Origin of the sequence: Pseudomonas sp. YY-1 (assembly GCF_002843095.1) — a bacterium.
Classification (GTDB): domain Bacteria; phylum Pseudomonadota; class Gammaproteobacteria; order Pseudomonadales; family Pseudomonadaceae; genus Aquipseudomonas; species Aquipseudomonas sediminis_A.
This window is the reverse complement of record NZ_PJLX01000016.1, coordinates 55,988-110,320: the sequence shown is the minus strand read 5'-3', so window position 1 is coordinate 110,320 and position 54,333 is coordinate 55,988. Positions and strand designations below refer to the sequence as shown.

General features: G+C 63.3%; 57 protein-coding genes and 1 pseudogene (2 of these 58 only partly in view). 28 read left to right on the top strand and 30 right to left on the bottom strand.

Annotated elements, in window-relative coordinates; all coding sequences use genetic code 11:
• Together CXP40_RS20225 and CXP40_RS20220 are read left to right on the top strand one after the other, a co-directional pair.
• Positions 1-369 carry the 3' portion of a response regulator gene (locus CXP40_RS20225; protein ID WP_099526655.1) on the top strand. 18 nt of this gene lie to the left of the window's left edge, so only the last 369 of its 387 coding nucleotides appear in the window; its start codon lies off the left edge, out of view; it ends in the stop codon at positions 367-369.
• The gene (locus tag CXP40_RS20220) at positions 362-2,044 is read left to right on the top strand and encodes a diguanylate cyclase domain-containing protein (protein ID WP_106735189.1); all 1,683 of its coding nucleotides are present in this window, start codon (positions 362-364) and stop codon (positions 2,042-2,044) included. Before CXP40_RS20225 ends, CXP40_RS20220 begins: the two co-directional genes overlap by 8 nt.
• A 75-nt stretch (positions 2,045-2,119) precedes the next feature.
• Here CXP40_RS20220 and cysW (CXP40_RS20215) read toward each other — a convergent pair whose 3' ends face one another.
• From cysW (CXP40_RS20215) to CXP40_RS20170, 10 genes are all read right to left on the bottom strand, one after another.
• Positions 2,120-2,947, bottom strand: a complete 828-nt coding sequence (gene cysW / locus CXP40_RS20215) for a sulfate ABC transporter permease subunit CysW (protein ID WP_017363899.1) — start codon at positions 2,945-2,947, stop codon at positions 2,120-2,122.
• Positions 2,944-3,783: a sulfate ABC transporter permease subunit CysT gene (gene cysT, locus CXP40_RS20210; RefSeq protein ID WP_106735188.1), complete on the bottom strand. Its 840-nt coding sequence runs from the start codon at positions 3,781-3,783 to the stop codon at positions 2,944-2,946. Before cysT (CXP40_RS20210) ends, cysW (CXP40_RS20215) begins: the two co-directional genes overlap by 4 nt.
• A gap of 111 nt (positions 3,784-3,894) precedes the next feature.
• Positions 3,895-4,911 (bottom strand): thiosulfate ABC transporter substrate-binding protein CysP, encoded by a 1,017-nt coding sequence (cysP, locus tag CXP40_RS20205; RefSeq protein WP_106735187.1) that lies wholly within the window; start codon positions 4,909-4,911, stop codon positions 3,895-3,897.
• Between the two features lie 295 nt (positions 4,912-5,206).
• A complete protein-coding gene (locus tag CXP40_RS20200; protein ID WP_003464423.1) occupies positions 5,207-5,422 on the bottom strand; it encodes a molybdopterin-binding protein in 216 nt (71 codons plus the stop codon).
• 88 nt (positions 5,423-5,510) lie between these two features.
• On the bottom strand, positions 5,511-6,311 hold the full coding sequence (ssuB, locus tag CXP40_RS20195) for an aliphatic sulfonates ABC transporter ATP-binding protein (protein ID WP_079782485.1): 801 nt from the start codon (positions 6,309-6,311) through the stop codon (positions 5,511-5,513).
• Complete coding sequence (gene ssuC, locus CXP40_RS20190; RefSeq protein ID WP_106735186.1) at positions 6,308-7,102, bottom strand: aliphatic sulfonate ABC transporter permease SsuC; 795 nt, start codon at positions 7,100-7,102, stop codon at positions 6,308-6,310. Before ssuC ends, ssuB begins: the two co-directional genes overlap by 4 nt.
• A gap of 223 nt (positions 7,103-7,325) precedes the next feature.
• Positions 7,326-8,474 (bottom strand): FMNH2-dependent alkanesulfonate monooxygenase, encoded by a 1,149-nt coding sequence (ssuD, locus tag CXP40_RS20185; protein ID WP_106735185.1) that lies wholly within the window; start codon positions 8,472-8,474, stop codon positions 7,326-7,328.
• 58 nt (positions 8,475-8,532) lie between these two features.
• Positions 8,533-9,498: a sulfonate ABC transporter substrate-binding protein gene (locus CXP40_RS20180; RefSeq protein ID WP_106735184.1), complete on the bottom strand. Its 966-nt coding sequence runs from the start codon at positions 9,496-9,498 to the stop codon at positions 8,533-8,535.
• Positions 9,499-9,581: 83 nt separating this feature from the next.
• A complete protein-coding gene (ssuE, locus tag CXP40_RS20175; RefSeq protein ID WP_106735183.1) occupies positions 9,582-10,175 on the bottom strand; it encodes an NADPH-dependent FMN reductase in 594 nt (197 codons plus the stop codon).
• A gap of 9 nt (positions 10,176-10,184) precedes the next feature.
• Positions 10,185-10,823 carry a peroxiredoxin gene (locus CXP40_RS20170; protein WP_106735182.1) on the bottom strand — a complete coding sequence of 213 codons (639 nt, stop codon included), beginning with the start codon at positions 10,821-10,823 and terminating at the stop codon, positions 10,185-10,187.
• A 116-nt stretch (positions 10,824-10,939) separates the two neighbouring features.
• Here CXP40_RS20170 and CXP40_RS20165 point away from each other — a divergent pair, with 116 nt between their 5' ends.
• Positions 10,940-11,395 carry a GNAT family N-acetyltransferase gene (locus CXP40_RS20165; RefSeq protein WP_106735181.1) on the top strand — a complete coding sequence of 152 codons (456 nt, stop codon included), beginning with the start codon at positions 10,940-10,942 and terminating at the stop codon, positions 11,393-11,395.
• Positions 11,396-11,426: 31 nt separating this feature from the next.
• On the opposite strand, the gene CXP40_RS20160 is transcribed toward CXP40_RS20165, so the two are convergent.
• Together CXP40_RS20160 and chrA are read right to left on the bottom strand one after the other, a co-directional pair.
• Complete coding sequence (locus CXP40_RS20160; protein WP_106735180.1) at positions 11,427-12,377, bottom strand: bile acid:sodium symporter; 951 nt, start codon at positions 12,375-12,377, stop codon at positions 11,427-11,429.
• A 19-nt stretch (positions 12,378-12,396) separates the two neighbouring features.
• Entirely contained in the window at positions 12,397-13,731 is a 1,335-nt protein-coding gene (gene chrA / locus CXP40_RS20155; RefSeq protein ID WP_106735179.1) for a chromate efflux transporter, read from the bottom strand.
• Between the two features lie 686 nt (positions 13,732-14,417).
• Here chrA and CXP40_RS20150 point away from each other — a divergent pair.
• From CXP40_RS20150 to CXP40_RS20145, 3 genes are all read left to right on the top strand, one after another.
• The gene (locus tag CXP40_RS20150) at positions 14,418-14,705 is read left to right on the top strand and encodes a putative quinol monooxygenase (protein WP_106735178.1); all 288 of its coding nucleotides are present in this window, start codon (positions 14,418-14,420) and stop codon (positions 14,703-14,705) included.
• A 103-nt stretch (positions 14,706-14,808) separates the two neighbouring features.
• Positions 14,809-15,378, top strand: a complete 570-nt coding sequence (locus CXP40_RS23725; RefSeq protein WP_157831700.1) for a hypothetical protein — start codon at positions 14,809-14,811, stop codon at positions 15,376-15,378.
• Between the two features lie 100 nt (positions 15,379-15,478).
• Positions 15,479-16,543 (top strand): YaaC family protein, encoded by a 1,065-nt coding sequence (locus CXP40_RS20145; RefSeq protein WP_157831699.1) that lies wholly within the window; start codon positions 15,479-15,481, stop codon positions 16,541-16,543.
• Between the two features lie 310 nt (positions 16,544-16,853).
• Here CXP40_RS20145 and CXP40_RS20140 read toward each other — a convergent pair whose 3' ends face one another.
• The 4 genes from CXP40_RS20140 to CXP40_RS20120 all read right to left on the bottom strand — a co-directional run bounded on the left by CXP40_RS20140 (position 16,854) and on the right by CXP40_RS20120 (position 20,942).
• Positions 16,854-17,585, bottom strand: coding sequence for an ABC transporter ATP-binding protein (locus CXP40_RS20140; protein WP_106735177.1), 732 nt, complete (start codon positions 17,583-17,585; stop codon positions 16,854-16,856).
• A complete protein-coding gene (locus tag CXP40_RS20135) occupies positions 17,582-18,412 on the bottom strand; it encodes an ABC transporter permease (RefSeq protein ID WP_106735176.1) in 831 nt (276 codons plus the stop codon). Before CXP40_RS20135 ends, CXP40_RS20140 begins: the two co-directional genes overlap by 4 nt.
• A 3-nt stretch (positions 18,413-18,415) precedes the next feature.
• Positions 18,416-19,408, bottom strand: a complete 993-nt coding sequence (locus CXP40_RS20130; protein ID WP_106735175.1) for an aliphatic sulfonate ABC transporter substrate-binding protein — start codon at positions 19,406-19,408, stop codon at positions 18,416-18,418.
• A 214-nt stretch (positions 19,409-19,622) separates the two neighbouring features.
• Entirely contained in the window at positions 19,623-20,942 is a 1,320-nt protein-coding gene (locus CXP40_RS20120; protein WP_106735174.1) for an OprD family porin, read from the bottom strand.
• A gap of 632 nt (positions 20,943-21,574) precedes the next feature.
• On the opposite strand from CXP40_RS20120, the gene CXP40_RS20115 reads away from it, so the two are divergent.
• The 4 genes from CXP40_RS20115 to CXP40_RS20100 all read left to right on the top strand — a co-directional run bounded on the left by CXP40_RS20115 (position 21,575) and on the right by CXP40_RS20100 (position 26,185).
• Positions 21,575-22,534 (top strand): aliphatic sulfonate ABC transporter substrate-binding protein, encoded by a 960-nt coding sequence (locus CXP40_RS20115; protein WP_106735173.1) that lies wholly within the window; start codon positions 21,575-21,577, stop codon positions 22,532-22,534.
• Complete coding sequence (locus tag CXP40_RS20110; protein WP_106735172.1) at positions 22,531-23,760, top strand: acyl-CoA dehydrogenase family protein; 1,230 nt, start codon at positions 22,531-22,533, stop codon at positions 23,758-23,760. Before CXP40_RS20115 ends, CXP40_RS20110 begins: the two co-directional genes overlap by 4 nt.
• 102 nt (positions 23,761-23,862) lie before the next feature.
• A complete protein-coding gene (locus CXP40_RS20105) occupies positions 23,863-24,789 on the top strand; it encodes a sulfurtransferase (RefSeq protein WP_106735171.1) in 927 nt (308 codons plus the stop codon).
• A 211-nt stretch (positions 24,790-25,000) separates the two neighbouring features.
• Entirely contained in the window at positions 25,001-26,185 is a 1,185-nt protein-coding gene (locus CXP40_RS20100; RefSeq protein ID WP_106735170.1) for a YeeE/YedE thiosulfate transporter family protein, read from the top strand.
• A 66-nt stretch (positions 26,186-26,251) separates the two neighbouring features.
• Here CXP40_RS20100 and CXP40_RS20095 read toward each other — a convergent pair whose 3' ends face one another.
• Complete coding sequence (locus CXP40_RS20095) at positions 26,252-27,511, bottom strand: MFS transporter (protein ID WP_106735169.1); 1,260 nt, start codon at positions 27,509-27,511, stop codon at positions 26,252-26,254.
• A gap of 283 nt (positions 27,512-27,794) precedes the next feature.
• Positions 27,795-28,079, bottom strand: coding sequence for a hypothetical protein (locus CXP40_RS20090; RefSeq protein ID WP_041980354.1), 285 nt, complete (start codon positions 28,077-28,079; stop codon positions 27,795-27,797).
• 174 nt (positions 28,080-28,253) lie between these two features.
• Here CXP40_RS20090 and CXP40_RS20085 point away from each other — a divergent pair, with 174 nt between their 5' ends.
• The gene (locus CXP40_RS20085) at positions 28,254-28,883 is read left to right on the top strand and encodes a bifunctional 2-polyprenyl-6-hydroxyphenol methylase/3-demethylubiquinol 3-O-methyltransferase UbiG (RefSeq protein WP_106735168.1); all 630 of its coding nucleotides are present in this window, start codon (positions 28,254-28,256) and stop codon (positions 28,881-28,883) included.
• Between the two features lie 25 nt (positions 28,884-28,908).
• Here CXP40_RS20085 and CXP40_RS20080 read toward each other — a convergent pair whose 3' ends face one another.
• Entirely contained in the window at positions 28,909-29,214 is a 306-nt protein-coding gene (locus CXP40_RS20080; protein WP_036998898.1) for an NIPSNAP family protein, read from the bottom strand.
• Between the two features lie 29 nt (positions 29,215-29,243).
• Positions 29,244-30,461 carry an MFS transporter gene (locus CXP40_RS20075; RefSeq protein WP_106735167.1) on the bottom strand — a complete coding sequence of 406 codons (1,218 nt, stop codon included), beginning with the start codon at positions 30,459-30,461 and terminating at the stop codon, positions 29,244-29,246.
• Between the two features lie 104 nt (positions 30,462-30,565).
• Here CXP40_RS20075 and CXP40_RS20070 point away from each other — a divergent pair, with 104 nt between their 5' ends.
• Positions 30,566-31,339, top strand: coding sequence for a helix-turn-helix domain-containing protein (locus CXP40_RS20070; RefSeq protein ID WP_106735166.1), 774 nt, complete (start codon positions 30,566-30,568; stop codon positions 31,337-31,339).
• A gap of 181 nt (positions 31,340-31,520) precedes the next feature.
• Here the strand turns inward: CXP40_RS20070 and CXP40_RS20065 are convergent, their stop codons facing one another.
• Positions 31,521-32,432, bottom strand: a complete 912-nt coding sequence (locus CXP40_RS20065; protein WP_106735165.1) for a LysR family transcriptional regulator — start codon at positions 32,430-32,432, stop codon at positions 31,521-31,523.
• Between the two features lie 103 nt (positions 32,433-32,535).
• Between CXP40_RS20065 and CXP40_RS20060 the strand changes: the two genes are divergently transcribed.
• Positions 32,536-33,453 (top strand): DMT family transporter, encoded by a 918-nt coding sequence (locus tag CXP40_RS20060; RefSeq protein ID WP_106735164.1) that lies wholly within the window; start codon positions 32,536-32,538, stop codon positions 33,451-33,453.
• A 19-nt stretch (positions 33,454-33,472) separates the two neighbouring features.
• Here CXP40_RS20060 and CXP40_RS23720 read toward each other — a convergent pair.
• Positions 33,473-33,612 (bottom strand): annotated as a pseudogene (locus CXP40_RS23720) (hypothetical protein); the annotation flags it as partial.
• A gap of 125 nt (positions 33,613-33,737) precedes the next feature.
• On the opposite strand from CXP40_RS23720, the gene modA reads away from it, so the two are divergent.
• The 3 genes from modA to modC all read left to right on the top strand — a co-directional run bounded on the left by modA (position 33,738) and on the right by modC (position 36,395).
• A complete protein-coding gene (gene modA / locus CXP40_RS20055; protein WP_106735163.1) occupies positions 33,738-34,490 on the top strand; it encodes a molybdate ABC transporter substrate-binding protein in 753 nt (250 codons plus the stop codon).
• Between the two features lie 100 nt (positions 34,491-34,590).
• Positions 34,591-35,271, top strand: a complete 681-nt coding sequence (gene modB / locus CXP40_RS20050) for a molybdate ABC transporter permease subunit (RefSeq protein ID WP_041980364.1) — start codon at positions 34,591-34,593, stop codon at positions 35,269-35,271.
• Entirely contained in the window at positions 35,271-36,395 is a 1,125-nt protein-coding gene (gene modC, locus CXP40_RS20045) for a molybdenum ABC transporter ATP-binding protein (RefSeq protein ID WP_106735162.1), read from the top strand. The genes modB and modC overlap by 1 nt, the downstream gene beginning before the upstream one ends.
• A gap of 148 nt (positions 36,396-36,543) precedes the next feature.
• Here the strand turns inward: modC and CXP40_RS20040 are convergent, their stop codons facing one another.
• Positions 36,544-37,368: a sigma 54-interacting transcriptional regulator gene (locus CXP40_RS20040; protein WP_106735161.1), complete on the bottom strand. Its 825-nt coding sequence runs from the start codon at positions 37,366-37,368 to the stop codon at positions 36,544-36,546.
• Between the two features lie 182 nt (positions 37,369-37,550).
• On the bottom strand, positions 37,551-38,132 hold the full coding sequence (locus CXP40_RS20035; RefSeq protein ID WP_013717712.1) for an alpha/beta hydrolase: 582 nt from the start codon (positions 38,130-38,132) through the stop codon (positions 37,551-37,553).
• 245 nt (positions 38,133-38,377) lie between these two features.
• On the opposite strand from CXP40_RS20035, the gene oscA reads away from it, so the two are divergent.
• From oscA to CXP40_RS20010, 5 genes are all read left to right on the top strand, one after another.
• A complete protein-coding gene (gene oscA / locus CXP40_RS20030) occupies positions 38,378-38,560 on the top strand; it encodes a sulfur starvation response protein OscA (RefSeq protein ID WP_013717713.1) in 183 nt (60 codons plus the stop codon).
• Between the two features lie 103 nt (positions 38,561-38,663).
• Complete coding sequence (locus CXP40_RS20025; protein ID WP_106735160.1) at positions 38,664-39,665, top strand: sulfate ABC transporter substrate-binding protein; 1,002 nt, start codon at positions 38,664-38,666, stop codon at positions 39,663-39,665.
• Between the two features lie 77 nt (positions 39,666-39,742).
• Positions 39,743-40,555 carry a sulfate ABC transporter permease subunit CysT gene (gene cysT, locus CXP40_RS20020; RefSeq protein WP_017360468.1) on the top strand — a complete coding sequence of 271 codons (813 nt, stop codon included), beginning with the start codon at positions 39,743-39,745 and terminating at the stop codon, positions 40,553-40,555.
• 10 nt (positions 40,556-40,565) lie between these two features.
• Positions 40,566-41,432, top strand: coding sequence for a sulfate ABC transporter permease subunit CysW (cysW, locus tag CXP40_RS20015; RefSeq protein ID WP_013717716.1), 867 nt, complete (start codon positions 40,566-40,568; stop codon positions 41,430-41,432).
• 41 nt (positions 41,433-41,473) lie between these two features.
• The gene (locus tag CXP40_RS20010) at positions 41,474-42,466 is read left to right on the top strand and encodes a sulfate/molybdate ABC transporter ATP-binding protein (protein WP_106735159.1); all 993 of its coding nucleotides are present in this window, start codon (positions 41,474-41,476) and stop codon (positions 42,464-42,466) included.
• A 195-nt stretch (positions 42,467-42,661) separates the two neighbouring features.
• Here the strand turns inward: CXP40_RS20010 and CXP40_RS20005 are convergent, their stop codons facing one another.
• On the bottom strand, positions 42,662-43,354 hold the full coding sequence (locus CXP40_RS20005; RefSeq protein ID WP_106735158.1) for a helix-turn-helix transcriptional regulator: 693 nt from the start codon (positions 43,352-43,354) through the stop codon (positions 42,662-42,664).
• 84 nt (positions 43,355-43,438) lie between these two features.
• Between CXP40_RS20005 and CXP40_RS20000 the strand changes: the two genes are divergently transcribed.
• Positions 43,439-43,798 carry an antibiotic biosynthesis monooxygenase gene (locus CXP40_RS20000; RefSeq protein WP_106735157.1) on the top strand — a complete coding sequence of 120 codons (360 nt, stop codon included), beginning with the start codon at positions 43,439-43,441 and terminating at the stop codon, positions 43,796-43,798.
• A complete protein-coding gene (locus CXP40_RS19995; protein WP_106735156.1) occupies positions 43,795-44,532 on the top strand; it encodes a sulfite exporter TauE/SafE family protein in 738 nt (245 codons plus the stop codon). Before CXP40_RS20000 ends, CXP40_RS19995 begins: the two co-directional genes overlap by 4 nt.
• A gap of 10 nt (positions 44,533-44,542) precedes the next feature.
• Here CXP40_RS19995 and CXP40_RS19990 read toward each other — a convergent pair whose 3' ends face one another.
• Positions 44,543-44,944, bottom strand: coding sequence for a hypothetical protein (locus tag CXP40_RS19990; RefSeq protein ID WP_106735155.1), 402 nt, complete (start codon positions 44,942-44,944; stop codon positions 44,543-44,545).
• 122 nt (positions 44,945-45,066) lie between these two features.
• On the opposite strand from CXP40_RS19990, the gene CXP40_RS19985 reads away from it, so the two are divergent.
• Both CXP40_RS19985 and CXP40_RS19980 read left to right on the top strand, forming a co-directional pair.
• A complete protein-coding gene (locus CXP40_RS19985) occupies positions 45,067-45,852 on the top strand; it encodes a helix-turn-helix domain-containing protein (protein WP_106735154.1) in 786 nt (261 codons plus the stop codon).
• Between the two features lie 130 nt (positions 45,853-45,982).
• Positions 45,983-46,729, top strand: a complete 747-nt coding sequence (locus CXP40_RS19980; protein ID WP_106735153.1) for a hypothetical protein — start codon at positions 45,983-45,985, stop codon at positions 46,727-46,729.
• A gap of 77 nt (positions 46,730-46,806) precedes the next feature.
• Here the strand turns inward: CXP40_RS19980 and CXP40_RS19975 are convergent, their stop codons facing one another.
• Positions 46,807-47,331, bottom strand: coding sequence for a DUF962 domain-containing protein (locus tag CXP40_RS19975; RefSeq protein WP_106735152.1), 525 nt, complete (start codon positions 47,329-47,331; stop codon positions 46,807-46,809).
• A gap of 123 nt (positions 47,332-47,454) precedes the next feature.
• On the opposite strand from CXP40_RS19975, the gene CXP40_RS19970 reads away from it, so the two are divergent.
• From CXP40_RS19970 to CXP40_RS19960, 3 genes are all read left to right on the top strand, one after another.
• A complete protein-coding gene (locus CXP40_RS19970) occupies positions 47,455-48,138 on the top strand; it encodes a Crp/Fnr family transcriptional regulator (RefSeq protein WP_106735151.1) in 684 nt (227 codons plus the stop codon).
• 61 nt (positions 48,139-48,199) lie between these two features.
• Positions 48,200-50,194 carry a hypothetical protein gene (locus CXP40_RS19965; protein WP_106735150.1) on the top strand — a complete coding sequence of 665 codons (1,995 nt, stop codon included), beginning with the start codon at positions 48,200-48,202 and terminating at the stop codon, positions 50,192-50,194.
• 188 nt (positions 50,195-50,382) lie between these two features.
• Positions 50,383-50,808, top strand: coding sequence for a GNAT family N-acetyltransferase (locus tag CXP40_RS19960; protein WP_099526700.1), 426 nt, complete (start codon positions 50,383-50,385; stop codon positions 50,806-50,808).
• A gap of 95 nt (positions 50,809-50,903) precedes the next feature.
• On the opposite strand, the gene CXP40_RS19955 is transcribed toward CXP40_RS19960, so the two are convergent.
• The 3 genes from CXP40_RS19955 to CXP40_RS19945 form a co-directional block, all read right to left on the bottom strand.
• Complete coding sequence (locus tag CXP40_RS19955) at positions 50,904-52,217, bottom strand: FAD-binding oxidoreductase (protein WP_106735149.1); 1,314 nt, start codon at positions 52,215-52,217, stop codon at positions 50,904-50,906.
• A 166-nt stretch (positions 52,218-52,383) separates the two neighbouring features.
• Complete coding sequence (locus CXP40_RS19950) at positions 52,384-53,751, bottom strand: glutamine synthetase family protein (RefSeq protein ID WP_106735148.1); 1,368 nt, start codon at positions 53,749-53,751, stop codon at positions 52,384-52,386.
• A 407-nt stretch (positions 53,752-54,158) separates the two neighbouring features.
• Positions 54,159-54,333: the end of a methyl-accepting chemotaxis protein gene (locus CXP40_RS19945; RefSeq protein WP_371916974.1), read on the bottom strand. The gene runs 926 nt beyond the window's last position; the window shows 175 of its 1,101 coding nt (coding positions 927-1,101); its start codon lies off the right edge, out of view; the stop codon is at positions 54,159-54,161.

The window sequence follows — 54,333 nt, the reverse complement described above, 5'->3', positions numbered from 1 at the left end:
ATCCTGCATGTCGAGGACGATCCCTCGATCCAGGCCGTGGCCAAGGTCGCGCTGGAGGCCGTCGGCGGCTTTCAGGTATTGAGCTGTGCCAGTGGCCAGGAGGCGCTCGACCAGGTGCAGGGCTTCGCGCCGGATTTCATTCTGCTCGACGTGATGATGCCCGGCATGGATGGGCCCAAGACCCTGGAGCTGATTGGCCAGCTGGTCGATACCGCACGCATTCCGGTGGCCTTCATGACCGCCAAGGTGCAGCCTGACGAGGTCGCCCACTACCACAGCCTCGGCGCCCATGGCGTGATCATCAAACCATTCGACCCGATGCAGCTCGCCGCTCAGGTACGGCAGATCTGGAACCAGCGCAATGGATAAACACGAAGGCAGCGCCATCCCGCAGGCGCTGCAACAACACTTGCAACAGCTTGGTCAGCAATTCAGTGAACGCCTGAGCCAGGAGCTGCCCCAGCTGGCGCAACAGGCAAGGCAACTGCTGGACGCCGATGAAGCCGAGCGCACGCGTCTGCTGCAGGAGCTGCGTCATCAGCTGCACCGCCTGGCCGGCAGTGCCGGCACCTTCGGCTTCAGCCAGCTTGGCCAGCAGGCGCGCGAACTGGAGCAGCATGCCGAGCGCTGGATGGAGCGCCTGCTGCGCCAACAGCAGAGCCTCAACGAGTTCGTCACTGCCTTGCAGGCACTCGGCGAGCAGCCGACCAGCGCGGGGGCCATCACTGAACCGGTAGGCAAAGCGCGCAAGCTGCCGCGCCAGGAAGACGGCAGCCGCACCATCTACATCCTCGAAGGCGAAGCCGCGGTTGGCGAGAACATGCGCCAGACGCTGAGCAACTTCGGTTACCGCGCCGAGCATTTCAATTCCACCGCAGGGCTTGACGCCGCGCTGCAGCAGCACCTGCCCGACGCGCTGATCATCGACGCCAAGCTGCCCGGCGAAGCCAGTTGCGGTCTGGATTACGCCCACCAGTTGCGCGAACGCCTGGACGAACCACTGCCGCTGCTGGTGCTCACCGACCAGCAGGATGACTTCGCTACCCAGCTGCATGCGGTGCGCGCCGGCGCCATGGGCCTGTTCAGCAAGCCGGTGGACATCCCGCAGCTGGAAAGCCGCCTCGAACGCTGCTTCTCGCAACAGCACGGCGAACCCTACCGCGTGCTGATCGCCGACGACGACCAGGACCTGGCCAGCCGCTACAGCCTGGTGCTGCGTGATGCCGGCATGCTGGTGGAGATACTCAGCGAACCGGCGCGGATCTTCACCCACCTGCGCGATTTCAACCCCGAGGTGGTGCTACTCGACGTCAACATGCCGCACTGCACCGGCCCCGAACTGGCGCAGATCATCCGCTGCAATGACGACTGGCTACGCATCCCGATCATCTACCTGTCGGCGGAAACCGATATCGGCAAACAGATGAACGCGCTGATCAAGGCCGGCGACGACTTCGTCACCAAACCGATTTCCGACAATGCTCTAGTAGCTACCGTGTTCTCCCGCGCTCAGCGTGCACGCCTGCTCTCCGACGCCCTTGCGCGCGACAGCCTCACCGGCCTGCTCAAGCACGCCGACATCAAAGAGCAAGTGGCCATCGAACTGGAGCGCGCCCTGCGCAGCGGCGACCGCGCCAGCGTGGTGATGCTGGATATCGACCACTTCAAGCGGGTCAACGACGAGCACGGTCATGCGGCCGGCGACAACGTCATCCGCTCCCTGGCCAATCTGCTGCGCCAACGCCTGCGTCGGGTCGACAGCCTGGGCCGATACGGCGGCGAGGAATTTCTTGCGGTGCTGCCGGACTGCACACCGCAGCAGGCAGGTTTGATCATCGACGAGATTCGTCAGCGCTTCGCCGAGCTGCGCTTCATCGCCGATGGTGGCGAATTCTCCTGCACCCTGAGTGCCGGTATAGCCGGCACCGATGTGCACAGCGATGCCGAGCAACTGCGTGAGCATGCTGACAAGGCGCTATATGCCGCCAAGCACGGCGGGCGCAATCAGGTGCAGATAGCGGCGTCGGAAGAACATCGCGGCTGAAGCCGCTCCTACGGAGCACAGATGCAACTGCAGGAGCGGCTTCAGCCGCGAAACTCTACGCTATTCAGGCGCAGGTCACGCCTCGGCGCGTTGCATCAGGCGGCGCTGGCGCCATTCCATGAAGGTCTTGAGGAACAGGGTGAGCAGCGCCATGCAGGCCAGCAGGCCGGCGGCGGTGAAGGCTGCAGCCGGCTTGTAGTCGTTGTTGAGCTGGTCGACCAGCAGCGGCAGGGTCAGGGTCTGGTTGATGATGGTGCCGGAAACCACCGACACCGCGCCGAACTCGCCCACCGCGCGGGCATTGGTGACGACGACGCCATACAGCAGCGCCCACTTGATCTTCGGCAGGCTGATGCGGCGGAAGATCTGCCAGCCGCTGGCGCCCAGGCACATCGCGGCGGTTTCCTCGTCCTGCCCCTGCGTCTGCATCACCGGGATCAGGATGCGTGCCACGTAGGGCGCGGTGACGAACACGGTGACCATGACGATGCCCGGCCAGGCGAACATCAGCTGCAGGCCCTGATCGTAGAACCAGCGGCCGATGAAGCTCTCCAGACCGTAGACCACCAGGTAGCAGAGACCGGCCACCACCGGCGACACCGCATAGGGAATGTCGATCAGGGTGGTCAGCAGCTTGCGCCCACGAAAATCGTAGTGGGTCACGCACCAGGCCAGGCAGATGCCGAAGCACAGGTTCAGCGGCACGGTGATCGCCGCTACCAACAGGGTCAGGCCGATGGCGTGGAGCATGTAGTCCTCGCCGAGGTTGCTCCACAGCAGGTCGAGTCCGCCGGCCAGGGCCTTGGTGAAGATCAGCGCCAGCGGCACCAGCAGAATCAGCGCCACCACTGTCAGACCGAGGATTACCAGCGCCCACTGGCGCCAATCTTGGGGCTTTTTCATCGACCTTGCCGTTGCCATGCGAACAGACGCCCCTGCACGACCTGCAGGAGGAACAGAAGAGTCAGCGACGCGAGCAGGATCACCGAAGCGATGGCTGCCGCAGCCGGGTAATTGAATTCCTGCAGACGGACGAAAATCATCAGCGAGCTGACTTCCGTCTGGTAGGGGATGTTGCCGGCGATCATGATCACCGCGCCGAACTCACCGAGGCTGCGGATGAACGCCTGCGAACCACCGGTGACCAGCGCCGGCGCCAGGGTCGGCAGGATCACCTTGCGGAAGGTCTGCACACGACTGGCGCCGAGGGTGCGCGCAGCCTCTTCGTATTCCGAGCCGAGGTCCTGCAGCACCGGCTGCACCGTGCGCACCACGAATGGAATGCTGGTGAAGACCATCGCCACCACGATACCTGCGTAGGCGTAGGCCACCTTGAAGCCCAGCCACTGGCCGATCCAGCCGTTGGGCACCAGCAGCGCGGCGAGGGTCAGGCCAGCCACCGAGGTCGGCAGGGCGAAAGGCAGATCGACCAGCGCATCGACAATGCGCCGGCCAGGGAAATCGTAGCGGGTGATGATCCAGGCCAGCAGCAGGCCGATCACCAACACTGCTATCGTCGAGTAGAACGCCGCAGAGATGGTCACCTTGTAGGTCTGCACCACGCGCGGGTCGCTGATGGCGAACCAGTACTGGGCCCAGGTCATGTCGCTGACGTACAGCAGCAGCGCAGACAACGGCAACAGGATCACCAGCGAGAGGTACAGCACGCTGACGCCGAAGCTCAGGCCGAAGCCAGGCAGCAGCGGAGTCTGCAGGAAGAACAGCGTCGGTTTACTCACGAAAAAAGCTCGACTCTACAAATGCAGTTGGCCGCCAATAAGGCGGCCAATTGACCATTACGATGCTCGCATTCATGGCTGGCGGGTTGCACCCGTGCCAGACCGTCGCTGTCAGCGACCCTCTGCGAGAAGCTGGTCGAGGATACCACCGTTGTCAAAATGCTTGGCGGTGATCTCGTCCCAGCTGCCCAGCACCTCGGTCGGGTTGATCAGGCGCACCGGCGCGAACTGCGCCTTGGTCGCCTCGACCACTTCCGGGTTGTGCACGCGGTAGTTGTAGCGAGTCAGCAGCTGCTGGATGTCCTTGCTGTACTGGAAGTCGAGGAAGGCCTTGGCCTGCTCGCGGGTACCGCGCTCATCGGCCACCTTGTCGACGATGGCCACCGGGAATTCGGCCAGTACGCTGACTTCCGGAACCACGATTTCCAGGTTGGCGGACTTGAACTCGTCACCCTTGGCGATGTTGATCACTTCCGATTCGAAGGTCAGCAGCACGTCGCCCTGACCGTTCTGGGCGAAGGCCACGGTGGCGCCACGGCCGCCGGTGGGGAAGTTCTCGACGTTCTTCAGCACCTTGCCGACGAAGGCCTTGACCTTCTCCTGGTCGCCGTTGAATTTCTCGTTGGCGAACAGCCATGCGCCCAAATAGCTGTAGCGCGCGTTGCCGGAGGTTTTCGGGTTGGGGAATACCAGCTTCACGTCATCGCGAATCAGGTCATCCCAGCTCTTGATGTTCTTCGGGTTGCCTTCGCGCACCAGGAAAGCGGTGGTGCTGTAGTACGGCGAGCTGTTGTTGGGGAACTGCTCGGCCCAGTCCTCGCGCAGCAGCTTGCGCTTGGCCAGGATGTCCACGTCGGTTACCTGGTTGAAGGTGACCACGTCGACCTTCTTGCCCTGGATGATGTCCTGCGCCTGACGCGAGGTACCGGCGAACGACTGGATGATCTTCACTTCCTTGCCGCTCTGCTGTTTCCAGTGCTCGACGAAAAGCGGGTTGATCTCGCCGAACAGTTCGCGAGCGATGTCGTAGGAGGCGTTGTGGAATGGCGTATCGGCCGCAGCATGGCTCAGCGAGCCAGTCAGCAGGGTGGCGCTGGCCACGGTGGCCAGAACGATCTTCTTCAGCATCTAAGGCGTCCTTATCGAAAGAGAAGCCTGCAGGCAGGCTATTTGATGGCGCGATTCTGCAGAAAAAACATATAGCTGAAAAATATCTTTTTCTTTTCTTCTTATAACCAATCTCTCTTTACCTGCAAAAACATCCTTCAGCTCATATCCGCAGGCTGCTCAGGCAGCCTCTCTTTGCTCGTTCCCACGCTCCCCGTGGGATGCATCCAGAGATGCTCTGCGTCAGATGCTGATGAAGCACCAGAGCACCCGGCACTGGCTCCCACGCTGGAGCGAGGGAGCCATCATCCGCCGATCAGAGCTTGGCGATGGACACTTCGGTGGATTTCACGAAGGCGATCACTTCGCTACCCACCTGCAGTTCCAGCTCACGCACGGAGCGGGTGGTAATCACCGAGGTGACGATACCGGCAGCGGTCTGCACGTCGATTTCCGACAGTACGTCGCCGATGACGATTTCCTTGATGTTGCCCTTGAACTGGTTACGTACGTTGATGGCTTTGATGGTCATGGTGTTTCTCCTCAGGTCGTTTTACAGGTAGCCCGGTGCAATCCGGGGAATTCTCGAGCCGCTCCCGGATTGCCTCCGGGCTACGGCGTCAAAGCGCCCAACGCAATTGCGTGGGCAGGGGTGATACGGGTTCGGGCGGCGTCGGCAATTCCGGCTGCGCCAGTACGCGGTCGAGCACACGCGCTTCCAGTGCCGCCAGCAGCGGCGAGCCATGCGGACGCGGGCGCACCAGTTGCACGTCGAGGTCGAGGCCGATCTGACCGTCCTCGATCAGGATCACCCGATCCGCCACAGCAACCGCTTCGGCCACGTCGTGGGTGACCAGCAGTACGGTGAAGCCATGCTGCTGCCACAGGCGTTCGATCAGTTGCTGCATCTCGATGCGGGTCAGCGCATCCAACGCGCCCAGCGGCTCGTCGAGCAGCAGCAGGCGCGGCCGATGGATCAATGCACGGGCCAGGGCCACGCGCTGCTTCTGCCCGCCGGACAGTGCTGCCGGCCATTCATTAGCGCGATCCGCCAGGCCGACCGCCGCCAGCGCTTCCTCGGCCTGCTTGCGCCAGTTGCCGGAAAGCCCCAGACCGACGTTGTCGATCACTCGCTTCCAGGGCAGTAGCCGCGAGTCCTGGAACATCAGACGGATGTCTTCACGCACCGCGTTGAGCGAGCCATTGCCGGCCAGCAACTGACCGCCGCTGGGTTGATCCAGCCCGGCCAGCAGACGCAGCAAGGTGCTCTTGCCACAGCCGCTACGGCCAACCACGGCGACAAACTGACCTGCAGGGATATGCAGGTCGATGCCCTTGAGCACCTGACGCTCGCCAAAGGATTTCTCGATGTTCTCGATCGCCAGCGGAATTCCCTGACGAATGTTATGCAGCGCCGTCATTGCCCACCTGCCTTGGCCTGATAGGCCGGGTGCCAGCGCAGCCAGACGCGCTCAAGACCACGGGCGGCGACGTCGGCCAGCTTGCCGAGCACCGCATAGAGCAGGATCGCCAGCACCACCACGTCGGTCTGCAGGAACTCACGGGCATTCATCGCCAGGTAGCCGATGCCGCTGCTGGCCGAGATGGTTTCGGCCACGATCAGCGTCAGCCACATGAAGCCGAGGGCGAAACGCACGCCAACCAGGATCGACGGCAACGCACCGGGCAGGATCACCTGACGGAACAGCGAGAAGCCGGACAGGCCATAGCTGCGCGCCATCTCCACCAGCGCCGGGTCGACGTTACGAATACCGTGGTAGGTGTTGAGGTAGATCGGGAATAGCGTGCCGAGCGCGACCAGGAACACCTTGGCTGCCTCGTCGATGCCGAACCAGAGGATCACCAGCGGGATCAGCGCCAGGTGCGGCACGTTGCGGATCATCTGCACCGAGCTGTCGAGAAAGCGCTCGCCCCATTTCGACAGGCCGGTGATAAAGCCCAGCAGCAGGCCGATACCGCCGCCGATGGCGAAGCCGATCCCGGCGCGCTGACCGCTGATCGCCAGGTGCTGCCAGATTTCGCCGGAGGCCAGCAGCTCCCAGCCAGCGGCGAGCACGGCGCTGGGCGCCGGCAGAATGCGGCTGGACAGCCAGCCACTGGCCACAGCCAGTTGCCAGGCGGCCAGCAGCCCCAGCGGCAAGGCCCAGGGCGCAGCGCGCAGGGCCAGTTTGTTGATGGTGGTGTTGCTCATATTTGCCTCGAAGAATCTTATTTAGCCGTACCTGTGTCCCCGGATTTCATCCGGGCTACATCAGCCCTCTCCCCAACCCTCTCCCATAAATGGGAGAGGGGGCTGAGCGGCGCTCGGTTTAGCTCCCCTCTCCCGCTTGCGGGAGAGGGGCTGGGGGAGAGGGTGTCTTTTCACCCCGTAGCCCGGATGCAATCCGGGGAAACCTCTATCTGCGCGCCCACCCTCAGCTCGCCGAAGCCGCCTTCGGCAAAATGTCGCTGGAGATCATTTCGCCGAACGGGCTGACATAGCCGCGACTTTCCGGACGCTGCGGCTGGGCCACGTCCAGGTGCGGGAACAGCAGTTCGGCGACCCGGTACGACTCCTCCAGATGCGGGTAGCCGGAGAAGATGAAGGTGTCGATACCCAGCTCGGCGTATTCCCTGACCCGTGCAGCCACGGTCGGGCCATCGCCGACCAGGGCGGTGCCGGCGCCGCCGCGCACCAGGCCGACACCGGCCCAGAGGTTCGGCGACACTTCCAGGTTGTCTTTCTTGCCGCCGTGCAGGGCGGCCATGCGTTGCTGGCCGACGGAGTCGAAGCGCGCCAGCGACGCCTGGGCGCGGTCGATGATGTCCTGATCCAGATGGCTGATCAGACGATCCGCCGCTGCCCAGGCTTCCTCGCTGGTCTCGCGCACGATCACGTGCAGGCGAATGCCGAAGCGTACTTGGCGGCCCTGCGCAGCAGCCTTCTTACGCACCTGGGCGATCTTCTCGGCCACGGCAGCCGGCGGCTCGCCCCAGGTCAGGTACAGCTCGACCTGCTCGGCGGCCAGATCCTGGGCTGCGTCGGACGACCCACCGAAATACAGCGGCGGACGCGGCTGCTGGATCGGCGGGTAGAGCAGCTTGGCGCCCTTCACCTGGATGTGCTTGCCGTCATAATCGACGGTTTCGCCCTCCAGCACGCGGCGCCAGATGCGGGTGAACTCGACGGACGCCTCGTAACGCTCGGCATGCGACAGGTGCAGACCGTCACCGGCCAGCTCGTCCGGATCGCCCCCGGTCACCAGGTTGAACAGCGCACGGCCGTTCGACAGGCGATCCAGGGTCGCCGCCTGGCGCGCGGCCACGGTCGGCGAAATGATCCCAGGGCGCAGGGCGACAAGGAACTTCAGGTTCTGCGTGACTGGGATCAGCGAGGCTGCCACCAGCCAGGAGTCCTCGCAGGAACGCCCGGTGGGGATCAGCACGCCGCCATAACCGAGGCGGTCAGCCGCCTGGGCGACCTGCGCCAGGTAGCCGTGGTCGACGGCGCGCGCGCCTTCGGAGGTGCCCAGGTACTTGCCATCACCATGGGTAGGCAGGAACCAGAAGATGTTGAGGCTCATGGAGTTGTCTCCTTGGATTCGCTCCCCTCTCCCACCGGGAGAGGGGCTGGGGTAGGGTTTACTGGGCCTGCGCGACCTTGGCCGGCGGATTCCAGATCACATCCCTGATGGTCAGTTGCTTGGGGATCAGCTTCAGCTCGGTGAAGGTGTCGGCGATCTTCTGCTGCGCCTCGACCACCTCCGGGGTGATGAACTGCGCGCCGTAACCCTGGCGCTCAACGGCCTGGCGGGTGATCTCCGGGGACAGGCCGATCAGCGGCGCGACCTGATCGGTGGCCTCGTCGAGGTTGCCCTGCACCCACTCGCCAACGCCGCGAATCTCGTCGATCAGGATGCCGACCACTTCAGGGTTCTTCTCGGCATAGGGACGGGTCGCCAGGTAGAACTGGTGGTTGTCGACCAGGCCGGTGCCGTCACGCAGGGTGCGTGCCTGCAACTGCTGCTCGGCAGCGGACTGGAAGGGATCCCAGATCACCCAGGCATCGACGCTGCCACGCTCGAACGCGGCGCGGGCATCGGCCGGCGGCAGGTAGACCGGGGTGATATCGCTGTATTTCAGGCCGGCATCTTCCAGGGCGCGCACCAGCAGGTAGTGGACGTTGGAGCCCTTGTTCAGGGCGACCTTCTTGCCCTTGAGCTCGGCGACCGATTTGATCGACGAATCCTTCGGCACCAGGATCGCCTCACCGGTCGGTGCTGGCGGCTCATGGGCTACGTAAAGCAGATCGGCACCCGCCGCCTGGGCGAAGACCGGCGGGGTTTCCCCGGTAACACCGAAATCCACCGAACCGACGTTGAGCCCTTCGAGCAATTGCGGGCCGCCGGGGAATTCCGTCCATTTGACGTCCACGCCCTTCTCCGCCAGGCGTTTTTCCAGGGTGCCCTTGGCCTTGAGCAGCACCAGAGTGCCGTACTTCTGATAACCGATACGCAGCGTCTCGGCTTGAGCGTGAGTGATGGCGCCGAAGGAAATGGCCGCAGCAAACAGGGCGACCAGGCTCCGACGCAAAGTAATGGTGCGCATGGCGCTCTCCCTTTGCTGTGGTGTCTTGGTTGGCTACCTGCTTGCCCGTTAGCGGGCGAGTAAGGCGGGGTGTTACGGGTGGATCAGATACTCCAGCGGGCGTTTACCAGCCGGTCGTTCAATACGTTCGGGTCAATCGGTTTCGGCCTGCGCGCCAGGGCGGCGGCCAGTTGTTCCAGCGATTCATCAAGACGCTCGCGCAGCTCGTCGTCGATCTGCGCCGGCAGCTCGCCTTCGGGATAAGCGATCTGCTTGTCCACGGCGAACACGCCGCTGAGCATCTCCTGCGCCTTCAGCGCGGCGAGTACCGGCTTCAGGGCGTAGTCCACCGCCAGCAGGTGCGCCGGGCTGCCTCCACTGGCCAGTGGCAGCACCACCTTGTGCGCCAGGGCGCGCTCGGGAAGCAGATCCAGCAGCACTTTCAGGGCGCCGGTAAACGACGCCTTGTACACCGGCGTGCCGACCACCAGGCCATCGGCGCTGGCTACCACGGCCTGCAGTTGCTGGACAGCGGGGCTGTCGAAGCGTGCATGCAGCAGGTCTTCGGCGGGAAAGTCGCGCACCCGCAGCAAGCTCACTTCCACGTGCTGCGCCTCGAGGCGTTGACGCACGTAGTCCAGCAGCAGCTCGGTGCGCGAACGCGCCGCGGGGCTACCGGATAGCAACACGACATGCATGATCGATCCTTACTTGTTCGGCTGTGGCGTCAGGCGCAAGTACGGTTTGACCGCGCGGTAGCCTTTCGGGAAGCGTTGGGCAATCTCGGCCTCGTCTTTCAGCGACGGCACGATCACCACCTCATCACCGTCCTGCCAGTTGGCCGGGGTGGCCACCTTGTAGTTGTCGGTCAGTTGCAGCGAGTCGACCACGCGCAGAATCTCGTTGAAGTTGCGCCCGGTGCTCGCCGGGTAGGTGATGGTCAGGCGCACCTTCTTGTTCGGGTCGATGACGAACAGCGAACGCACGGTCAGGGTGTCGTTGGCGTTCGGGTGGATCAGGTCGTAGAGGTCGGACACCTTGCGATCGGCGTCGGCGATGATCGGGAAGTTGACCGCGGTGTTCTGCGTCTCGTTGATGTCGTCGATCCACTTCAGGTGCGAATCCACCGGGTCGACCGACAGGGCGATGGCCTTGACGCCGCGCTTGGCGAATTCGTCCTTGAGCTTGGCGGTGAAGCCCAGCTCGGTGGTGCACACCGGGGTGAAGTCGGCCGGATGGGAGAAGAGAATGCCCCAGCTATCGCCCAGCCACTCGTGGAAGCGGATGCGGCCTTCGCTGGAATCCTGTTCAAAATCGGGGGCGATGTCGCCCAGACGGATACTCATGTTCGTGCTCCTTGGCAGTCGCTTGCGTGGTGCTCACTATGCTCAGGAACGAAGAGAAACAAAAAGAATAAATAATGATTTATTTATAACTAAAACACCTTTAAAGAAGACTCGTCATGACCATCCCGAGCCTGCATAAGGTTCCCAGCGAAAAGGCGCCAATGGCACTGCTGCTGGAGGCCGATCCCAGCGCTGCCGTCATCGCCCGCTATCTGCAGGACGGCCATTGCGTGGTTGCGCGTCTGGACGAGGCGATCGTCGGCGTCTACGTGATCAAGGCCCTGAACGCCGATACCTGGGAATTGATGAATATCGCCGTGGCCCCCGAGCGTCAGGGTCATGGCATCGGTACCCTGCTGCTGCGCCACGCCATCGACCAGGTCCGACAGCTCGGTGCGAAGCGCCTGGAGCTGGGCACCGGCAGCTTCGGCCACCAACTGACCTTCTATCAGCGCGCCGACTTTCGCGTGGTGGCGGTGGAGCCGGATTACTTCCTGCAGCACTACACCGAGCCGCTGTTCGAGGACGGCTTGCAGCATCGGGATCGTTTACGCTTGACGCTGGAGTTATAGGCTGTATCGCCCTAATGCTGGAACGGGCCTGCTAGCGAAACAAATAACGCGGCAGCGCCCAGAGGTACAGCAGCATGCCGAACAACTCCACCAGCGACTGCAACACGATCACCAGGGCCACCAGTTCCCAGCCGGCGGGCAGCGCCACGGCGAACGGCAGCATGACGAAGGAATTGCGCGTGCCCATACTGAACGCCAGGGTACGTCCCTGTTCGCGCGGCAGCCGCAGCAGCAGGGCCAGCCCCTTGGCCAGCAGCGCTGCCAGCAACAGGAACCCGGCGAACAGCGGCAATAGCATGGGCAACAGTGCCAACGCCGAGCGCGCCGCACCGACCTGGGCGGCGGCGATCAACAGCAGCACCAGCCCCAGCAGTGGGATCGGCCACCAGGCCAGGTGGTCGCGCAGCCGTTCACGCTCGGCACGCGCCTCGATCCAACACTGGACTGGCAGCGCCAGCAACAACGGCAACACGACCACCAGCACGGCCGGCCAGACATCGCCCAGACCCAGCGTCGTGGTGAGCTGCGCGTCGGCCATCAGCCACAGGTACAGCGGCAGCAGGAGCAATTGCACAAGCAGGTTCAGCGGTGTGATGGCGATGGCGCGCGGCACGTTGCCACCGCCCAACTGGCTGAAGGTGATGAACCAGTCAGTGCAGGGCACCAGCAGCACCAGCAGCACGCCCAGGCGCAGCGCTGGATCGTCCGGCAGCCACTGCAACAGGCCCCACACCAGCAGCGGCAGCAGGACGAAATTGCCCAGCAGCACCGCGAGGACGAAACGATGGTCGGCGAATGCCTCGCGCAGATGCAGCAGCGGCACCTGTACGAAGGTGGCGAACAGCAGCAACATCAGCGCCGGCCACAACAGCCACTCGCTGAACTGCCCGATGCCCGGCCACAGGCTGCCGAGAAGCAGCCCCAGTACGATCCCGACCAGGTACACCCAGACCTGGCGACGCTCCAGCGTCAAACGCTGCATTGAGTTCTCCCGCTTGCGCTCAAAGCCGCCATTGCACCAGCAGCCCCGCCAGCGCACAAGCCAGCAGCGTCTCGATCACCCCGCGTTTGAAGCCCAGCAGCGCGACCCCGGCACCCAGGGTGATCAACGCCGACATCCAATCGAACGCCCCGGCGAAGCCTTCGGGCCAGAGCACGTGATAACCGAAGAACAGCGCCAGGTTGAGGATCACCCCGACCACGGCGGCAGTGATCCCGGTCAACGGCGCGGTGAAGGTCAACTGCCCGTGGGTCGACTCCACCAGCGGCCCGCCAGCGAGGATGAACAGAAACGACGGCAGGAAGGTGAACCAGGTAACCAGCACCGCCGCCAGCGCACCGCTGGCGAAGGCCGAATCGCCACCGAACACTGGCTGGCCGTAAGCGCCGACGAAGGCGACGAACGCCACCACCATGATCAACGGCCCCGGTGTGGTTTCACCCAGCGCCAGGCCATCGATCATCTGCGTCGGCGTCAGCCAGCCGTAGTGACCCACTGCGCCCTGATACACATAGGGCAATACCGCATAGGCACCGCCAAAGGTGAGCAGCGCCGCCTTGGTGAAGAACCAACCCATCTGCGTCAGCGTGCCCTGCCAGCCGAACGCCAAGGTCAGCAGGCCCATCGGCAGCAACCAGAGCACCACGCCGGCCAGCAGGATCAACGCCAGCCGGCTGGAACGAAAATGCGTGTGCGCCAGGCGCGTGTCGTCATCGATCAATGCCGGCGCATGCGCCCCACCCGCCTCGCCATGCCCGGCGCCGACCGCGAAGTGCTGCGGCGCCAGCCGCCCACCGATGTACCCCACCAGCGCGGCGCCCAGCACGATCAGCGGGAACGGCAGCTGCAAGGCGAAGATGGCGACGAAGGCCGCCGCCGCGATAGCCCACAGCCAGGCGTTCTTCAACACCCGCCCGCCGATACGCCAGGCCGCCTGCAGAACGATGGCCGTCACCGCCGGCTTGATGCCATAGAAGATCCCGGCCACCAGCGGCACATCGCCGAACACCAGGTAGACCCAGGACAATACGATCAGGATCAGCAGCGACGGCAACACGAACAGCACCCCGGCGATCACCCCGCCCCAGGTGCGGTGCATCAACCAGCCGATATAGGTAGCCAACTGCTGCGCCTCCGGCCCCGGCAGCAACATGCAGTAATTCAGCGCATGCAGAAAACGCCGCTCGGACAACCAGCGGCGCTTCTCCACCAACTCCTGATGCATGATCGAAATCTGCCCCGCCGGCCCACCGAAGCTGATCAACCCCAGCTTCAACCAGAACCAGAAGGCCTGCAGCAAACTGACCGGGGCGGGACGTTCAGACGAGTCAGGCATCGAAGGCTCCAGCGGCTAAAAATCGACCGGCCACTATAGCCACGAAAGATGACAGCCGCGCGTCACCGTACGAAAAACCACCAGCCCCACGCAGCCCTTGCCCCACCTAGCCTGGACGAGTTTTCCCGCATCTTATCCACAGCACTTTCCCCAGATTCTGTGCACGACGCCCGGCAATACACCCCGCCCTGCCCCGCGGTTGAAAACCAGACCCAAGTGATTGATTAAAAGCGATATTCCGCCTGGCGATAACGCCAGTACAACGTCATTGGACAAAAATTGAACGGCCTGCCGAGGCCCGCTTGAATGCTAGGCGCGGAGGGCTTTTGCAGAGGTTATCCACAGGGGTGTTCACAAAATTTGTGGGTGGGTTTGGGAAGGTCTGGAGCGGCGATTCTCCAACGGTAAAAAGCCAATATGGCATTTTGCCCACGAAGCATGGACAGCCTTGCGTTGGATGGACTAGGTTTTGGTTTGGCTCTGTTGGTGCAGTGATCTAGCAGATTGGGCTTGCCGTTATCTATGTCGCGTTTCTCCCCAGAGGTTGTCGCGTTTCACGCGACCGCCCTCAAGCGAAACAAGGACTTGCAGGACGACAAGGAAGGTTATGCGACAGGTTTAGCATGGACACGCGATATGAATGTCGCCTAATTAATAATTAGGCTGAATATTCGGGAGTACACAGGATGCTGAAAGTTATTGCTCAAGATTTCATCAAGCTAGAACACATTCAGGACGTTATGCCTCTGTATCGAGAGCTTGTGGCAAGAACCAAGGAAGAGCCTCTGTGCATTTCCTATGACCTTTACATCAACCAAAAAGATCTTGGCCATTTCACCTTCATAGAGGAGTGGCCTGACCGCGCAGCTTTGGATGCTCATTGCAACACCGAGCACTTCAAGAGGCTGGTGCCGCTGATAGACAAGCATCAAAGATCACCGGGGACTTTCTTGCTTATGGACGCATTCCAGTGAATAAGCCTAACAAGTTGCTGCACCCGGAAAAATTACTCGCTACGCTCCCAATTTTCCGGTGAGCAAAGCGTTATATGGCTACCCAAAAGTAAGGTGCATCTCTATGTCAGAAGGAATCTGGCCACCAGCTATAGCATTTTATATGCAAAGCATTAGATTTCATTGCGAAGCAGCCATGCTCTCCATTGACTTCTTGGCAGAGTTTATTTCTATGACAAACGAAACAGCGGGAAACTACGAGATCGGTGGAGAATTACAGGATGCAATTCTAAACCACCTTCAAAACATCTTCGTTCATGCTGCAGCGATATCTCGATATGCTTGGCCTTCTAAATCAGGAAAAGAAAATTTACACGCAAATCGAGGAGCAGAACTTAAGTTACTTCTAGAACTTTCCGATGAAAGTCCTTTGCGTGACAGAAATCTAAGAAACAAGCTAGAGCACTTTGATGAAAACCTTGACCACTACCTGAACAGCAGCCCTATTGTGGGCCATGTTATTCCTGCCTATGTCGGCGGCCCTATTGAAAGCGACGGCGTACCGGCTCATTTATTTAGAGCCTTCTATGTTGACACAGGTATATTCGAAATCCTCGGGCACAAATTTGAGGCACAACCAATTGTTGACGAAATCTGTCGTTTACACAGCAGATTTCATGCAACCGCCATATAAAAACTGGCTCAATTCGTTCGCTTCGCTCACTGGGACGGGCTAAAGCCCGCCCTTAACCAAACGTTATACCGGCCAAATCAGTCTAAGAAAACGAGATCATATGGCTCTTCAAGAAGTAAAAGAAGCAAAATACAAATATCAAAACGTCCGATACTCGCACATATTGATGGAGCCTGCAGAGCCAGCAATACTTACAGCAGACCCTTGGTCGTTTATGCATGGTCATCTTCTCGAAAGAGTTGACAAGTCTGCAGGCAATAATAGAACTTGCTTCAAGAGAGCCAGATATTTTGCATCTCTGGCCGAGAACTTCTACAAGGCTGCAAAATCAGTTGAGATGCCTGCCAAAGGAACACTTTACTATTACGGAATGATGAACCTAGTAAAGGCATTACTCTCAGTCAACAAGGTCAACCTAGAGGATGTTGTCGAGCATCACGGAATAACAAATACGCACGGCAAGAGGCATGCACTTACAATATCCGGAAAAATAAGCAACTGCACAAATATATTTTTGGAGTTTTCAAAAATATTAGGTACTCCTGTTGTCGGAAAGCATGAAATCACCCTTCGCCACGTATGCACATTTATCCCAGAACTCAGCGGAATTAGTCGAAATCTAGGATTTTTCAAAGACCCCAAATATCTACCTATAAACATTAGATTTTGCGTAAATGAAAGCTCAACATATCTAATGACAGAGGTTGAATACTCTAAGGGCCTAGAAGCCAGCCTTGATACCAGCAAATTTCTCAAGAGAAATCGCAAGGATTACTTTCTCGACCCTTATGAAAAAGATTCAAAAATAATTCACAGGAGCGCGAAGCGAAAGCGAGTAAATAATCAAAACTGGCCGGCAATATATAAAAATATATTAAAGGAGTATTCCACTCTAGGAATCGCCTCAATACTTACGAGGAATGGATACAGATACTACTGCTCACTTCAAGAAGGCAGCTATCACCACTTATGCAACTCATACTTATTGATGTTTTACTTAGGCCACTCAGCCAGATACAGGCCTAGCGAAATTGAAGAAATTATGCAAGGTGAATTAAGGCCCATGGCTACAGAAGCTGTAGCAATTCTTCCAAAGCAGTTCATGTACCAACTAGTAAGCCTAATAACAGGAAAGCTCTGTGTAATACCATTTTCAGAGATCTAGGCGCATGCACAGCGTGTAGGGCGTACTCGCGAAGCAGTACGCCAATGATGTGTTGGCCGCAGGCTCCGGTCTCGGCACGGCCTGGCGGGCTGCTCGCTTCGCGAGCGAGGCCGCCCTACGTCAGCAAGTAGTCTGGGTAGAGCGTCTTCATGCGAATGAACCGTTCGGTTTCATACCCGCCATAACCTCTGAAACCTCGCCCTGACAAAGCCCCCGGATTTCATCCGAGCTACAAAAGCCTGCGCGTGCGGCGCGGGTAAAAAAATCGGGCCTTACGGCCCGAAAAAGTACTCCACCTTGAAGAGTTCGTTTACAGCACGTGCGACTGATAGAGCTCCGTCAATGCTTCACCGCGCAAGTAGGCCAACTCCGCCGAGCGGCGGTCGCGAGGGCGGGTCAGGGGCACGGCCAGTTCGCGTTGCAATCGGCTTGGTGTGCCGCCAAGGATCAGCACGCGGTCGCTGAGGTAGAAGGCTTCGTCGAGGTCATGGGTGACCAGCAGAACGGCGATTTCGTAGCGAGCGGCCAGTTCCACCAGCAGATCCTGCAGTTTCATGCGGGTGAAGGCGTCCACTGCGCTGAAGGGCTCATCCAGCAGCAGTACTTGCGGTTTGCCATACAGGGCGCGGGCGATGGCCACGCGTTGGGCCTGGCCGCCGGAGAGGTGCTTGGGCAGCGCCTCGCCACGCCCGTGCAGGCCGACGTCACGCAGCAATTGTTCCACCCATTTATCATCCGCCACCCAGCCATCGGCGAAGCCGACGTTCTGCGCGACGCTTAGCCAGGGCATCAGCCGAGGCTCCTGGAACACCACGCCGATGCCGCTACCACGCCCGAAGTTGAGCAGCGGGTTGAGTTCCAGCCCGCCCTGATAATCCTGATCCAGCCCTGCGGCGATGCGCAGCAAGGTGCTTTTACCGCAGCCGGAGGGGCCGAGCAGGCTGACCACTTCGCCAGCGGCCAGGCTCAGGCTGACGTCTTCGAGCACACGTACGTCAGCGAAGGCCTTGTGGATATTCTGCAGTTTCAGCAGCGCACTCATGCTCCGCCCTCCCCACCCTGGAAGCTGTCGCGCCAGCGCAGGGCGCGGGTTTCCCAGACCTTGAGCAGGCTGTCGCTGAGTTTGCCGAGCAGCGCCAGCAGCAGGATGGCAGCGATCACCAGATCCGGCCGCGAGGTTTCCCGGCCGTCGCTGAGCAGGTAGCCGAGGCCACGGGTGGCGGCGATCAGTTCGGCGGCGACGAGGAACATCCAGCTTAGGCTGAGCGCGCCGCGCAGGCCGGTGAACAGGCTCGGCAGCGCGGCGGGCAGGAGGATGCGGCGCACTAGCGCCAGGGACGAAAGACCGTAGAGCCGGCCCACTTCCACCAGTTTGCGGTCGATGTTGCGGATGCCGGCGAGCAGCGCCAGGTACACCGGGAAGAAGGCACCAAGGTCGATAAGCACGATCTTCGGCGTTTCGTCGATGCCCAGCCAGAGCAGTAACAGCGGCACCCAGGCCAGGCTGGGAATCGCCCGCAGCGCCTGGAAGGTCGGCTCCAGATAGGCTTCGGCGCGGCGGCTAAGGCCCACCCAAGTGCCGATGAGGATGGCCAGCGCGGCGCCGATGGCAAAACCGGCACCGACGCGCAGCAGGCTGGCGTTCAGATGCCGCCACAGCTCGCCGCTCTGCGCCAGCAGGTACAGGGTTTGCGCCACCTGGCTCGGCGCAGGCATCTGGTGCGCGGGCAATACGCCGCTGCGCAACAGGGCTTCCAGCAGGGCCAGCAGCAGCAGGGGCACCACCCAACCACGCAGGTCGGTCAGTGCCGGCCGCCAGCCTGGAAGCCGTTCAGCCCAGCGACCGATGACGAGGTTGAGCGCGCCCATCGGTCAGTTCCCCGCCTTGGCCACGTTGCTGCCGATCACCTGAGCGGCCAGTTGCGGCTGGATCAGTTGGTCGACCACCTGAGCGACGTCGGTACCCGGACGCACCAGTTGCTCGTCGAGCAGTATGGGGGCAGAGGCTTTCAGCGCCTTGATGTGTTCGGCGCCCGGCTGCGGATTGCTGAAGTCGGTGCGTGACAGTTGCAGCTTGGCCACTTCCAACGGCAGCTTGGCTTCGTCGGCGAGCAACTGGGCCAGAGCATCGGGGTTGGCGATGGCCCACTGGCGCGCCTGTTCGTAGGCGGCAATCACCTGCTGGATCAGCTCGGGCTGCTCCTTGGCAAACTTTTCGGTGACGCTGAGCACGCTGTAGCTGTTGAAGTCGCGGTTGCGGTACAGCAGGCGCGAACCGGCCTGCAGCTCGCTGGCCGCCATCAGCGGGTCAAGCCCGGCCCAAGCCTGCACGTCGCCGCGCTCCAGGGCGACGCGACCGTCTGGGTGTTGCAGGTGGACGATTTCCACGTCGTTCTTGTCCAGCCCGGCCTTCTGCAGGCTTTGCAGGAGGAACAGGAAAGGGTCGGTGCCCTTGGTGGCGGCGACCTTTTTACCCTTGAGGTCGGCCAGCGACTGGATGGGCGAGTCCTTGGGCACCACCAGCGCTGTCCATTCCGGGCGGCTGGCGACGTAGACGGTATTGATCGGTGCGCCGTTGGCGCGGCTGAGCACGGCAGCCAGGCCGGCGGTGGAGGCGAAATCGGTGCTACCGCCGTTGAGGTATTCCAGCGAGCGGTTGCTGCCCTGGCTGAATGTCCATTTGACGGCGATGCCTTGCGGCGCGAGGGCTTTTTCCAGCAAGCCCTGCTGCTTGAGCACCAGGCTGGTGGGGGCGTAGTAGGCGTAGTCCAGGCGGACTTCTTTCGGTGGTGCGGCATGTACGGCGGCTGGCAACCAGGCGGCAAACAGCGCCGCCAGGCCAACACGCAAGGCATTCTTCTTCATGGTCATCTCCTCGTGGATATATGGCCTTCCGGCCCGTTGGCGGGCCGGTCAGGAGATGTCACTGGGGTTAGAACCTGCCCAAAGGATCGCGAGCTAGAGCGATGCAAGGCAAAAAGAGGCGAGGAAGCGGAGTGTACTTTTGTACATGAGCATTCCGAGCCTGTTTTTAACGCAGCAGTGCCGACGCGCAGCAGACTTTTGGCAGGTTCGTGGGTTACAGCAGGGTCAGGGTGTAGCTCAGGATCAGGCGGTTTTCGTCGGCGTCGGTGGTGACGTTGCCGCGCTGGGTCGCGTTGCGCCAGGACACGCCGAGGCCTTTCAGCGGGCCATCCTGCAGGGTGTAGTCGAGGCGGAAGTCGCGCTCCCACTCTTTCAGGTCACCGTTGGCGGAGTCGACGTTGTCACCCTTGAGGTAAGCGACGCTGGCCTTCAGGCCCGGGACGCCGAGTTTGGTGAAGTCATAGCCGTACTCGGCCAGCCAGGTGCGCTCGCCGGCGTTCTGGAACTTGCCGATCTGGCGGTCGGTGATCAGGTAGGACGAGCTGCCGCCGCCCTGGTTGAGGAACGGGAAGGCGCTGTCGCCTTCGACCTGCTGGTAGCCCAGGCTGGCGAAGTGGCTGCCCAGGGTATAGGTGAACAGCGCGCTCCAGGTCTGGTTGTCGACCTCGCCGGTGCTGCTATCGCCAGCACGCCAGTAGCCGGCGCTGCGGTAGCCATCGGCACGGCCGGAGGCGCTGCCGTTCTTGCCGTCGGAGTTGCTGTCGAAGTAACGCAGGTCGGTCTTCAGCGAACCCGGGCCGATCGCCCAGTTGTGCACCAGGCCGAGGAAGTGCTGTTTGTAGAAGTCTTCCAGGTTGCCGTAGTAGTACTGCAGCGTCAGGTCCTTGGTCAGCTTGTAGTCACCACCGGCGAAGTAGAACTTGTTGCTGTCGGCGTCACCGGTGGCGCCGGCGATACGCAGAGAGATGTCGTCGGTGGAGCTACGGGTCTTGGTGCTTTCCAGCTGGCCGGCGGTCAGGGTCAGGCCGTCGATCTCGTTGGAGGTGATCTGCCCGCCCTCAAAGGTCTGCGGCAGCAGGCGGCCGTCGTTGAAGGTCACCACCGGCAGCTTCGGTAGCAGGGTGCCGATACGCGCCTCGGTCTTGGACAGGCGCACCTTGGCGGTCACGCCGGCCTTGCTGTAGTCGTCCACGGCGCTGCCGTCGCTATCGAGCGGGAACAGCTGGCCTGGGGTGCGATCACGGCCGGCCTTGCTTGCGGTGCCGCCGGAGTCCAGCTTCACACCAAGCAGGCCGATGGCGTCGAGGCCGAAACCGACGGTGCCCTGAGTGAAACCGGAGCTGTAGTTGAAGATGAAACCCTGACCCCACTCTTGCGCCTCGCCGTTGTTGTTGGCGGTGTTCTTGTTGTTCAGGTCGTAATAGAAATTGCGCAGGCCGATGCTGGCCTTGCTGTCTTCGATGAAACCGGCGGCGGTGGCCTGGTTGGCGATGGCGGCCAGCGTGACGGCCAAGGCCAGGGTGGATTTTTTCATGCTCGATGCTCCAAGTGCTTTGTGTGCTGTTCTGGGGTTGGCACTGCACAGGGGCTCGGCAGGACAGCGGACATGGCGCTGGTCTCGGCGGATTGGCATACGAACCTGGTCACGATCTGCTGCGCGTCGGCCATGCTGCGTTGAAACCAGGCTCAAAATGCTCATTTACAGCTCGTAAACTGCGCTTTTTCGCCTGGTTTCGCCTTGCCTGACTCTAGCTCGCGAGATCGGGAACAGGTTCTAAGAGCCCCTGATTCGGGCCCGATGCGGTGGTCCGCTGTCGGCTGGTGGCTAATCTACGAGACGAGCGTTAATCCCTAAAAAGAATTATTTTTCACCTTGTAGTAACTAAAAAGAATATAAGCCTGATCCCGATGCAACTCGCTGCGTAGGAGCCGATTCATCCGCGAATCCTGCGAGCCACTTCTGACGGCTTGCTTCGCCAGCCCGCACAGGGCCCCCGCCGCGCCTGACAAACTGGCCTTAGCTAATTCCTAAAAATTATTTAACAACTGCTTTTTATATCGACTAGCTTCTCTTCACCGGATCACCGGACTTCTTTTTCTAAACACTGAAGTACGCGTGATCCGCCGCAATCCCATGGCCGGCACGTGTTCGTATCGAGAGCCGCCATGTCCAACACTCATTCCAAACGCAGCACACTGATCGCCGCCTCGCTGGCCATCGGCCTGCTCGTCGCTCCGCTTACCGAGGCCGCCGAGCAACTGCGCATCGGCTACCAGAAATCCTCCACGCTGATCAGCCTGCTGAAGAGCCAGGGCACCCTGGAGAAGGCACTGGCCGATCAGGCCATCAAGATCAGCTGGCACGAATTCCCCAACGGCCAACCGCTGCTGGAGGCGCTCAACGTCGGCAATATCGACCTCTCCGCCGATGTCGCCGACACCGTGCCGGTATTCGCCCAGGCTGCCGGTGCCGACCTCGCCTACTTCGCTCAGGAAGCGCCCTCTCCCAGCGCGCAGGCGATCATCGTGCGCGAGGATTCGCCGATCAAAACCCTGGCCGACCTCAAGGGCAAGAAGGTCGCCGTGACCAAGGCAGCCGGCGTGCACTACCTGCTGATCGCCGCACTGAACCAGGCCGGCCTGAAGTTCAGCGACATCGAACCCGCCTACCTGACCCCTGCCGACGGCCGCGCCGCCTTCGAGAACCGCAAGGTGGACGCCTGGGTCACCTGGGAACCCTTCCTCAGCGGCGCGCAGCAACAGCTGCCGACGCGCATCCTCGCCGACGGCAAGGGTCTGGCCGATTACCAGCGCTACTACCTGACCAGCGCCAAGTTCGCCAAGAGCCATCCGCAGGTGCTGCAGACCGTGTTCGCCGAGCTGGTGAAGACCGGTGACTGGCTGCGCGCCAACCCGCGCCAGGCGGCTGAAATCCTCGGCCCGCTGTGGGGCAACCTCGACCCGGCCATCGTCGAGAAAGCCAACGCCAAACGCAGCTACCAAGTGCGTCTGGTACAGCCAGACAGCCTCGCCGAGCAGCAGAAGATCGCCGATGCCTTCTACGGCGCCAGCCTGCTGCCGACCTCAGTGGATGCCCGTGAAGTGAGCATCTGGAGCCCGCAATGAGCGCCGAGGCCCGCCTGCATCCCAGCCTGCGCGACGAACCGCTGTTCGCCGCGCACCTGTTCCCCGTGGACTTCGGCAGCCGCACGGCCAAGGTCGAACGCCTGGCCCGGCGCCTGGCGGCCAGCGCGGTGGAACGTGATCGTGCTGGCGGCAGCGCCCAGGCCGAACGCGAATTGATCCGTGAAAGCGGCCTGCTGACCCTGGCCGTGCCGCAGCAGTACGGCGGTCAGGGCGTGGCCTGGCCGGAAATCTATCGCATCACCCGTTACCTGGCGGCGGTGGACAGCTCGCTGGCCCACCTGTTTGCCTTCCAGCACCTGCAGGTGGCGACCATCCTGCTGTTCGGCAACCCCGATCAGCAGCGCCACTGGCTGACGCGCACGGTGCAGGAGCGCTGGTTCTGGGGCAACGCCACCAATGGTCGCGACACCGGCCTCACGCTCGCTCCGCGCGAGGAACATTACGAGCTCAATGGCAGCAAGTCGTTCTGCTCCGGCGCGCTCGGCGCCGATGCGCTGGTGATCGGCGTGCAGCGCAGCAAGAAACCGGAAGACCGCGTCTTCATCGTTCTGCCCAGCCAGCGCGAGGGCCTGGCGGTGAACAGCGACTGGGACGGCTTCGGCCAGCGCCAGACTGACAGCGGCACGGTGCAGTTCGAGCAGGTATTCGTCGACACCAGCGAGCTGCTCGGTCCGGTCGGCCCAAGCCCGCGCACCACGCTGCGCGCCTGCCTGTCGCAACTGATCCTCACCCAGCTTTACCTGGGTAACGCCCAGGGCGCGCTGGACGCAGCGCTGCGCTACACCCGCGAACAGAGTCGCGCCTGGCCAGCATCGGGCGTGGCCAATGCCAGCGATGATCCATTTATCCAGCAGCGTTACGGCGAGCTGTGGCTGCGTTATCGCAGCGCCCTGCCCCTGGCCGAACACGCCGCCCAGCGCCTGCAAACCGCCTGGGAAAAACCGGCACTGACCGCCGCCGAACGCGCCGAAGTGGCGCTGGCCATCAGCGAGGCCAAGGTGGTGGCGGTGCGCGCCGCCCTCGACATCACCAGCCAGATTTTCGAAGCCATGGGCGCCCGCGCTACCAGCTCGCGCTACGGCTTCGACCGCTTCTGGCGCAACGTGCGCGTGCACAGCCTGCACGACCCCATCGACTACAAGGTGCGCGACCTCGGCCACTGGCTGCTCAGCGGCCAGGGCCCACAAGCGTCGCTGTACAGCTGACAAGGAGGTTAGAGCCACAACCAACATGCATGGAAAACCCATATCTCGCATCGACAAAGGCTAATCAGCCGCAAAACTGCCAACGACAACGAGGTCAACACAATGAAGATCAAGACCCTATTCGGCGCCGGCGCACTGCTCGCCGCCGCTCTGCTGCAATCGGTGACGGCGCATGCCGCAAGCGAGTACCTGGTCAGCACCGACTGGTTGGAAAAGAACCTGAAAGATCCCAAGGTACGCATCATCGAAGTCAGTGTGGTGCCCGGCGTCTACGAACGCGGGCACATCCCGGGCGCGGTGAACTTCGCCTGGCACAGCGACCTGGTCGATCCGGTACGCCGTGACATCGCCAGCCAGGAAGCCTTCCAGCAACTGCTGCGCAAGGCCGGGGTGAATAACGACAGCACCACGATCATCTACGGTGACAACAACAACTGGTTCGCTGCCTGGGGCGCCTGGGTGTTCGACGTGTATGGCGTCGACAACGTCAAACTGCTCGACGGTGGCCGCGCCAAGTGGGAAGCCGAAGGCCGCCAGCTGGACCGCCGCGCCAGCACACCGACTGCCGGTAACGTGACCGTGAAGGCAGCCAACAAGGATCTGCGCGCGTTCCTCCCGGACGTACTCGCAGCCGCCGAGAAGCGCAGCGACACGCAACTGGTGGATATCCGCTCGGCTGACGAATACAACGGCAAGGTCTTCGCTCCGCAAGGCGTGCAGGAGCTGGCCGTGCGCGCCGGCCATGTACCAGGCGCAGTGAACGTGCCCTGGGGCCAGGCGGTCGCTGCTGATGGCACCTTCAAATCGGCTGAAGAGCTGAAGAAGGTCTACGGCGCAGTCGGCATCGACGGCAGCAAGCCGATCATCACTTACTGCCGCATCGGCGAGCGCTCCAGCCATACCTGGTTCGCCCTGAAGAAAATCCTCGGCTACGACGTGCGCAACTACGACGGTTCCTGGACCGAATACGGCAATGCCGTGGGCGTACCGGTGGTGAACGTGGCCGGCACCGTCTGGGGCGGCAAGTAAGCGAACACTCGGTGCGGTGGTGAATCACGCGTCAGCGATTCACCACCAACGCGAATTCATCCCCCAAGGCTGATGCTTCCTGTAGGAGCGGATTTATCCGTGATTCTCGCGGCTGAAGCCGCTCCTACAAAACAAATGTCAGTCACGCAAAACACGGCCCTGGCCTGACGCCCAGGGCCGTTTTCGTCATCACGGTCAGAAAGGACAACCCATGACCGCCAGTATCGTCTCCACTCGCGCAGTGCTCCCCATCACCCTGGCGGGCCTGCTCGCTCTCGCCCTGCTCGCCTTCATCTGGCAACTGTCCGATGGCAGTAACCAGGGCCGTGCCTTCGGCTATTCACTGGCCAGCGGCGCGCTGTTCGGCCTGTTTCTACAGCGTTCACGCTTCTGCTTCTTCTGCGTGACGCGCGACTTCGTCGAACGCCGTGTGCCGGACGGCCTGCTCGGTCTGCTCGCCGCTCTGGCGGTCGGCACCCTCGGCTATCACGCGGTGTTCGGCGCCTTCCTGCCAGACCCCAGCGGTGGACGCCTACCACCGGATGCCCATATAGGCCCGCTGAGCTGGGTGCTGGCTCTGGCCGCCACGGTGTTCGGCATCGGCATGGCGATTTCCGGCTCGTGCATCAGTGCGCACCTGTACCGCCTCGGTGAAGGCAACTTCGCCTCACTGGCTGCACTCGCCGGCGCCCTGCTTGGCTTCGCCCTAGGCTTTCTCAGCTGGAATCCGCTGTACCTGGCCGCCCTGCAGGAGGCGCCGGTGCTGTGGTTGCCGGGCAAGCTCGGTTACGGCGGATCCCTGCTCTTGCAACTGATCCTGCTTGGCGCGCTTGCCGCCTGGCTGCTGCGTTATCGCCAGGCGGGCACAGCTTCCGAGACACAGGGACTATGGTCGCTGCTGTTCGGCGCACGCTGGCCGACCTGGGTCGGCGGGGTGCTGATCGGTGGGCTGGCGGTGCTGGCCTACTTTCGCGTCGCCCCGCTGGGGGTGACAGCCGAATTGGGCAGCCTGGCGCGCACCAGCGCCGATAGCCTGGGCTGGCTACCCGAACGCCTGGAGGGGCTCGACGGCTTTTCCGGCTGCGCCACGGTGATCAAGGAAACCCTGCTGTCGAACAACGGCCTGTTCGTCATCGGCCTGGTCAGCGCGGCCTGGGCCAGCGCCCTGGCCGCAGGCGATTTCCGCCCCAGCGGCGGTGCACCACGTGATTGGCTACGCGGCCTGCTCGGCGGCGTGCTGCTGGGTTGGGGCAGCCTGCTGGCGTTGGGCTGCACGGTGGGCACGCTGCTGTCCGGGGTGATGGCTGGCGCGGCGTCAGGCTGGGTGTTCGGCCTGTTCTGCCTGGTTGGTACCCTGCTTGGCTTGAAGCTCAGGCCGTTGCTGCGTTTGGGGTAGTCGGGGTTCGCCTCATTACACGGCCGCGTCTAGGGCAGCGCGTAGGGCGTACCGGGACGCCCTACGTCAGGCCGTCTTGCTCGGCGAGGCATCCTCGAAGCGGTCGACCTTGCGCAGGCTCTTGAAGCCAAGCATCCAGCCGCCAGTCACGGTCAGGGTGCAGGCGCAACCGATCAGCGCTGCCGGCACCACGCCGAACCAGGCAGCGCTGGTGCCGGCGCGGAATTCGCCGAGCTCGTTGGAAGAGCCGATGAACAGCATGTTCACCGCATTTACACGACCACGCATGGTGTCCGGTGTGGAGAACTGCACCAGCGAGGAACGGATGTACATGCTCACCATGTCCGCGCCGCCGGCCACCACCAGCGCGGCGAACGACAACCAGAACAGGCTGGACAGGGCGAACACCAGGTTGGCCACACCGAACAGGGCCACCGCGCCGAACATCACCAGCCCAACATGGCGGTTGAACGGCTTCATGCTCAGGTACAACCCGACCGACACCTCACCGATGGCCATGGCACTGCGCAGCAGACCGAGGCCTGTCGGCCCAACTTCCAACACCTCCTGGGCGTAGATAGGCAGCAGCGCGATCACGCCGCCGAGCAGCACAGCGAAAAGGTCCAGCGAGATGGTGCCGAGGATGATCGGCCGCGTGCGGATGAAGTGGATGCCCGCGGTAAAACGCGCCCAAGCGGTAGCTTCCAGTGCCTGCATCTTTTCCGCATAGCGCACGGGCACCCGCAACATAAGGGCGGTGCCGGCGAGGAAGCAGGCCAGACACACCGAGTAGGTCAGCCCACCGCCACCGATGGCGTACAGACCACCACCGATCACCGGGCCGGAAATGGTAGCGCCGCGCATGATCATGCTATTAGCGGCGATGGCCGCAGCCAGGCGCTCGCGCGGCACGATCTGTGGCAGCAGGCTGGACAACGCCGGACCGGTGAAGGCGCGGCCACAGCCGTACAGCACCAGCACGGCGTAGTACCAGGCGACCGGTGCCCCACTCAGCGACAGCCACAACAACGCTCCGGCGCACACGCCTTCGACCAGCCAACTGAGCATCAGGATCAGCTTGCGATCGTAACGGTCGATCAGATCGCCGGCCGGCATCAGTAGCACCAGCATGGGAATGAACTGAGCCAGGCCGACATAGGCCAGCGACAGCGGGTCGCGCGTCAGGTCGTAAACCTGCCAGGCCACGACGATGGCCTGAATCTGTACGGCGAACACCACCACGATGCGGGCAATGAGAAACGGCAGGAAACCGGGAAGCCGGTAGACGGAAACGGGGGCAGCGGACACGGCAGAACCTCGAGGCATGACCGGCCAGTGCCGGTCGAGGTGAGCCGGCCAATTTACGTCATGGCTATGCGGTGGGGCAAACGCGTGAACAGCCTGTTGCGCGGATCGAACCCAAGAAAACCCGGAGCGTTCGTAGAAGTGAACCGTGGGTGATGACTGCAGGAGCGCCGCCCCGGCGCGAGACGAATGCGGTCATAGCGCATTATCGAGTCGCATGATCCATTCGCCGTGGGGCGCGGCGCCTACAGTCATTGGTAGCGCGGGCGGATGCGGGAGGTCATCCCGCCCGCCAATATCCAGGCTAGACGAATGCCTGATCGCCGAAACCGCGCGGCAGGCGCTGGCGGCCCGGCAAGGCGGTCAGGCGCGCTTCCCAGGAGGTACGCCAGTCATTGACGGCACGCGCGGCCTTCTCACGACGGGCAGCCCGGCGCGCGGCATTACGGGCATTACGACGGGCTTCGGTGAAGACTTCGGTCTTGCGGCAATTGCGGCATTTGACCTTGCCCAGCTCGGTGGTGGAAGGCAGTTTTTCACCATGAGAGCCACAGGCAAGGTGGCCAGAGACTTTGTAGTGCGTAACCATCGCGTTATCTCCTTGATTGTGGGCGCCCGGCTGTAGCCAGCCGATTTACACCCCTCAGGAAATGTGACTATTAAAGCGCAGCGGTGGTTCATTAACGGCCAGGAGGCATAAGCCGTCTCGCTAGCCACCGGTCCCCCGAGCGGGTCTAATGCCTACTTTTGCCGGAACATCGCGATGCCCCTGAGCCCCGACGAACTCACGCAGATCAGCGCCCTCACCCTGGCCCACTACCAAAGCAGCGCCGAGGACTTTCGCGAGGGCACGCGCGACCATGACGTGAGCCAGAACATCGCCGCGCTGCTGCGTCATATCGAGGGCGAAAAGCCCTGGCGCATCCTCGATTTTGGCTGTGGTCCGGGGCGTGATCTGCGCACCTTCAGCGGCCTCGGCCATACCGCCATCGGCCTCGATGGCTGCGCAGAGTTCGTCACCATGGCGCGCGCCGACAGCGGCTGCGAGGTCTGGCAGCAAAGTTTTCTGGAGCTGGATCTGCCGGCCGGCCACTTCGATGGCATCTTCGCCAACGCGAGCCTGTTCCATGTGCCCGATCAGGAGCTGCCGCGCGTGCTCAGCCAGTTGCAGGCAGCGCTGAAACCAGGCGGCGTGCTGTTCAGCTCCAACCCGCGCGGCGAGAATCAGGAAGGCTGGAACGGCCCGCGCTACGGCAGCTATCACGACCTGGAACGCTGGCGCGCGCGGCTCACGGCGGCCGGTTTCGTCGAGCTGGAACACTACTACCGCCCCGCCGGCCTGCCACGCGACCAGCAGCCCTGGCTGGCCAGCGTGTGGCGACGATTCGCTTAGCTCACCACCACGGGCATGCGTCGTTCTAGTCGAATACGGGCCGGAAAAAGCTGCGCTCGTAGCTGAGGATGCAACGTGTCTCTTCGGCGTAGCGAAAGGCCGCCTGGCACTCGGCGTCGGCGAAGGAATCCTGACGATAGCGCTCGTATTCAGCCAGGCTGGGGAAGCTGAACAGCGCCAGGGCCACGTCGTTGGCGCCCTCGGACGGCAGGAAATAACCGTGGTGCGTACCGCCGAAGCGCTCTACCAACGGAATCCACAGCTTCGCGTAGTGCTCGAATTCCTTGAGTTTGTAGGGATCGACGATGTAGCGCAGGTAGCAGGTGATCATGGTTGTCCTTACTTGCGGGTGGTAAACGGCTAATGCTTTTTGAGCGACGGCAACAACGCAGTGAGGATACCCAGCAGCGGCAGGAAGGAGCAGATCAGGAACACCTCCTCGATGCCGTGAATGTCCGCCAGGTAACCGAGCAGCGCGCCGCCGATGCCGCCGAAACCGAACATCAGGCCGAAGAACAGCCCGGCGATCATGCCGACGTTGCCCGGCATCAGCTCCTGGGCGAAGACCACGATGGCGGAGAATGCAGAGGCGAGGATGAAGCCGATCACCATGCTCAGCACGCCAGTCCAGAACAGGTCGACGTGCGGCAGCAGCAGGGAGAACGGCGCCACACCGAGGATGGAGAACCAGATCACCTGCTTGCGCCCGATGCGGTCGCCAATCGGCCCACCGAAGAACGTGCCGGCCGCCACCGCGCCGAGGAACAGGAACAGGTAGAGCTGCGAGCTGGCCACCGACAGGTCGAACTTCTCGATCAGGAAGAAGGTGAAGTAGCTGGTGAAGCTGGCCATGTAGAAGTACTTGGAGAACACCAGCAGCGCCAGGATCAGCAAGGCGAACTTCACCCGCCCGGCTGACAACCCGTGAGTGGCCACACCGCCCTGCTTGAGCTTGAACAGCGTCAGGTGGTGGCGGTACCAGCGGCTCAGGCCGTACAGCACGACGATGGCGAAGGCGGCGAACAGGCCGAACCAGGCGACGTTGCCCTGGCCGTAGGGAATGATGATCGCCGCCGCCAGCAGCGGGCCGAAGGCGGTGCCGGCATTGCCGCCGACCTGGAAGGTGGACTGCGCCAGGCCGTAGCGCCCGCCCGAGGCCAGGCGAGCGATGCGCGACGCTTCGGGGTGGAAGGTCGACGAGCCGATACCCACCAGCGCCGAAGCCATGAGGATCGCCGGGAAGCTGCCAACGAAGGCCAGCATGAGGATGCCGACCAGGGTGCACAGCGAGCCGGCCGGCAGCAGCCAGGGCTTGGGATGGCGGTCGGTGTGGTAGCCCACCCAGGGCTGCAGCAGCGAGGCGGTGAGCTGAAAGGTCAGGGTGATCAGGCCGATCTGGGCGAAGCTCAGGCCGTAGTTGAGCTTGAGCATCGGGTAGATGGCGGGCAACACCGCCTGGATCAGGTCGTTGATCAGGTGCGCCAGGGCGCAGGCGCCGATCACGCGCATCACCAGAGGGCTGGCCTGGCTGACGGGCGACGCGCCGGCCAGGGAGGTAGCGGCAGGGCTGCTGGACATGCTTGAAGCTTCCGAACGAGATGAGGAACGCCGCTATGCTAGGCTGCGCCCAACCGCCTGTCTCACGAAGATCGGGAAACAACCCTCGCAAAAAAGGCAGCCTCATGCGCTTAGCCGATAAATTACTGGCCGAGATCGACGCATCACCCTGGCTGGTCAGCAGCAGCGCCACCGATTACCCGGTCAACGCCGTCATCGAGCCGCACTCGCACCGCAACAAGCACCAGCTGATCTACGCCATTTCCGGGGTGATGGTGGTGACCTCGGCGCTGAACCAGTGGACGGTGCCGCCGAGCCGCGGCATCTGGATGCCTTGCGGCCAAGTGCATGCGATTCGTTGCATAGGCAGCGTGCGGATGCGCAGCGTGTTCGTGCGCCCCGACAGCCTGCCGGACATGCCCGCCGAGTGCCGCGCCGTGGCCATCTCGCCGCTGCTGGGCGAGCTGATCCGCGCCGCCGTGGACATCACCCAACCCTACGCCGACGACTCGCGCGAAGCACGGGTGATGCGCCTGATCCTCGATGAACTGCGCATTCTGCCGACCCTGCCGCTGCACCTGCCGCAGCCGGCCGATCCGCGCGTCCAGCCAATCTGCACGACACTGCAGGACGACCCCGGCGACGCCTCCACGCTGGCCGACTGGAGCATCCGCCTGGGTCTGGACGAGAAGACCATCCAGCGCCTGTTCCAGAAAGGCACCGGCATGACCTTCGGCCAGTGGCGCCAGCAGGCGCGCCTGCTGCTGGCCCTGGAGCGCATCGCCCTGGGCGAGAAGATCATCGACATCGCCGGGGAGCTGGGCTACGACAGCCCCAGCGCCTTCACCACCATGTTCAAGAAGCAGTTCGGCCTGACGCCCAGCCAGTTCTTCAAGTGATGCGTGGTGGGCGGTTCTTGAGCGGCGCTTGTCGCGGCTACGACTGCATGGATGCAGGAGGTAGAGCGAAGCAGGATGCCAGAGCCGAAAGCCCCTCCCACACTGCATGCATCAACACCGGAGCGCAGCCGCTCAAGCCACGCACCGTGGGAGGCGCTTCAGCGGCGAGCGGTTCTGTACGTCATACGTCCAGACTGTCGCCGGATGGCCGCTCAGGCGAGAGGTAGCTGACCAACTGGCGCGCATGGGATGACAGCGCCTCCCAGCTGCGCACGCACAGGCGTAATTCACGGGTGGCCCAGACATCCTCCAGCATCACCACCGCTACCGGCAGTTCCTGGGCGAAGCGGGTCGCGGCCACCTCGGGCAGCATGGATACGCCGACGCCCTGTGCCACCAGTTGAGCGATGGCATCGAAGCTCGGCGCACGCACGCGCACCTTCAGCGGCAAGGCGTTACGCACCGCCATGTACTCGATGAAGCGTTGCATCGCCCGTTCGGCAGGCAGGCAGACGAAGGGGAAGTTGAACGCAGCGCGTAGTGAGGCCGGGCGTTGCTCGATCAACGCATGCCCATGCGGCACCAGCAGCACCAGGCGGTCGTTGCGAAACGGCAGCGATAGCAGATCATCGGTGGCCAGGTTGCCGTCGTAAACGCCGATGTCGATGCTGCCTTCCCGCGCGGCCTGCAGCACATCCTTGCTGTTGTACTCGGCCAGTTGCAGATCCACCTCGGGGTAGTCGGCCAGGAACGGCCCGAGCGCCGCAGGCAGGAAGGTGCTGTTGGCCACCGTGGACGCCGCCAGGCGCAGGGTGATGCGCCGCTCGCCCTTGAGCTCCTGCAGGGTTTCGCTGAGTTGGCGGGCCTCCTTCAGCACGCCCTGGCAGGCCTCCAGTACCAGGCGTCCGGCGGGGGTCAGGCTCATACCGTCACTGCTGCGCACGAACAGCGTCAGCCCGCAGCGTTCTTCGAACAGGCGCAGGCGGGTGCTGGCCGCCGACACGGCGACGGGGAAGGTCGCCGCCGCCTTGCTCAGGCTGCCGGTTGCAGCAATCGCCGCGATCAAGCGCAGGTCGGGCAGGTCGAAATGCATGAAGCCTTCTCCAAAACAGAAAGCCATCTTCGTGAAATTGCGATTCTGGCTGCTTAGCTTTCCACTCAGAATAACAGCTCACTTCCCTGCCGCAGCGTTGCTCATGAATGCTCTGACCGCCTCGTACCGACGCAGCCTGGACAACGGCGTGCTGTTCGCCGTGCTCTCGGCCACCGGCTTCAGCCTGAAAGCCGTGTTCGTCAAACTCGCCTATGCCGCCGCGCCGGTGGACGCCATCACCGTGCTGAGCCTGCGCATGGGCCTGGCCCTGCCGCTGTTCGCCTGGCTGCTGTGGCTGAGCCGTGGCACCGGGCAAGCGCGACTGTCAGCGAAAGACTGGGCGCACGTTCTGCTGCTGGGGATGCTCGGTTACTACCTGTCGAGCCTGTTCGACTTCTACGGCCTGCAATACATCAGCGCCGGGCTGGAGCGGCTGATCCTGTTCACCTATCCGACGCTGGTGCTGCTGTTGCAGATGCTGGCGCTGGGCGAGCGACCGGGCCCGCGTACCTTCCTGGCCATGGGCCTGTGCTACCTGGGCCTGGGCATCGCCCTGGTGCATGACATCCGCGTGGAAGGCGACAGCGAGCAGATTCTACTGGGGGCCGCCTGGGTGTTCGCCAGCGCGGTGACCTACGCCTTGTATTACCTGGGCACCGGCGTGGTGATTCGCCGGGTTGGCTCGATGCGCCTGGCCGGGCTGGCCGGCGGTTCCTCGGCGATCATGGTGCTGATCCACTACGCCATCAGCGGTGAGCCAACGCAACTGGCGAGCCTGCCGAATGAGGTGTGGCTATACAGCGCGCTGATGGCGGTGCTGCCGATCTACTGGATGGCGCTGGCCATCCAGCGCATGGGCGCCAGCCATACCGCTGTGTTCGGCAACCTGGGCCCGGTGCTGACGATGTTTGCCGCCTGGGCGCTGCTCGGCGAGGCCATCAGCCTGTACCAGATCGCCGGCCTGGCGCTGGTGCTATTGGGTGTCTCGCGCCTGTCTTCAGGCAAGCGCAAGACGGGCTGAGCCGGGCTCAGCCCTGGCGGATCAGGTCGGCGCCCTTCTCGCCGACATGATGTACGACGCGTTGGTGTTGCCGCTGATCAGCGTCGGCATGATCGAGGCGTCGGCCACGCCATCGAGCAGCAGGCGCTCGACTTCGCAGCGGTGCGCACGAAGATCGTCCACGGAAACAGACCTCAATAGCGCTATATACAAAAAAACATAACGATGTAGGATTGCCGCATTCAGACCTGCCGCCAGGGTCGAGCCAACACCCGATCACAACCCGATAACAACAAGGAATCCCCATGCTCAAGCCGCTCAAGCACAGCCTGCTCGCCCTCGGCCTGATCTTCACCAGCGGCGCCATCGCCGACGAGGTCAAGGTCGCTGTCGCCGCCAACTTCACCGCGCCGATCCAGGCCCTCGCGCCTGAATTCGAGAAGGCCACCGGGCACAAGCTGGTGGCCTCCTTCGGCGCCACCGGGCAGTTCTATGCGCAAATCCAGAACGGCGCGCCGTTCGATGTGCTGCTCAGCGCCGACGACACGACACCGGCCAAGCTGGAGAGCGAAGGCGCGACCGCGCCAGGCTCGCGCTTTACCTATGCCATCGGCAGCCTGGTGCTGTGGTCGGCGGACGCCAACTACCTCGACGGCACGGACGCCGCGCTGAAAGCCGGCCAGTTCAAGCATCTGGCAATCGCCAACCCGAAGGCCGCGCCCTATGGCCTGGCCGCGACCCAGGTGCTGGACAAGCTGAGTCTGGGCGAGGCGGTGAAAGCCAAGCTGGTCGAGGGCCAGAACATCACCCAGACGCACCAGTTCGTCTCCACCGGTAACGCCGAACTGGGCTTCGTCGCGTTGTCGCAGGTGTACAAGGACGGCAAGCTCAGCAGCGGTTCGGCCTGGATCGTGCCGGAGGCCCTGTATGATCCGATCAGGCAGGATGCGGTGATTCTCAAGCCGGGCGCGAACAATCCGGCCGCGACAGCACTTGTCGAGTACCTGAAAGGTCCGGAAGCCGCCAAGGTGATCGAGTCGTTCGGCTATAAACTGTAATCCCTGTAGCCCGGATGCAATCCGGGGGCCATCTGCCTGAGCAGGCCCCGGATTGCATCCGGGCTACGTTTGTCCAGACGCCAGGTGCCGGAACCCGCCCATGCCGCTGTCGAAGAACGACCTCGATGCCATCCTGCTGACACTGGAGCTGGCCTCGCTGACCACCGTGCTGCTGCTGATCATCGGCACGCCCATCGCGCTGTGGCTGACCCGCACCGACTCCTGGCTCAAGCGCCCGGTCGGCGCCGTGGTGGCGCTGCCGCTGGTACTGCCGCCGACGGTGATCGGCTTCTACCTGCTGGTCAGCATGGGGCCCAACGGTTTCTTCGGCCAGCTAACGCAGAGCCTCGGCCTGGGCACCTTCACCTTCAGCTTCACTGGCCTGGTGATCGGTTCGATCTTCTATTCCCTGCCCTTCGTCGTGCAGCCGCTGCAGAACGCCTTCGAGGCCATCGGCCGCGGCCCGCTGGAAGCCGCCGCAACCTTGCGCGCCAACCCCTGGGATACGTTCTTCAGCGTCGTACTGCCGCTAGCGCGCCCGGGTTTCGTTACCGCCGCGATCCTGGCCTTCGCCCACACGGTCGGTGAGTTCGGCGTGGTACTGATGATCGGCGGCAATATCCCCGGCAAGACCCAGGTGGTGTCGGTGCAGATCTACAACCATGTGGAAACCATGAACTACGCCCAGGCGCACTGGCTGGCCGGCGGAATGGTGGCCTTCTCCTTCATCGTCCTGCTGGCGCTGTATGGCGGACGCAGCGGCAAGCTGAGGGCCTGGTGATGTTTGGATTCGGCAAAACCACGCCTCTGCCCGTGACGAATGACGGTCGTATTCGCGCGCGCTTTCTGGTGCAGCACGCGGGCTTTCGTCTGGATGTAGACCTCGACCTGCCGGCGCGAGGCGTCAGCGCACTGTTCGGCCATTCCGGCTCCGGCAAGACCAGTTGCCTGCGCTGCTTCGCCGGGCTGGATCGTCCACAGCAAGGTTATCTGCAAGTGGCTGGCGAGCTCTGGCAGGACAGCGAGCGCGGCTTCTTCCTCCCCGCCCACCGGCGCGCCATCGGCTACGTGTTTCAGGACGCCAACCTGTTCCCGCATCTGAGCGTGCGCAAGAACCTGGAATACGGTCAGCGGCGCATCCCTGCATCGCAACGCAAGGTGGCACTGGATCAGGCGCTTCAACTGCTGGGCATCGGTCACCTGCTCGAGCGCCTGCCCTCGGCGCTGTCCGGCGGTGAACGCCAGCGCGTCGGCATCGCCCGTGCGCTGGTCACCAGCCCGCGCCTGCTGCTGATGGACGAGCCGCTGGCCTCGCTCGATCTCAAGCGCAAGCAGGAGGTGCTGCCCTATCTGCAGCGGCTGCACGAGGAGCTGGACATCCCCGTGCTCTACGTCAGCCATGCGCCGGACGAAGTGGCGCGCCTGGCCGATCATCTGGTGCTGCTCGACGAAGGCCTGGTCCGCGCCAGCGGCCCGCTCAAGGAAACCCTGCTACGCGCCGACCTGCCCTTCGCCAGCGATGACGATGCCGAAGCGGTGATCGACGGCGAGGTTTGCGGCCATGATGCTGCCTATGGCCTGTTGCAACTACGCCTGCCCGGCAGCGAAGCCTGCCTGCGCCTGCCCCACGCGGCGTTGCCCAACGGCCATCCGGTGCGGGTGAAGATCAAGGCGCGTGACGTCAGCCTCGGCCTGCAACGTGCCGAAGGCAGCAGCCTGCTCAACCTGCTGCCGGCGACGGTGGAAAGCTGGCAGGCGCTCGATGCGCAGATGCTGTTGACCCTGCGTCTGGGCGAACAGCGCCTGCTGGCGCGGATCACCCGTTACTCCTTCGATCAGTTGGGTATTCACGCCGGCCAGGCGCTCTGGGCCCAGGTCAAGTCGGTGTCGCTGCTGGCGCCGTAGTCTGTGCCCCGCGACGCCCCGGAACGTAAGACCGTGCGAACGCGAGATTCCCGGTGCGCTACAGGTCGGTGAGCACCGTAGGGTGCGCCGCGCGCACCGGTCTTACGCACAGGTCATGGGGCCGTAGCCCGGATGCAATCCGGGGCGATCAGACGCCCCCTGGCAACTCCAGATGCTGCGGTCCGATTTCCTCATGGCCGGCCAGCAGCAGGGCAAAGTGGATGACGTTCTCCAGCTCGCGGGTATTGCCCGGCCAGCGATGGGACTTCAGTACGGCCTGCGCTGCCGGGCTGATCGGCGGTATCGCAAGGTTCAGGCGCGAGGCATGGATACCGAGGAAATATTCGGCCAGCGGCAGGATATCGCCGACCCGCTCGCGCAATGCCGGGAAGCGCAGTTGGCCGTCGCACAGGTAGGCGTACAAGCGCTCGTCGAAAGTGCCGGCTGCCACCGCGCGGGCCAGGTCGACGCTGCTCGCCGCCACCAGGCGCACGTCCACCGGCAACGCCTGGCTGGCGCCGACGCGATACACCTCGCGGGTTTCCAGTGCGGCCAGCAGTTTGCTCTGCAACGGGCGTGAAAGATCGGCAATCTCGTCGAGGTAGAGCGTGCCGCCATTGGCCGAACCGAACCAACCGGCGCGGCTGCTGGCAGCGCCGACATGGGCGCCGCCGACATGCCCGAACAGCTCGGCCTCACCCCATTGCGGGCTGATTGCCGCGCAGCTCACCGCCACGAACAGGCCGGCGCGCTCGCTCTGGCGGTGGATATAGCGCGCCAGCAACTCCTTACCGGTACCGGTTTCACCGAGAATCAGCAACGGCTGGCCATTGTCCGCCAGCGCCTCGGCGCGCTCGCGCAACTGGCGCGAACGGGCATCGACAAATACCAGCGCCTTGGCCCGAATGCTCAGCGGGCTCTTGTCCGAATCGGCAAAGGTCAATGGTGGGGGGAATCCGGATGGAAAACTCATGACGTGTAGCTCCTGAGCCACACTTCGTCAGCGCGGCCTATTGCGAATCAATGGCCTGGAGCAATTCTGACCTTGCTCCACAACGGCTCGAAGGGTGGCCGCCATGGCTGGCAGGCGATAAAAAAGAGCGGGCGGCTGCCTGGCCCGCCCCCGCTCCGAAGGTGTTCGCCCGTGAAGGGCTTTCAGGCGCGCAAGCGCGCCTGCTGTTCGATGCGGCCCTGCAGGCGATACAGGTAGGCGAAGCCCTGCTCCCAGTAGCGATGTCCGGACTTGACGTTGATATGCCCGGCACCGGTCAGGATCGCCGCCTCGCTACCCCAGGCACGCGCCAGCTCCAGTGCACGCAGGGCGCTGGCCGCGGCATCGTTGTCGGAGCCCACCAGCAAGCTGGGAAAGGGCAGCAGATCACGCGGCATCGGTGCGAAATTCCTTAGCGGCTCGGGGCAACCCGGCCGCTCGACATCAGCCGGCGCCACCAGCAGCGCACCGCGCACCCGGCGCAGCAGTTCGACTGGCGCCTGCGCGGCCCAGTGCGCCACGGTCACGCAGCCCAAGCTGTGGGCAATGAGAATCGCCGGCCGCGGATCGGCTGCCAGCGCCTGATTCAGCGCCGCCACCCAGTCCGCGCGCTGCGGATTGAACCAGTCGTTCTGCTCGACTCGCACGCTACCCGGCAAGCTGCGGTGCCAATGGCTTTGCCAGTGCTCTTCGGGTGAGCCCTGCCAGCCCGGCAGGATCAGATAACGGATTGCTTCACTGGCCATGACGGCGCCTCCTTGAATCGAATGGCGACAGTCTAGGCAGCGCAAGCCAAATACAAAAAGAATAAGAATTTCTTTGCTTATTCCATTAATGAATCCATAACGTGCAGCATTTTATATTTCCAAAAAGAATATAAATGTTCTTAAACAGTATTTTTAAGAATATTCCAGCCTCTCTACTATCCGCTCCACGCCAGCGTCGGCACTCGTTACGCCGCCGTGGCGACCTATTCACAAGGAGCCTGGAAATGACCGCGACGCTGAGAAACCTCGAAGGCCAGGATGAAGCCAGCATCCTGCGCGAGATCCAGACCGCACTGCATGGCCTGAAATTCGGTTCGGTGGAAATCACCGTACATAACGGCCAAGTGGTGCAGATCGAGCGCAAGGAAAAGATCCGCCTGCAACAACCGAGCAGCAAGAACAGCTGACAGCACATCGACTTCATGATGCAGCCCGACTGGACCACCAGAGGGCGCTTACCCGATAGCCCCAACGCCAACACAAGAACTTATCCAGTCTAGGAGCTGCACCATGTCCATTCGCCGTTTCGCCCTGGCCGCGCTGGCCAGCACTCTGATCGCCGGCCCAGCCATCGCCCAGCCGCTGCTCAATGTGTCCTACGACCCGACCCGCGAGCTGTACGTCGAGTACAACGCCGCCTTCAACAAATTCTGGCAAGCACAAGGCAACCCGGCCGTTGCCATCCAGCAATCCCACGGTGGCTCGGGCAAGCAGGCCCGTGCAGTAATCGATGGCCTGCGCGCCGACGTGGTGACCCTGGCGCTGTCTGGCGACATCGACGCGCTGAACCTCAACCAGCAGCTGATCGACCCGAACTGGCAGGCGCGCCTGCCGGACAACAGCACGCCGTACACCTCGACCATCGTGTTCCTGGTGCGCAAGGGCAACCCGAAAGACATCAAGGACTGGGATGACCTGGTCAAGGACGGCGTGGAAGTCATCACCCCCAACCCGAAAACCTCCGGCGGCGCACGCTGGAACTTCCTCGCCGCCTGGGCCTACGCCCGCGAGAAGTTCGGCAGCGAAGACAAGGCCCTGGAGTTCGTGACCGAGCTCTATCGCCACGCCCCGGTGCTGGATACCGGCGCCCGTGGTTCGACCATCAGCTTCGTCCAACGTGGCCTGGGTGACGTGCTGCTGGCCTGGGAAAACGAGGCCTACCTGTCGCTGGCCGAAGAGGGCGGCGATCAGCTGGAGATCGTCACCCCCTCGCTGTCGATCCTCGCCGAACCGCCGGTTGCGGTGGTCGATGCCAACGTCGACCGCAAGGGCACCCGCAAGGTGGCCGAGGCCTATCTGGAGCACCTGTATAGCGAAGAAGGCCAGCGCATCGCCGCGAAGAATTTCTACCGCCCACGCAACGAGAAAGTCGCCGCCGAGTTCAAGGACCAGTTCCAGGACCTCAAGCTGGTGACCATCGACAAGGACTTCGGCGGCTGGAAACAGGCCCAACCCAAGTACTTCGACGACGGCGGCGTGTTCGACCAGATCTTCACCAAGATCAATCAGTAATAGCGGCTGGATTACAGAGGCCCGCCATCTTCACTGGTAGCGGGTCCTCGTCGCGGACCTGAACAAAAGGACACCCCATGTCTCGTCGAACTTCCCCGGTCATACCCGGCTTCGGGCTGACCCTGGGCTACACCATCACCTACCTGGCGTTGATCGTACTGATTCCGCTGGGGGCGATGTTCCTCTTCTCGCTGCAGCTGACCGCCGAACAGTGGTGGGCACTGCTCAACAATCGCCAACTGCAGTTCTCGCTGAAACTCTCGTTCGGTACCGCGCTGGCCGCCGCCCTGCTCAATGGCATTCTCGGCACCGTCATCGCCTGGGTGCTGGTGCGCTACACCTTCCCAGGCCGGCGCATCATCGACGCCATGGTCGACATGCCGTTCGCCCTGCCCACGGCCGTTGCCGGCATCGCGCTCACCGCGCTGTACGCACCCAGTGGCCTGATCGGCTCGCTGTTCCCCTTCAAGATCGCCTATACCCCGCTGGGCATCACCATGGCGCTGGTGTTCGTCACCCTGCCGTTCGTGGTACGCACGCTGCAGCCGGTACTGGCCGACATTCCCAAGGAAGTCGAGGAAGCCGCCGCCTGTCTGGGCGCCAAGCCGCTGCAGGTGTTCCGCCACATCCTGCTGCCGAGCCTGCTGCCGGCCTGGCTGACCGGCTTCGCCCTGGCCTTCGCCCGTGGCGTCGGCGAGTACGGCTCGGTGGTATTCATCGCCGGCAACATCCCGCTGAAGACAGAGATCCTGCCGCTGCTGATCGTGTCCAAGCTGGACCAGTACGACTACCCGGGCGCCACCGCCATCGGCGTGATCATGCTGGTGGTGTCGTTCATCCTGCTGCTGCTGATCAACATTCTGCAGCGCCGCATCCAGCCGCAACTCTGAGGAGCCCGTCATGAGCCTTGCAACCCTTGGCCAGAGCGCGGCTGCGCGCCCAGCCAGCCGCTCCATCGGCGCCATCGCCCTGATCGTCATCGCCTGGGCGGTGTTCGCCGCGATTCTCGTATTACCGCTGTACATGGTGGTGACGCAGGGCCTGAGCCGTGGCCTGGAGGTTTTCTGGCAAGCGATCAGCGAGCCGGATGCCATCTCGGCGCTGAAGCTGACCCTGCTCGCCACCGCCATCTCGGTACCACTGAACCTGGTGTTCGGCGTCGCCGCCGCCTGGGCGGTGACCAAGTTCGAGTTCCGCGGCAAGAGCATCCTGATCACCCTGATCGACATGCCGTTCTCGGTGTCGCCCGTGGTCGCCGGCCTGATCTACGTGCTGCTGTTCGGCTCGCAGAGTTTTCTCGCGCCGTACCTCGACTCGCAGAACCTGCAGATCGTCTATGCCGTGCCGGGCATCGTGCTGGCGACCATCTTCGTCACCTTCCCCTTCGTCGCCCGCGAGCTGATCCCGCTGATGGAGGAACAGGGCACCACCGAGGAAGAGGCCGCGCGCCTGCTCGGTGCCAACGGTTGGCAGATGTTCTGGCATGTCACGCTGCCTAACGTAAAATGGGCGCTGATCTACGGCGTGGTGCTGTGCACCGCCCGTGCGATGGGCGAATTCGGCGCAGTATCGGTGGTTTCCGGGCATATCCGCGGTTACACCAACACCCTGCCGCTGCATATCGAGATTCTCTACAACGAGTACAACATCGTCGCTGCCTTCAGCGTGGCGATCCTGCTGCTCGTCATGGCCCTGGTGGTGTTGCTGCTTCGCCAATGGAGCGAAGCGCGTCTGAGCCGCCAGCTACAAGCCAACCGAGAAGACTGACAGCCGTGAGGCACGGCCCACGGAACCACCAGGAATAAGCCATGAGTATCGAAGTCAAAGGCGTCAACAAGCAGTTCGGCCAGTTCAAGGCGCTGAACGAGATCAACCTGAGCATCCAGAGCGGCGAGCTGGTCGCCCTGCTCGGCCCGTCCGGCTGCGGCAAGACCACCCTGCTGCGCATCATCGCCGGCCTGGAAACCCCGGACAGCGGCACCATCGGCTTCCACGGCGAGGACGTGTCCGAGCACGATGTGCGTGATCGCAACGTCGGCTTCGTGTTCCAGCACTACGCGCTGTTCCGCCACATGACGGTGTTCGACAACGTCGCCTTCGGCTTGCGCATGAAGCCCAAGCGCGAGCGCCCGAGCGAAGAGGTGATCCAGCAGAAGGTGCACGAGCTGCTCAACCTGGTGCAGCTCGACTGGCTCGGCGACCGCTACCCGGAGCAGCTCTCCGGCGGCCAGCGCCAGCGTATCGCCCTGGCCCGCGCCCTGGCGGTAGAGCCGAAAGTATTGCTGCTCGACGAACCCTTTGGCGCGTTGGATGCCAAGGTGCGCAAGGAGCTGCGCCGCTGGCTGGCGCGCCTGCACGAAGAAGTGCACCTGACCAGCGTGTTCGTCACCCACGACCAGGAGGAAGCTATGGAAGTGGCCGACCGCATCGTGGTGATGAACAAGGGCGTGATCGAGCAGATCGGCACCCCGGCCGAGGTTTACGAGCACCCGGCCAGCGATTTCGTCTACCACTTCCTCGGTGACGCCAACCGCCTCTACGTCGGCAACGACCACCATGTGCTGTTCCGCCCGCACGAGGTCGACCTGTCCAGCGAACCGAGCCCGGAGCACAAGGCCGGCGAAGTGCGCGACATCCGCCTGCTCGGCGCGATCACCCGCATCACCCTCAAGGTCGAGGGCCAGGACGAGCTGATCGAGGCCGAGGTGGCCAAGGATCACGTCAGCCTGGACAACCTCGCCCGCGGCACCACCCTGTACTTCAAGCCCAAGGGTGGCAAGCCGGTCAGCACCTCGGCCTAAAGCCACACCTGCAGGAGTTGCGCCCCGGGACGAAGAGCTTCGCCCCGGGGCGGGGCTCCTACGCGGTGAAGCATTGGTATGCCTTAGTAGGTAGGACGAGCGTAGGGTGGGCGTAGGGTGGGCTTCAGCCCACCGAAACAGAGCTCAACCTTTATTGGTGGGCTAAAGCGGATCGCCGCCCGCCCCCCTACTAAGCTACGAAGCCGCGATCGCCATGATCGCCCTGCGTCCCTTCGGCGATACCTGCAGCGCACGCGAACCCTGGCTGCGCCGCAGCCAACCCTCGCCCTCGCACAGAGTCAGCAACGCCGCGCCCAGCGCACCACCGAGATGCGGCTTGCGCTCGCTCCAGTCCGGGCAGGCGCAGAGTCGCTGGCGGCGCTGACGGTTGACCTGTTGCAGATCGACACCCAACGCCTGCAGGCCCTGCTCGCCGCTTGCCGTCAAACTCAGTGCACCGCCCTCCTCGCTCAGCCAGTCAGCTGCACGCATGCGTGCGAATATGCCAACCGCCAGTTCGCCGGCCAGATGGTCGTAACAGGTGCGCGCCTCACGCATGGGCTGCGGCGTGCCGCGTGAGACTGGCACAGCGCGAGCTTGCCGCGGCTGTGCAGCCAGTGCGGCACTGGCCAGAGCCTCGACCAGTTGCCCGACTTCCGGCCCGGCCAGGCGGTAATAGCGATTGCGCCCATGGCGCTGCTGCACCAGCAGGCCGCCCTCCACCAGCTTGGCCAGGTGCGCGCTGGTCGACGAAGGCGACAGCCCCGCCAGCAAGGCCAGCTCGCCGGCCGGCCGCGCACTGCCGTCCATCAGTGCCCAGACCATGCTGGCGCGTCCGGCATCGGCGAGCAGCGCGGCAATCGAACTGAAACCCGGTGCGTATTCCATCGTTCACCTCATGACGAAACATGGCGTGCAGTAAATGTGGATACTGGCAGGCAATGTCCGTCAGAGCCAGCCAGGGAGAAACCGATGCTCGCCGTGATCTTCGAAGTTGAGGCCAAACCAGGCCTGCAGCAGGACTATCTCGACCTCGCCGGCGAGTTGCGCCCGCTGCTCGCCGAGCAACCGGGTTTCATTTCCATCGAGCGCTTCCAGAGCCTCACCCAGCCGGGGAAGATTCTGTCCCTGTCGTTCTGGCAGGACGAAGCCGCGGTCCAGGCCTGGCGCCAGCGCGATGAACACCGCCGCGCACAGACGGCAGGGCGCGAGGAGGTCTTCAGTCACTACCGTCTACGCGTGGCCCAAGTGCTGCGCGACTATGGCATGCAGGAACGCAACGAGGCGCCTGCCGACAGCCGCGCGATCCACGAACAGGAGGCGGCACGATGACCGAGCACCTGCTGCTGATACTGGTCACCTTTCTGCTCGCCGGCATGGTCAAGGGTGTGGTCGGCCTCGGCCTGCCGACCATCGCCGTGGGCCTGCTCGGCCTGGTGATGGCGCCACTGCAGGCCGCCGCGCTGCTGATCATCCCGTCGATGGTGACCAACATCTGGCAGCTATGCGACGGCCGCAGCCCGCTACCGATGCTGCGCCGGCTGTGGCCGATGCTGCTGGGGATTCTGTGCGGCACGCTGCTGGTCGCCGGCTTGCTGCAGAGTCTCGACGTACCCGGCGCCACCCGCTGGCTAGGTGCCGCCCTGGTGCTCTACGCAGTGCTCGGCCTGGCCAAGGTGCACTTTCGCGTGGAAAGGGCCAAGGAGGGCTGGCTAAGCCCGGTGATCGGCGCCATCACCGGTTCGATTACCGCGGTTACCGGCGTGTTCGTGATTCCCGCCGTGCCTTACCTGCAGGCCATCGGCCTGGAGAAGGACGACCTGGTTCAGGCCTTGGGGCTGTCCTTCAGCGTCTCCACCCTGGCCCTGGCGGCAGCGCTCGGTCACAGCGGTGAACTGCTGCAACCGGCGGTGCTGGGTGTATCGGCCCTCGCCCTGCTGCCCGCACTGCTGGGCATGGCCGCCGGCCAGTGGTTGCGCAAACGCATCAGCGCGGAGCGCTTCAAGCGCTGGTTCTTCGTCGGCCTGTTGCTGCTCGGCGCCGAGCTGGCGCTGCGCGGTCTCTGAGCCGGCCTTATCAGGCCACGGCAGCTTGCGAGTGCTTGAGGCCGAACCACTGCAGCTCGGCCAGCAGCGCCACCGCCAGCGCCTGAGCGATGACGAAGGCGTAACCGAACAGGTTCGGCGATACCCAGCCGATCACCAGTAGCAGCAGGCTGTCGATCACCCACAGCGCGTTGACCGCGATCACCGCCCAAATGGCCTGGCGGCTGATCTCGGCGCGGTTGGACAACCACACCAGCAGCGCGGCGAAGGGCAACAGCGCGCTACCGGCCACCAGCAACAACAGGCGCGGCAGTTCGAGGAAGGCGCCCAGCCAGCCGGCCGCCAGGACCAGCAGCAGGCCGGTGACGCCGCTGAGCAGGCCATCGAGCAAGAGAGCGTTGCGCAGCATCGGGGTGGGTTGCAGTGCGTTCATGGCGAATCCTCCGTAGGGGCACCGGACTGGTGCCTGGCCTACAGATTTCGCCGAAACGCACGGGGCGTCGATTACCTGCCAGGTAATGGCCGACATGACCTCGCTGAACTATCGTGCTGACCATGAACACTACCCAGACCGCCGGCGCCCTGTTGCGCCAATGGCGCCAGCGGCGCCGCCTGAGCCAGCTCGACCTCGCCTGCGAGGCGGAGATATCCACCCGCCACCTGAGCTTCGTCGAAACCGGACGCGCCCAACCCAGCCGCGAGATGCTGCTGCACCTGGCCGAGCAGTTGGATATCCCCCTGCGCGAGCGCAATCGCCTGCTCAGTGCCGCCGGCTTCGCCCCGCTGTACAGCCAGCACGAGCTGAGCGATCCGGCACTGGCTCCAGCCCGCCAGGCCATTGAGCAGTTGCTCAAGGCCCATGAGCCCTATCCGGCGCTGGCCATCGACCGACAGTGGAATCTGCTGGCAGCCAACGCCTCGGTCGGCCCCTTTCTCGCCGGCATGCCGGATTTCCTGCTCGGCCCGCCGCTCAACGTGATGCGCCTGTCACTGCATCCCGAAGGCCTGGCACCGCGCATCGCCAACCTGGCGCTGTGGCGCGCCCACCTGCTGATGCGCCTGCAGCGCGACGCGGAAATCAGCGGCGATGAAGCCCTGTTCAGACTGCTCGATGAGCTGCGCGGCTACCCAGCGCCAGCAGAAGTCCCTGCGCCACCGAGCGAGGCCGTACTGGTGCCGCTGCAACTGCACAGCGAGCAAGGCGTACTCAGCCTGATCAGCACCATCACGGTGTTCGGCACGCCGAATGACGTGACCCTGGCCGAGCTGGCACTGGAGACCTTCTTCCCCGCCGACGCCTTCACCGCCGAGTACCTGCGCAATCTGAATAAAAGCCTCTGAACGGTAGCGATTTCCGACGAAATCACTCTTTCGGGTCATGCTCCGCTACGCTTGGCGCAGTAGTCTTGGCGCTGCGTCGTTGACGCTGCCAATGCATACCTGCTCAAAACAATAACAAGGAGCACCCCTGATGCGCTGTAAAGCACTGTTGCGTCATGCTTTTCTCTGGTCGCTCGGACTCTTCGTCGGGCTCTCGCCAATGGCCTTCGCCGAAGCCGTCAGCCCGCAGGAACAGATTCAGGTACACGCCAGCCGCGCCACCAGCAGCCTGATGCTGTTACGTGGCGAAGGTTTCCAGAAGACCCATCAGCAGCGCCTGGAAGCCGACCTGGCCGCTCTGGCCGGTGCCATGCAGAGCCTGCCGCAGGGCAGCGCCGAACTCACCAACGCCCATCAGGCACTCGTTACCCAATTGCGCAACGGTGTTTCCTATGGCCCCGGTGACGAGAACGTGCCCTGGCGCTTCCCCGAAGACCTCAGCCGTGCCCTGCGCGACTTTCTCAGCGCAGCCCGGGCCCTGCCGAGCGCCGAAGGCCAGAGCGAACTGGCGGCCAAGGTCGAGTACCTCAGCGTGCAATACCTCAGCCGCTCCTACCTGGGCACCTTCGAGATCGCTCGGGAACAACCCGGCACCTACCTCGGCCAGGACGAACGCCTGCTGCTGCCGGCCATCGACACTGAACTGCAAGCGCTCAAGGACCAATCCGACCCACAGGTGAGCAAGCTGCAGACACGCTGGAGCTACCTGCGCGCCGCGCTGGCCGATATGAACAGCCAGAGCAACACCCTGCAGAGCGTTTCCGGCCGTCCCTTCGCCCCCATCACCGTGGACCGCCACGCACGCTCGATGACGGCGCAGTGGATGGAGATGTTCTAGAAAGGCTCGCGGCTAAAGCCCCTCCCACGACCTCTTGGAATTGTGGGAGGGTCTTTAGCCGCGACGAACAACAGCAGTCAGGCCAGCGCCTTCTTCTCGCGGATGCAGGTCGGGCCGGCGATCTCCACCACGGCATGTTCGACTTCCTTGCGCAGGCCGAGCAGGAAAGCCAGTTCAGCGGCCACGAACAGCGGACCAACGATCAGCCCCATGACGTCATCGACGAACGCCGGCTTGCGCCCTTCGTAGTAATGGCCAACGAACTGGATCACCCAACCGACCACGAACAGGCCAATGCCTGCCGTCAGCCACAAGGCCGTGGAGGCGACCGCCAGGCTGGCACCGGCCCACAGGCACAGCCCCAGCAGCACGGCCATGAGCAAACCGAAGCGGGTATCCAGACGCAGATAGAACAAGGCGGCAGCCAGCGCCGTCAGCGTGGCAGGCGCCAGCCACAGGCCAGCGATTTCGAAACCTGGCCGCGACAGCAGCACGGCGACGGCCAGCACGATCATCGGGATGCCGATGAAATGGCTGGCGATGTTGCGTCGGTCGCGGTGGTAGGCGGCATACTGCGCCAGGTGATCGACGAGGGTTTTCATTGTTATCGTCCTCATGTGTGAAACGGGCCAGAGCATGATCACCTCGCCGTGGCTCGTCGCACTGTCGGCTAGCCGACAATGGCAGGGATGGCCGCACCGCCGCGCAACCTCACAGGAGCCGCAATGCCCGATCCCCACCATTACCTCAGCCAACTGAACCAGGGGCACTGGTTCGCCGCCTTGCCAGCCGCGCTTAGCCAGAGCCTTTTGGACATGGCCCATGTGCAGCGCCTGGACGCCGGCCAGCGGCTGTTCCGCCGTGGCGACAAACCCAGCGGGCTGTACGCGGTGGTCGAAGGTGCCGTGCGCGTTGGCGCGGTCAGCGAGAACGGCAAGGAGGCGCTGCTGACACTGGTCGAGCCGCCTTACTGGTTCGGCGAGATTTCCCTGTTCGATGGTTTGCCGCGCACCCACGATGCCTTCACCGAAAGCGCCAGCACCCTGCTGCTGTTGCCACAGGCCGAGCTGCTCGCCCTGCTCGAACGCCAGCCGCAACACTGGCGCGACTTTGCCCTACTGATGAGCCACAAGCTGCGCCTGGCCTTTCTCGCCCTGGAAGACATGAGCCTGCTGCCCGCCGCGCCGCGCCTGGCCCGACGCCTGCTGCTGATCGCCGAAAACTACGGTGACAGCGAACCGCGCCGGGTGCTGCACCTGGCCCAGGAACAGTTGGCGCTGATGCTCTCGCTGTCACGTCAGACCACCAACCAGATCCTCAAGGAACTGCAGGCACAAGGCGTGGTGCAACTGACCTACGGCGAAATCGAAATTCTCGACATCGAGCACCTGCGCCAGCTGGCCTCCTGAACCGCTGGCGTCCTGCCACTGTCCAAGCCCTGTTCATTTATCCGCAGGAAGTACCGTGCCGATGCCAGACAATGCCTCCGCTCCGCTGCCCGATGTGCTCGCCGGCCCGCTGCTGCGCCGCCTGGAGCCCGGCCGCCTGGTACTGTGGCTGGTGGCGAGTCGCGAGCTGAGCCTGCAACTGTGGCTGCAGCCCGAAGGCCAGACGCAGCAGACACATGCACTGGACGAACACTGCCAGCAACTGCCGCTCGGCCGACACGCCGTGTTGCATCTGATCGACCTGCCCCTTGCGCAGGCCCTACCGCAAGACGTACGCATCGCCTATGACCTGCAGATCGTCGCTGACGATGATCCGCAAGGCATGCGCGACTGGGCACCGCACCTGATGCATGACGGCGCTGAGCATGCCGATTTCGTCCTGCGCTCGCGTGTCGATCACCTGCTCCATGGCTCCTGCCGCAAGCCGCACCACGCTGCCGATGATGGCCTGCTCTGCGCCGACCGCCTGCTCGCAAGTCAGCCCGAAGCCAAGCAGCGCCCGGCCCTGCTGCTGATGAGCGGCGACCAGGTCTACGTCGACGATGTCGCCGGCCCATTGCTGTGCGCCATCCACCAACTGATCGCCCGCCTCGGCCTGTTTGACGAATTTCTCGAAGGTGCCGTGGTCGAGGACAGCCAGGCGCTCTACGCCAACCCGGTCGGCTACTACCAGCGCGCCGAACTGCTGCCCGCGGTGAAGAGCAACCAGACCTTGCGCGACAAGTTCTTCGGCGGGGTGGAAAAGCCGGTCTTTACCAGCAACAGTGCCGACAACCACCTGGTGACCTTCGCCGAGATGATCGCCATGTACCTACTGGTCTGGTCGCCGGTGCCCTGGACACTGATCAGCGAAAAGCAGCCGCCGCTGGATGAAGAACAACAGCAGCGTTACGCCAACGAGCGCGAGCGTATCGATGCGTTCCGCCAGAATCTTGGCCAGGTCGCGCGGGTATTCGCCCACCTGCCGACGTTGATGATCTTCGACGACCACGACGTCACCGATGACTGGAACCTCTCCGCGCGCTGGGAGCAGACCGCCTACGGCCATCCGTTCTCCAAACGCATCATCGGCAACGCCCTGCTCGCCTACCTGCTGTGCCAGGGCTGGGGCAATAACCCGGACGTGTTCGAGGAGCCGCTGCAGGCCTTTCGCGAACTGCTTGAGCAGCGCCAGGACGACCATCTGCAGGCCAAGGCGCAGGACGCACTGATCGACCAGTTGCAGGGCTTCGAACAGTGGCACTACGTGCTGCCGAGCACGCCGGCGCTGCTGGTACTGGATACCCGCACACGGCGTTGGCGCAGCGAAGGGCACCTGTCGAAACCCTCGGGGCTGATGGACTGGGAGGCGCTGTGCGACTTCCAGCAGGCGCTGCTCGATCACCCCAGCTGCATCATCGTTTCAGCGGCGCCAATGTTCGGCGTGAAACTGATCGAGGGCATCCAGAAACTCTTCACACTCGCCGGCCACCCGCTGATGGTCGACGCAGAAAACTGGATGGCCCACCGCGGCGCGGCCAGCGTGATGATGAACATCTTCCGCCATTCACGTACGCCAAGAGATTTCGTCATCCTCTCCGGCGACGTGCACTACTCCTTCGTCTACCGCGTGAACATCCGCCACCGCCGCGCCAGCCCGACCATCTGGCAGATCACCAGCAGCGGCATCAAGAACGAATTCCCGGCCGACCTGCTGGACTGGTTCGACCGCCTCAATCGCTGGCTCTACGCGCCCTGGTCGCCGCTCAACTGGCTGACCAAACGCCGCCGCATGCGCGTCACCCCGCTTATCCCCGACCGCAGCCGCTCGGGTGAACGCTTGTGGAACAGCGCCGGCCTAGGCCAGGTGTTCTTCGATGAACAGGGCCGACCCAAGCGCATCCTGCAGCTCAACGCAGACGGGTCAAAGCCCGCAGCGTTCATCGCTGAGCGTGAATCAGGTCCGGCGACAGCGCCACTGTCCGGGCATCCTGATCGCAGTGCAGTACCGCGAGACGGCGGCACAAGCCACCCGTGAGCCGAGCGCCTACGCCAAATAGCATCAGGGCAAGTACCCGAGGCAGATGACCGGCGAATTGGCGATCGTCGCTCGGAGTGAAAAAAGCAGGCGTTACTGGAGTGATCCGATTTGCCCCATGAACCTTCTCCACTCTCTAATTGGGTTCAAACTGGCGCCACAAGATTTTTTCCAGTTCGGAGATCCCATTGAGCATTTACTCCTGCCTGTTAGAAACGCCATCCGCTCAGGTCTATCAAGCGCTTCGAGTCGGCTCTGGCCTTAGCGCAAAGACCGATGAGGCCGCCGCACGTGGCTTACCTAACAGCCTGTTTGCCGTGCAAATCCTGCATGACGGCCAACCCGTTGGAATGGGCCGCGTGATCGGTGACGGAGGCTGTTTCTTTCAAGTCGTGGACATCGCCGTTCTCAGGGAACATCAGGGCAAAGGGCTCGGCAAGCGCATCATGGGCGAGATTCTGCAGTTCATCGAAACCCATGTGCCGGAAAGTGGCTACGTGAGCCTTATTGCGGATGGGCCAGCACAAGACCTGTACGCGCAATTTGGCTTCGTTCACACCGCGCCGCACTCTGTTGGTATGGCTTACAAACGCCCGAGGCCTGCAGAGAGCTGATGTAAGCGAGAAATGACTCCCATCATCTCTAAGTCGATGACCCGAGCGGAGCACGACTGCCGCCAATTGCTACCGCCCGGGTCATCCCCTGCGCTTCAGCGCAGCTTTTCCAGCATCTGGTAGTACCACATGCCGGCTGCCAGCATCGGGTTGCCGAGCTGGTCGCCCAGCGGCACCTTGATGTGCTTGCAGGCAGCGAAGGTGTCGTACTGCTCCAGATCACCAGTGATCGCCTTGGCCATGATCTCGCCCATGATGTGAGTGGTGGCCACGCCGTGGCCGGAGTAGCCCTGGCAGTACCAGACATTGGACGAGAGCTTGCCCAACTGCGGGATGCGGTTCATCACGATGCCCATGGCGCAGCTCCACTGGTAGTCGATCTGCACGCCCTTGAGCTGCGGGAAGGTGCTCTCGATGCACGGGCGCAGCTCGCCGGCGATATCGCGCGAATCGCGCCCGGAGTAATTGGCGCCGCCGCCGAACAGCAGGCGGCCGTCACCGGTCAGGCGGTAGTAGTCGAGTACGAAGCGGCAGTCGTACACCGCCAGATCCTGCGGGTTGATCTCACGGGCCAGCTCGCCCAGCGGCGCGGTGGTGACGATGCCGCCCATGGCCGGGAAGATCATGCCCTTGAGCTTGCGCCGTTCCAGCTTGTGGTAGACGTCGCCGGCTAGCAGCACCTGTTTGGCCTCGATACGCCCGCCCGTGGTGACCACCGCCGGACGCGGGCCGTGGACGATATCCAGCACCTCGGAATGTTCGAATATCAGCGCGCCCAGACTCTCGGCGGCCTTGGCTTCGCCGAGGCACAGGTTGAGCGGGTGCAGGTGCATGTTGCGGGTGTTCTTCAGCGCGCCGCAGTACAGCTCGCTGCCCAGTTGCGCACGTACGCCAGCCGCATCGAGCAGGGTGACATCGCCGCCCATACCGCGACGCAGCGCTTCATCGTAGGTGGCCTTGAGCTCGTCCATATGGCTGGCTTTCATCGCCGTATGCAGATGGCCGTGCTTGAGGTCGCAGTCGATGCCGTACTTGGCCACGCGGTTCTTGATGATCTCGTGGCCGCGCCAGCGCAGGTGCCAGATGAAGTCATCCACCTCCTCGCCCAGCGTGTTGCGCATTTGCTTGCGCATGGCCTCGTCGCCGGAGAGGCTACCGGTGACCTGGCCGCCGTTACGCCCGCTGGCGCCCCAGCCGACCTTGTTGGTTTCCACCACGGCGACCTTGAGGCCGCGCTCGGCCAGCTCCACCGCCGTGGCGATGCCGGTGAAACCGCCGCCGATGATGGCCACGTCGACGGTCACGCTGCCCTGCAGTGTCGGGTAGTCGGTCTCGAAATTGAGCGACGCCGAGTAGTAAGACGGCGCGCGCTCGGCGGCGGGTTTGACGGGTTGCTTGATTGTGTTCATTGCAAAATCCTTGTAGCGGCGGCACCGCCGTTGGGTGTCGCGGGGCCGACTAGGCTGTGCGCACCAGTAAATCTGGAGAATTCGCAGCTGAAGCCGCTCCTACATGGGGTGCACACTTCGTAGGAACGGCTGGGCGGCACTCCGCTTCAGCCGCGATGCTGTTCAGTCAGGCGTTGCTCAGATACCAACGCCAATCCTGCTCACCGACTTCACCCATGAACTGGCGATACTCGGCACGCTTGACGGCGAGAAAGACCTTGAGGAATTCGGCACCAAAGGCATCACGCGCCCAGCTGGAGCGCTCCAGTGCCTGGATCGACGCCAGCCACTCGGTCGGCAGCAGAGTCTTGGCCTGGGCGTAGCCATTGCCTTCCACCGGCGCTCCTGGGTCGAGGCGATCACGAATACCACGGTGAATCCCGGCAAGAATCGCCGCCGCGGCGAGATAGGGGTTGGCATCGGCGCCACAGATACGATGCTCGACATGCCGGGTATTGGCGGGCCCGCCCGGCACGCGCAGGCTGACGGTACGGTTATCCACACCCCAGGTTGGCGCCAGCGGCGCATAGCTGTTGGCCTGAAAACGCCGGTAGGAGTTGGCGTTGGGGCAGAACAGCAGCAGCGAGTCGAGCAGGCTGGCGAGCATGCCGCCAACCGCCTGGCGCAGCAGCGGCGTGCCGGCAGGATCTTCGCTGGCGAACAGGTTGTTGTCCTGCGCATCGGCCAGGCTGACGTGCATATGCATGCCGGTGCCGGCCAGATGGTCGAATGGCTTGGCCATGAAGCAGGCCTGCATCCAGTGACGGTGCGCCACGCCCTTGACCAGGCGCTTGTAACGTACCGCCTGATCCATCGCCGCCAGCACCGGGCCATGTTCCAGGGTGATTTCCACCTGGCCGGGGGCGTATTCGGAAATCGCCGTGCGCGCGGGAATACCTTGCGCCTTGCAGGCGGCATAGAGGTCGCGCAGGAAAGGTTCGATCTGTTCCAGTTCGCGCAGGCCGTAGACCTGGGTCTGCCGTGGACGGCCACCGTCGGCGTCCAGCGCCGGCTGTGGGCGCCCCTCGGAATCACGCTTCTGGTCGAGCAGATAGAACTCCAGCTCGCAGGCCATCACCGGGTAATAACCCTCGGCTTCGAGCTGCTCGATCACGCGGATCAGCAACTGACGCGGATCGGCCGGCGTGGCCGGCAGGCCTTCGGTCGGGTGCATCGACACCTGCACGGCGGCGGTGGGCATCTGCCGCCAGGGCAGGCGCACCAGGCTGCCGGGCAGCGGATAGGCGCGACAGTCGATATCGCCCACCTCCCAGACCAGGCCGGAATCCTCGACATCCTCGCCCTGGATGGACAGGCCAAGCATGGTGCTCGGCAGCGGCCGGCCGCTCTGGTACAGCGCCAGCAATTCCTCGCGGTGCAGCAGCTTGCCGCGCGGCACGCCATTGGCGTCGAGAATGAATAGCTCGATCAGCTCGATATCGGGGTTACTCGCCAGGAAGTCCTGAGCTTCCTGCACGGTGGCGAAAGTCGTCATGTTGCGCTCGCTTGCGCCAGTTCGGCGCTCGGTGTCCGCACGGCCCGTTCGATTCGTGAACAGGTTACACAGGCAGACAAGGTGATAGCAGCGGCTGCGGGCATGGCGCAGCCATCGGTATTCAGCGGGCGGAGACGGCGTCCGGCGGGCGGGCGTGGCGGCAATGCCACAGCGCCCAGAAGGCGAGAATGATCGTCAGCAGCGGGTTTAACCGCTCCAACAAGCGCCGCCGCGCGGGAGCGCGGTACAGCGGAGCATGGACTTGGCAGGCCAGGGAGATCATGGTTTGGCAGCGTCGCACAGGGTTTGAGGTGCGTTAAATCGGGTTTTTCATACGCTTGGTTGTGCGCCGACTAAACAATCCACTGACGAACCAACACCGCCCAGCAGGGTGCGCCGTGAGCACCTTAAGGCTCCGGCCGATAACCCAGACGCAAACCGCCCCAATGCTTGCCCTGCACCATGATCGGCACTGACAAGTCGTGCATCAGCTCGCCAGTATCGCGCATGTAGGTCTGCAGCAGCAGCGCCTGCTTGTGGCTGCCGCAGCGGATGCCGGTGCGGTCGTTGAACAGGCGCTTG

What these genes read in the sequence shown, in the direction of transcription:
- CXP40_RS20115 (WP_106735173.1), top strand. Translation starts at nt 21,575, where the DNA reads ATGTCCAACACTCATTCCAAACGCAGCACACTGATCGCCGCCTCGCTG.
- CXP40_RS20135 (WP_106735176.1), bottom strand. Translation starts at nt 18,412, where the DNA reads ATGGGCGCGCTCAACCTCGTCATCGGTCGCTGGGCTGAACGGCTTCCA.
- CXP40_RS20140 (WP_106735177.1), bottom strand. Translation starts at nt 17,585, where the DNA reads ATGAGTGCGCTGCTGAAACTGCAGAATATCCACAAGGCCTTCGCTGAC.
- CXP40_RS20000 (WP_106735157.1), top strand. Translation starts at nt 43,439, where the DNA reads ATGCTCGCCGTGATCTTCGAAGTTGAGGCCAAACCAGGCCTGCAGCAG.
- CXP40_RS20005 (WP_106735158.1), bottom strand. Translation starts at nt 43,354, where the DNA reads ATGGAATACGCACCGGGTTTCAGTTCGATTGCCGCGCTGCTCGCCGAT.
- CXP40_RS19965 (WP_106735150.1), top strand. Translation starts at nt 48,200, where the DNA reads ATGCCAGACAATGCCTCCGCTCCGCTGCCCGATGTGCTCGCCGGCCCG.
- CXP40_RS20035 (WP_013717712.1), bottom strand. Translation starts at nt 38,132, where the DNA reads ATGGCCAGTGAAGCAATCCGTTATCTGATCCTGCCGGGCTGGCAGGGC.
- ssuE (WP_106735183.1), bottom strand. Translation starts at nt 10,175, where the DNA reads ATGCATGTCGTGTTGCTATCCGGTAGCCCCGCGGCGCGTTCGCGCACC.
- cysT (WP_017360468.1), top strand. Translation starts at nt 39,743, where the DNA reads ATGTCTCGTCGAACTTCCCCGGTCATACCCGGCTTCGGGCTGACCCTG.
- CXP40_RS20150 (WP_106735178.1), top strand. Translation starts at nt 14,418, where the DNA reads ATGCTGAAAGTTATTGCTCAAGATTTCATCAAGCTAGAACACATTCAG.
- CXP40_RS20200 (WP_003464423.1), bottom strand. Translation starts at nt 5,422, where the DNA reads ATGACCATCAAAGCCATCAACGTACGTAACCAGTTCAAGGGCAACATC.
- ssuC (WP_106735186.1), bottom strand. Translation starts at nt 7,102, where the DNA reads ATGAGCAACACCACCATCAACAAACTGGCCCTGCGCGCTGCGCCCTGG.
- CXP40_RS20040 (WP_106735161.1), bottom strand. Translation starts at nt 37,368, where the DNA reads ATGAGTTTTCCATCCGGATTCCCCCCACCATTGACCTTTGCCGATTCG.
- modC (WP_106735162.1), top strand. Translation starts at nt 35,271, where the DNA reads ATGTTTGGATTCGGCAAAACCACGCCTCTGCCCGTGACGAATGACGGT.
- CXP40_RS20090 (WP_041980354.1), bottom strand. Translation starts at nt 28,079, where the DNA reads ATGGTTACGCACTACAAAGTCTCTGGCCACCTTGCCTGTGGCTCTCAT.
- CXP40_RS20100 (WP_106735170.1), top strand. Translation starts at nt 25,001, where the DNA reads ATGACCGCCAGTATCGTCTCCACTCGCGCAGTGCTCCCCATCACCCTG.
- CXP40_RS19955 (WP_106735149.1), bottom strand. Translation starts at nt 52,217, where the DNA reads ATGAACACAATCAAGCAACCCGTCAAACCCGCCGCCGAGCGCGCGCCG.
- CXP40_RS23725 (WP_157831700.1), top strand. Translation starts at nt 14,809, where the DNA reads ATGTCAGAAGGAATCTGGCCACCAGCTATAGCATTTTATATGCAAAGC.
- cysW (WP_017363899.1), bottom strand. Translation starts at nt 2,947, where the DNA reads ATGAAAAAGCCCCAAGATTGGCGCCAGTGGGCGCTGGTAATCCTCGGT.
- CXP40_RS20060 (WP_106735164.1), top strand. Translation starts at nt 32,536, where the DNA reads ATGAATGCTCTGACCGCCTCGTACCGACGCAGCCTGGACAACGGCGTG.
- ssuD (WP_106735185.1), bottom strand. Translation starts at nt 8,474, where the DNA reads ATGAGCCTCAACATCTTCTGGTTCCTGCCTACCCATGGTGATGGCAAG.
- oscA (WP_013717713.1), top strand. Translation starts at nt 38,378, where the DNA reads ATGACCGCGACGCTGAGAAACCTCGAAGGCCAGGATGAAGCCAGCATC.
- CXP40_RS19970 (WP_106735151.1), top strand. Translation starts at nt 47,455, where the DNA reads ATGCCCGATCCCCACCATTACCTCAGCCAACTGAACCAGGGGCACTGG.
- CXP40_RS20075 (WP_106735167.1), bottom strand. Translation starts at nt 30,461, where the DNA reads ATGTCCAGCAGCCCTGCCGCTACCTCCCTGGCCGGCGCGTCGCCCGTC.
- CXP40_RS20120 (WP_106735174.1), bottom strand. Translation starts at nt 20,942, where the DNA reads ATGAAAAAATCCACCCTGGCCTTGGCCGTCACGCTGGCCGCCATCGCC.
- CXP40_RS20070 (WP_106735166.1), top strand. Translation starts at nt 30,566, where the DNA reads ATGCGCTTAGCCGATAAATTACTGGCCGAGATCGACGCATCACCCTGG.
- CXP40_RS20025 (WP_106735160.1), top strand. Translation starts at nt 38,664, where the DNA reads ATGTCCATTCGCCGTTTCGCCCTGGCCGCGCTGGCCAGCACTCTGATC.
- CXP40_RS20065 (WP_106735165.1), bottom strand. Translation starts at nt 32,432, where the DNA reads ATGCATTTCGACCTGCCCGACCTGCGCTTGATCGCGGCGATTGCTGCA.
- cysW (WP_013717716.1), top strand. Translation starts at nt 40,566, where the DNA reads ATGAGCCTTGCAACCCTTGGCCAGAGCGCGGCTGCGCGCCCAGCCAGC.
- ssuB (WP_079782485.1), bottom strand. Translation starts at nt 6,311, where the DNA reads ATGACGGCGCTGCATAACATTCGTCAGGGAATTCCGCTGGCGATCGAG.
- CXP40_RS19980 (WP_106735153.1), top strand. Translation starts at nt 45,983, where the DNA reads ATGCGCTGTAAAGCACTGTTGCGTCATGCTTTTCTCTGGTCGCTCGGA.
- CXP40_RS20110 (WP_106735172.1), top strand. Translation starts at nt 22,531, where the DNA reads ATGAGCGCCGAGGCCCGCCTGCATCCCAGCCTGCGCGACGAACCGCTG.
- CXP40_RS20080 (WP_036998898.1), bottom strand. Translation starts at nt 29,214, where the DNA reads ATGATCACCTGCTACCTGCGCTACATCGTCGATCCCTACAAACTCAAG.
- CXP40_RS20160 (WP_106735180.1), bottom strand. Translation starts at nt 12,377, where the DNA reads ATGCAGCGTTTGACGCTGGAGCGTCGCCAGGTCTGGGTGTACCTGGTC.
- cysP (WP_106735187.1), bottom strand. Translation starts at nt 4,911, where the DNA reads ATGCTGAAGAAGATCGTTCTGGCCACCGTGGCCAGCGCCACCCTGCTG.
- modB (WP_041980364.1), top strand. Translation starts at nt 34,591, where the DNA reads ATGCCGCTGTCGAAGAACGACCTCGATGCCATCCTGCTGACACTGGAG.
- CXP40_RS20220 (WP_106735189.1), top strand. Translation starts at nt 362, where the DNA reads ATGGATAAACACGAAGGCAGCGCCATCCCGCAGGCGCTGCAACAACAC.
- CXP40_RS19950 (WP_106735148.1), bottom strand. Translation starts at nt 53,751, where the DNA reads ATGACGACTTTCGCCACCGTGCAGGAAGCTCAGGACTTCCTGGCGAGT.
- chrA (WP_106735179.1), bottom strand. Translation starts at nt 13,731, where the DNA reads ATGCCTGACTCGTCTGAACGTCCCGCCCCGGTCAGTTTGCTGCAGGCC.
- CXP40_RS20180 (WP_106735184.1), bottom strand. Translation starts at nt 9,498, where the DNA reads ATGCGCACCATTACTTTGCGTCGGAGCCTGGTCGCCCTGTTTGCTGCG.
- modA (WP_106735163.1), top strand. Translation starts at nt 33,738, where the DNA reads ATGCTCAAGCCGCTCAAGCACAGCCTGCTCGCCCTCGGCCTGATCTTC.
- CXP40_RS19990 (WP_106735155.1), bottom strand. Translation starts at nt 44,944, where the DNA reads ATGAACGCACTGCAACCCACCCCGATGCTGCGCAACGCTCTCTTGCTC.
- CXP40_RS20085 (WP_106735168.1), top strand. Translation starts at nt 28,254, where the DNA reads ATGCCCCTGAGCCCCGACGAACTCACGCAGATCAGCGCCCTCACCCTG.
- CXP40_RS20130 (WP_106735175.1), bottom strand. Translation starts at nt 19,408, where the DNA reads ATGAAGAAGAATGCCTTGCGTGTTGGCCTGGCGGCGCTGTTTGCCGCC.
- CXP40_RS20095 (WP_106735169.1), bottom strand. Translation starts at nt 27,511, where the DNA reads ATGCCTCGAGGTTCTGCCGTGTCCGCTGCCCCCGTTTCCGTCTACCGG.
- CXP40_RS19975 (WP_106735152.1), bottom strand. Translation starts at nt 47,331, where the DNA reads ATGAAAACCCTCGTCGATCACCTGGCGCAGTATGCCGCCTACCACCGC.
- CXP40_RS19995 (WP_106735156.1), top strand. Translation starts at nt 43,795, where the DNA reads ATGACCGAGCACCTGCTGCTGATACTGGTCACCTTTCTGCTCGCCGGC.
- CXP40_RS20145 (WP_157831699.1), top strand. Translation starts at nt 15,479, where the DNA reads ATGGCTCTTCAAGAAGTAAAAGAAGCAAAATACAAATATCAAAACGTC.
- CXP40_RS20170 (WP_106735182.1), bottom strand. Translation starts at nt 10,823, where the DNA reads ATGAGTATCCGTCTGGGCGACATCGCCCCCGATTTTGAACAGGATTCC.
- CXP40_RS20165 (WP_106735181.1), top strand. Translation starts at nt 10,940, where the DNA reads ATGACCATCCCGAGCCTGCATAAGGTTCCCAGCGAAAAGGCGCCAATG.
- CXP40_RS20010 (WP_106735159.1), top strand. Translation starts at nt 41,474, where the DNA reads ATGAGTATCGAAGTCAAAGGCGTCAACAAGCAGTTCGGCCAGTTCAAG.
- CXP40_RS19985 (WP_106735154.1), top strand. Translation starts at nt 45,067, where the DNA reads ATGAACACTACCCAGACCGCCGGCGCCCTGTTGCGCCAATGGCGCCAG.
- CXP40_RS20105 (WP_106735171.1), top strand. Translation starts at nt 23,863, where the DNA reads ATGAAGATCAAGACCCTATTCGGCGCCGGCGCACTGCTCGCCGCCGCT.